Below are 55837 nucleotides of genomic sequence, written 5' to 3' on the forward strand. Positions count from 1 at the left end.
TCAAGCACCTGTTCGGGCGCGTGCGCCCCGAAGAGATCCTCGTCCTGTCGGACGTCGGCTCGTATCCCTCGGGACACGTCGCGAACGCGGCGACGATCGCGGCCGTGGCCGTCGTGCTCTTCCCGCGTCTGTGGGTCGTCGTCGTGGGGGCGGGGTGGGTCGTGATGATGGCCTTCAGCCGCACCTACCTCCACGCGCACTGGGTCAGCGACACCATCGGCGGGGCGCTCGTCGGCGCGGGTGCGGCGCTCGTCGTCGCGGCCGCATTCTGGTCGCAGATCTCGCGAGAGCGAGCGGATGCCGCCCAGCGCCGCATCCCGGTCGAGTAGTCCGTTCGCCTGCCATCCGCGAGGATGACCGGCTCGCGCCCCCGTCGCTAGGCTGTGCCCATGTCCGCGCCTGCCTCGCCCGATCCCGCCGTCGCCGCCGCCGAAGCCGAGTTCGCGAGGCTCCGCGCAGAGGCCGAAGCCGCCGAGGCGCAGCTCAAGGCCGCGCAGGCGAAGGCGGCGCTGGCCGCGGCCGAGGCGGAGGCCGCGAAGGCGCGCGCGGCAGGCGGTGCGGCCGAGCCGGCAGCACCGGACGAAGAGGCGCCGGCGCAGGAGGAGACCCCCGCTGAGCAGCCCGCGGAAGAGAAGGCGCCCGCGGCGGAGGCATCCGCTGATTCGGCCCCTCCCGCCGAGACCGCCCCTCCCGCCGAGACACCGCCCGAGGGCGCGCCGCTCACCGCTGCCGAGGTCGCGAAGATCATCGCCGGCTACGCGTTCGAGGCCGAGACGCTCGACGTCGGGGCGCTCGTCAACGGCAACCCGGTGCCCCAAGCGCAGGTGCGCATCCCGCTCGGCATGATGAACCGGCATGGCCTCGTCGCCGGTGCGACCGGAACGGGCAAGACCCGTACGCTTCAGGGGCTCGCGGAGCAGCTCGCGGCCAAGGGCGTTCCCGTGTTCGCGGCCGACATCAAGGGCGACCTCTCGGGCGTCGCGACACCGGGGGAGTCGAACGAGAAGCTCCTCGACCGCACGCGCGGGATCGGGCAAGACTGGAAGCCCGAGGCATCCGTCACCGAGTTCTTCGCGCTCGGCGGCATCGGCAAGGGCATTCCGGTGCGCGCGACCGTGTCGGGCTTCGGCCCGCTGCTGCTGAGCAAGGTGCTCGGGCTCAACGAGACGCAGGAGTCGAGCCTCGGGCTCGTGTTCCACTACGCCGACGCGAACGGGCTCGCGCTCGTCGACCTCTCCGACCTGCGCGCGGTGCTCACCTACCTCACGAGCGACGAGGGCAAGGCGGAGCTCAAGAACCTCGGTGGGCTGTCGGCGGCGACGGCGGGAGTGATCCTGCGCGAGCTCATCACGTTCGCGGACGAGGGCGCCGATGTGTTCTTCGGCGAGCCGGAGTTCGACGTGAAGGACTTCCTGCGCACGGCGCCCGACGGGCGGGGCATCATCTCGCTGCTCGAGGTGCCCGGGGTCGCGGACAAGCCCGCGCTGTTCTCCACCTTCCTCATGTACCTGCTCGCCGAGCTGTTCGAGATCCTCCCCGAAGTGGGCGACCTCGACAAGCCGAAGCTCGTGTTCTTCTTCGACGAGGCGCACCTGCTGTTCAAGGACGCGTCGAAGAACTTCCTCGCGGCGATCACGCAGACCGTGCGGCTCATCCGCTCCAAGGGCGTCGGCGTCTTCTTCGTGACGCAGACGCCGAAGGACGTGCCCTCGGACGTGCTCGCGCAGCTCGGATCGCGCATCCAGCACGCTCTGCGCGCGTTCACGCCCGACGACGCGAAGGCGCTGCGCGCGACCGTCGGCACGTACCCGAAGTCGGGCTACGACCTCGAGCGCGTGCTGCAGGAGCTCGCGACGGGCGAGGCGATCGTCACCGTCATGAGCGAGAAGGGCGCGCCGACCCCCGTCGCGTGGACGCGCCTGCGCGCTCCGCAGGGGCTCATGTCGCCGACGCCGGACCCCGCGATCGAGAAGGCGATCCACGCGTCGCCGCTGCTCGCGAAGTACGGCACCGCGATCGACCGCGAGTCGGCGCGCGAGATCCTCACCGCACGCATGAACGCGGCGGCCGAGGCCGAAGCCGCCGAGGAGGCGGCGCTCGCGAAGGCGAAGGCGGACGCCGAGTACGCGAAGCAGAAAGCCGCGATCGACAAGGCGCAGGCCGCCGCCGAGAAGAAGGCCCAGCAGGAGTACGAGCGACTGCTCAAGAAGACCGCGGGGAAGAGCCGCACGTCTCGTTCGTCGAGCTCGTCGCGTGCGGAGAAGTCGCCGCTCGAGGAGATCCTGGGTTCGAAGGCGACCCAGACGATCCTGGGGGGAGTGATCCGCGGCATCTTCGGCACGGGCCGGCGCTGACGCCGACCCGAGCGAGCGCCGTCGGGGGACCGCGCTGAGCGGAGACGACGCGCCGCGTTCAGGAGAAGGACACCGGATGCCCCTGCGCCAGCGTCCGCAGCGAACGGGCCGCATCGCGGAGGGCGCCGAGGTGACGGGCGGCGAGCGAGAACCGGGAGACGGGGGTCGAGAGCGTGAGGGCGCCGATCGCGTGGCCGTCGTCGTCGGTGATCGACACGGCGAGGCATCCGCGACCGGCTGACAGGCCGCCCACCTGTTCCGCGTACCCGCGCGCGGCGTAAGCCGCATGGATCGCCGACACGACCTCCGAGGGCGGTGTCACACGCCACCGCTCCACGGCGACACCCGCCGGCTCGGGGAGGCTCGGCTGTTCGACGAGCCACACGTGGCCGGGCGCCGAGCGGGTCGGGTCGCTGAGGAACATCGCCCGGTCGGAGAGCGGCTGGGCCGGGTCCTCGTCGACGATCGCGAGGCCCGAACGGTGGAAGGCGACCAGATGGACCGCCTCACCCGTCGCGCTGCGGACCTCGTCGAGCACGTCGCGATGCGCGGGGCGACGATGGGCGTCGACGATCGCGGCGAGCTCGAGCACACGTGCGCCGAGGAGGAATCCGGAGAAGTCCGGTCGGCGCACCAGGTAGCCGTCCCGCACGAGGGCGTTGACGGTGCGGTACACCGTCGCGCGCGGTGCGCCGACCGCGCGGGCGATCTCGGCGGCCGTGATGCCGTCGTGGTGGCCCGCGACCTGTTCGAGCACTTCGAGGGCGAGCCCGAGGCCCTTCTCCCCGAAGCGGGACGAGGACGTGCCGGACCCGTCGGCGCTCATCGCGAACCCTCGCCGTCGCCGCCGATCGTGTCCGAAGCGACGGCCCAGTCGTGTACCCCCACCCTCTCGATCACGCCGGCACCGCGCCGCAGGCGCACCATCCCGGCGGCCGATACGACGCCGAGGATGCCGAGGACGGCGACGAGCCCCACCGGATTCGTGTCGGACGTCGACACGACGGCGGTGCTGAGCACCGCGAGGAGGGCCGCGCCCGCGACGCCCGAGAGGACGGCCGCGCCGATTGTGAGCTCGCCGATGCGCGCGAGGAAGACGGGAGCCGCGACGCACACGAGGGCATAGGCGACGAGGAATCCGATCATCCCGGCGGGGGAGGTGACCGCGCGGAGGGTATCGCGCGATCCCCCGAGCAGAAGGACGGTCGCCGGCACCGCGAAGACCGCGAACGCGATGAGGATCGCACCCGCGGCCGGCACGCCGCGCAGCGATACGCGTCCGAACACGCCGGGGATGACACCCTCGCGACTCAGCGCGAACGCCAGTCGTGTCGCGGCGTTCGTCATCGCAAGCGAGCACGCGAGGAACGACGTCGCCACGATGAGGTCGACGACCCACCCGACGCCCGACGTCGACGCCCACGGCCCGCCGGGATCGCCGGCTGCGACGAGCGCGAGCTGCGCCGCGGTGCCCACGAGCACGACCGCGCCCGTCGCGAACACACTCACGAGGACGCCCCGCGGAACCGATGCGAAGGGGCGGCGGGATTCGGGGCCGAGCGCGGCGCCGCTCTCGAAGCCCACGAATCCGATGATCGCGAAGGCGATTCCCAGCATCACGATGTCGGGCGAGAACTCCGCCGGCTGCGGGGCGAGAGGGGCGAGATCCCACCCGGTGGACGCCAGGGCGACGAGCGAGATCGCGAGGACCGCAGCGACCGCGATCGTCTCGAGGACGAGCAGGATCCGCGTCGACATCCGCAGCCCCCGCGCGATGACGCCGGCGGTGATCACGGTCGTTCCCGCCATCACCGCGACCGTGACACCCGAGATCGACCTCGGCTCGCTGGACACGAGGCTCGCGATCCGCGTCGCACCCGAGGAGAGCGTGCTCATCGCGATCGCGAGATATCCCACGGCGAGTGCGGAGCCGCCCACGATGCCGGCCCAGGGCCCGAGCCCGCGGGTCGTGAAGGTGTAGAGCGACCCTGTGCTCGAGATCCGGCGCGAGAGCATCCCGATCACGAGCGCCACCGCCACGACGAGCCCGGCGGTGAGGACGAGCTCGGTGAAGGCGAGCGAGCCGCTCCGGCCGAACAGCGCGCCGGGATGCACGAGCATGACGCCGGCCGGGGCCGTGGCCGCGACCGACTGCGCGACGACGTCCACGACGCTCGCGTGGCGGCGATGCAGCCCCGCGAACGGAGACTCGCGCGTGAGATCGAGACGAGGCCGTCCCCGTCGGATCGCGTCGGCGAGGGCGCTCATTCGGGCTCCTTCCGCGGCCGACCCTACTGACCGGTCGTTGCACGTGTGCTCACGGACTGTTTCGAGTTCGTGAAACGGGGTGAGACGCGGATGGCCCCGCACCCCGGCCGCGCGTCTCAGGCCGTGTTCGAAAGCCGTTCGTCCGGCAATACGCCTGCGAAACAGCGCTCTCGAAGAATCGCCGCGAGGGCGCTGACCGCGCTCCGCCCCCCGCACCGAAAGGAACGTCTGTGACAGAGTCTCAGATCTCTCCGGCGGCCGATCCGCCCCCGCCGCGGCGTCGCAGGTGGCTCACACCGCGCACGCTGGGCATCGCATCCGCCGTGTCGGCAGGAGCCGCCGCGGTGGCCCTCGTCTTCGCGACGCAGGTCGCCGTGCAGGCGACGTCGACTCCGCCGGATGCGACGTCGTCCACGCCGATCGCCGCCGACAGCACCGACGACGACGCCCCCGAGAAGGCGGAGAGCCCGATCGAGCCCCCCGCCCAGGTCGCCGCCGTCAACGACAAGCTCACCGCGTCCGAGGTCGAGTACGTCCGCTACCTCGGCGCACAGCACCCCGACTTCGCGGCCGGACGCGATGTGTTCGGCGGGGAGGGGATGCAGTTCCTCTCCACCGACGTCGCCGAGCCCTCCGCATACAGCGACGGGCACCGCCGGCTCATCTCGCTCTACTATGACTACGCGACGGACGAGACCGTGAGCATGGTCGTCAACGTGACGACGCAGACCGTCGAGTCGGTTCACCGAGCCCAGGGGGCGCAACCCGCACCGACCGACGCCGAGACCGCCCACGCGTGGCAGCTGCTGCTCGAGTCCGACCTCGCGGAGCCGATCGCGGCGGAGTTCGCCGGGCTCACCGGCGGATCCGCGCTCACGACGCAATCCGCCGAGATCGAGCTCACCGCGCACTCGTTCAGCGCCGACGCCGGCACCTTCGGTGCGGACCAGTGCGGCATCCAACGGTGCGTCCAGGTGCTCGCGCAGGTCGACGGCGGCGCCTTCCTCACGACGAGCACCATCGTCGTCAACCTCTCCACCCAGACCGTCCTGCCCATCTCATGACAACGGAGAACAGCCGAATGCTGAAGAGAATCATCGGGGGAGCGACGACCGCCGCCCTCCTCGCGGGGGGCCTGCTGCTGGCAGCGCCCACAGCCGCGTCGGCCCAGACCATCACCGAGGCGTACTGCTCGGGCGACTCGCTCGTCTCGAAGACCCTGAAGTCGGGGTCGACGTGGCAGACGTGCTGGCGCATCGACAGCTACCGCGGCCTCGTCCTCGACAAGGTCGCCTACCAGCCGCGCGACGACGAGGCACCCATCCTCGTGCTGGACTCGATCGCGCTCGCGCAGCTCAACGTGCCGTACGACACGGGGGCGACCGAGTACAACGACGTGACGACCTATCAGGTGGGCGGTCGCCGGCTGCAGGCGCTCACCGACGTGGACTGCCCCGGGGGCGAGATCCGCACCGCGTGGGTGGACGCCCAGCGCGGCGAGATCCCCGCGCTGTGCGTGGGTGAGGAGGACTCGGGCATCGCCTATCGGTCGAACATCGCCAACGACGCCCTGTACGCGGCGCAGGGGACCGACCTCGTGCTCCACACGATGTCGCGCATCGGCTGGTACGAGTATCAGGTCGAGTACCGCCTGCACGACGACGGCGAGATCACGGTGCGTCTCGGCGCGACCGGCGACCTGTCGCCGAACGACTACGCCAACGTCATCAACAAGGGCTGGCCGATCGGCGAAGGCGACACGGATTTCGCCGTGAACCACTACCACTCGGCGTTCTGGCGCGTGGACTTCGGCATCGACAGCGGCGCGACGCAGCAGGTGCAGAAGTTCACGACGACCCACACGGGCGAGTACGGCACGACGGGCGATACCGGCCACACCGCGATCCTCGACACGCAGATCACCCAGCTGGCCACCGAGACGAAGACGATGGGCGCGAACCGCGAGGCGTACCGGGTCGTGAACCCCGACAGCCTCAACGCCGACGGGCACGCGCGCTCTTACGAGATCATCGTGCCGCGGGACCAGGCGTACAACCTGAACCCCGAGACGGACTACGACATCGCGTTCACCGCCGCGAAGTCGGACGAGATCCACGCCAGCTACAACCTGATCCCGAGCAAGGCGGGGCAGATGGTGACGGACTACATCGCCGACGGCGAGGCGCTCACCGACCCGGTCGCGTGGGTCAACGTCGGCTTCCACCACATCAACCGGGACGAGGACCAGAGCCCGATGCCGATCCACTGGCAGGGCTTCACCCTCTATCCGCGCGACTTCGCGGCCCAGGCCCCGAACATCCCGGAGGGACGCAAGTGGGTGAACGGCGACATGCGCGGCGTGCCGAACCCGAACATCCCGCAGCCGACGCCGACGCCCTCGCCGACGACGAGCACACCGACGCCCGACCCCACGGGCGAGCCGACGGGTGAGCCGACACCGGACCCGACCGGCACGGACGCTCCGCCGGCCGGCGGCGATGGCGACGGAGGCTCGGACGACGGCTCGGCCGACGGCTCGACCACGGCACTGCCCGTCACGTTCGGAAGCGGCGACGTCGCGCCGGGAGCCACGCAGACGTTCACGGCGTCGGGATTCACGCCCGGTGAGTCGGTGAGCGCCGTCATGCACTCGGATCCGGTGAACGTCGGGACGTTCGTCGCCGACGCGTCGGGCACGGTCGATGCGCAGTTCATCGTTCCGCTCGACGCCGCGCCCGGTCAGCACCGCCTCGTGCTGACCGGCCAGACATCCGGCGTCGTCGCGGAGGGCACGTTCGCGGTCGCGCAGGCCGCACCGGCGGCTGTGTTCGGCGCCCTCGCCACGACGGGAACGGATGCCAACCGCTGGGCTCTCACGGGCCTGCTCCTGCTCGCCGGCGGTGCCGCGATGGGCGCACTGTCGTGGCACATGCGGAGGCAGGCGGTGAAGGCTCAGGCCTGAGCCGAGAGGTGGGGCATCGCGCCGCGGCGCGGTGCCCCACCGTCCTTCCTGTGCAGCATCCGCATCATCGTGAAAGGAAAGCCGATGCGCACCAGCAGAGCCGTCGCGGCCGCGGGAGCGGTCGCGGCCGTCGGAGTCGCGGCGGTGCTGGCGTCGGCTGCGACCCTGGGCTACATGCTCCCGTCGTCGGCGCCGGCAGCGGCACCGGCCCCGGCGGCCGCTCCCGCGACACAGTCCGCGTACCCGATCGAGGCGGACTACTGCTACGTCGAAGGGATGATCCCGCACCACGAGCAGGCTCTCGTGCTGAGCGAGATCGTGCTCGCGGCATCCGGAGTCTCGGATCGCACGCGTGCGCTCGCCGAGTACATCGTCGCCGACCAGACCGCCGAGATCGCGCAGATGCGCGCATGGGCCGACGCGTGGGCGCGTGCGATTCCGGATGCCGCGGACGGCGCATCCGGTCACGGCGGGCGCGGCGGAGCCGTCGTGAACACCGGGGTCATCGCCCAAGGGTGCGGGCACGGCGGCCACACCGAGATGAAGGGCATGGCGACCCCGGAGCAGCTCGCCCAACTCCGCTCCCTCTCCGGCACGGCGGCGGAGCGCCGGTTCCTCGAGCTGATGATCGTGCACCACGAGGGCGCCCTGGAGATGGCGAAGACGGCCGTCACCCAGGGCTCGAACGCGTTCGTCCGCTCATCCGCCAAGCACGTGCTCGTCGAGCAGGAGCGCGAGGTCGGCGCGATGACGACGATCCTCGAAACGGTGCCGTCGCCGTGAGGCTGGGGCGGTCGCGACGGATGCGTGCGGGGCTCGCCCTCGCCGCGGCACTGCTCCCGTTCACGCTCGGCGCCGTCGTCGTGCTCTCGATCGGCGTCGCGCGCGTCGAGAACGACTCGATGAGCCCCACCCTCACAACCGGCGACGTGCTCGTGTTCGACCGTGTCGCCGATCCCGCCCGCGGCGACATCGTGATCTTCGCCGACACCGCAGGGTGGTCGGAGCAGCCCGGCGCCGTGCTCGTCAAGCGCGTGGTCGGCGTCGCGGGGGACCGCGTCGCGTGCTGCGAAGTGGGCACCGGCCGTCTCCTCGTCGACGGTGTGCCGCTGGACGAGCCCTATGAGTCCGGTGATCGCCCGGGCGGTGTGATCCCGTTCGAGGTGATCGTGCCGGAGGGAGCCGTGTGGGTCATGGGCGACAACCGGGGAGCATCGCGCGACTCGCGCGCGGGGCTGCAATCGGCCGGCCGCGGGGCCGTTCCGGTCGAGGACGTGCTCGGCGTCGTGCGGTTCACATGGCCCGCGCGGGCGGGGTGATCCGGGCGGATCGGGCGCCGCATCCGTTTCCCGCTGATCGAAAGGCTCCGGCCCTCGCCCATCCGTGCGGACCTAGCATGGGGGCAGGTGTATCGGGCTGCGTGGACGCGGCCCCGAGCAAGCGAGGAAGCTCATGGCGAAGCAGGCCCCTACGGCTGACATCGACGAATCGAAAGTCCACGTCACCGGGCGGAAGAAGGTCGCGGTCGGCGTTCCCGCCGTGCTGCACGCGCTGCAGATCTCGTACGACCAGATGGGCGTCAAGCGCAGTGTCGAGACGCTCCTGCGCGTGAACCAGAAGGACGGGTTCGACTGCCCGGGCTGCGCGTGGCCCGAAGAGGACAAGCGGCACATCGCGGAGTTCTGCGAGAACGGCGCGAAAGCGGTCGCCGAAGAGGCGACGCTGCGGCGCATCGGCCCCGAGTTCTTCGCCGAGCACTCGCTCGCGGAGCTCGCCGAGCACGACGATTGGTGGCTCGGCCAGCAGGGGCGGCTGACGCATCCGATGATCCTCGACGAGGGCGCGACGCACTACCGCCCGATCTCGTGGGACGACGCCCTCCGCGAGATCGCCGACGCGCTGCGCGGCCTCGACGACCCCGACCAGGCGATCTTCTACACGTCCGGCCGCACGTCGAACGAGGCGGCGTTCATGTACCAGCTGCTCGTGCGCGGCCTCGGCACCAACAACCTCCCGGACTGCTCGAACATGTGCCACGAGTCGTCGGGCTCAGCCCTCACCGAGACGCTCGGAATCGGCAAGGGCACGGTCACGATCGAAGACATCCACGAGGCCGACCTGCTCATCATCGCGGGGCAGAACCCCGGCACGAACCACCCGCGCATGCTCAGCGCCCTCGAGAAGGCGAAGAAGCGCGGCGCGACGATCATCGCCGTGAACCCGCTGCCCGAGGCGGGCCTCGTGCGCTTCGAGAACCCCCAGACCGTCAAGGGCGTGATCCTGGGCGGCACGAAGATCGCCGACCAGTTCGTGCAGATCCGCCTCGGCGGCGACCAGGCGCTCTTCCAGGCGATCGGCAAGCATCTGCTCGAGATGGAGGACGCGGTCGGAGGCGTGCTCGACCACGACTTCATCCGCGACCACACGAGCGGGTTCGAGGAGTACAAGCAGGCGATGGCGGGTGCCTCGTGGCGCGATCTCGTCGCTGCGACCGGCGTGCCCGAGAAGACGCTGCGGCGGGTCGCCGAGACCGTGCGCACCTCGCCCTCGACGATCGTGTGCTGGGCGATGGGCCTCACGCAGCACAAGCACTCCGTGCCGACGCTGCGCGACATCGTCAACGTGCTGCTGCTCCAGGGCAACATCGGCCGTCCGGGCGCGGGCGTGTGCCCCGTGCGCGGCCACTCGAACGTGCAGGGCGACCGCACGATGGGCATCTACGAGAAGCCGTCCGAGGCGTTCCTGTCGGCGCTCGATGCCGAGTTCGGGTTCCGCGCCCCGCGCGAGCACGGTTACGACACCGTCGAGGCGATCCGCGCGATGCGCGACGGCAAGGCGCGTGTGTTCATGGCGATGGGCGGCAACTTCGTGTCGGCGACGCCCGACACCGCCGTGACCGAGGCGGCGCTGCGCAACCTCGACCTGACGGTGCAGGTCTCCACGAAGCTCAACCGCTCGCATGTCGTTACCGGCAAGCGCGCGATCATCCTGCCGACACTCGGCCGCACCGACCGCGACCTGCGCGGCGGCCGTGAGCAGAAGGTCACCGTCGAGGACTCGATGGGCGCTGTGCACGCGTCGCGCGGGCGGCTCGTGCCGCCCTCGGAGGACCTGTTGAGCGAGGTCGCGATCGTGGCGCGCCTGTGCGCACTGCTGTTCGGCGACGGAACCGCGCCCGCGGACGGCGTGCCGCAGGCGGACTGGGCGGCTCTCGAGAACGACTACTCGCTCATCCGCACGCACATCGCGAACGTCGTGCCGGGCTTCGCCGACTACGAGGCGAAGATCGACAAGGGTCGCACCCTCATGCTCCCGAACGGCCCGCGCGACGCACGGAAGTTCGCGACGGCCGACGGCAAGGCCCACTTCACGGACAACGCGCTCGAGTACCCGTTCATCCCGCACGGGCGCCTCATCCTGCAGACCCTGCGCTCGCACGATCAGTACAACACCACGATCTACGGCAAGGACGACCGCTACCGCGGCATCCACGGCGGTCGCCGGGTCGTGATGGTGAACCCGAAGGACATCCGCAAGCTCGGGTTCGAAGAGAACGAGATCGTCGACCTCGTGTCGGAGTGGACGGGTCCGGACGGGCGCGTCGAGGAGCGCCGCGCCGAGGAGTTCCGCATCGTGGCGTACTCGACGCCGCGCGGCAACGCCGCGGCGTACTACCCCGAGACGAACGTGCTCGTGCCGCTCGACTCGGTGGCCGAGGTGAGCGGCACGCCGACCTCGAAGTCGGTCGTCATCCGCCTCGAGCACCGCGGCTGAGCGCGCTCCGGCGCGTAGGGTGAGGGAGATGATTCCCGCAGCCGTCGTCACGGTGTCCACCCGAGCATCCTCGGGCGTGCGCGCCGACACCGCCGGACCCGCGATCGTGGCCGAGCTCATTCGCGGAGGGTTCTCGTGCGACGAGCCCGTGGTGATCGCCGACGGCGCCGAGAACGTCGAGCGCGCGCTGTGGGCGGAGCTCGCCGGCGGCGCGCGGCTCATCGTCACGACCGGCGGCACGGGCGTGAGCCCGACCGACGAGACCCCCGAGGGCACCGCGCGTGTCATCACGCGGGAGCTGCCGGGCATCGCCGAGGAGCTGCGCCGCGTCGGGGTCACCGAGACGCCCGGCGCGATGCTGTCGCGGGGCCTTGCGGGCGTGGTCGACCCGATCGCGGGCATCACGACCGGCGCCCTGATCGTCAACCTTCCCGGGTCGCCCAAGGCCGTGGCATCCGGCATGCGGGTCATCCTCTCGGTCGCGCAGCATGTCATCGACCAGCTCGTGGGCGAGGACCACCCATGACCCGCGCAGACGCCGTGCGGGTCGCCGCGATCAGCCCCGACACCCTCGACCTCGACGCGCACCTCGCCGCGATCGACGACCCGACGGCGGGCGCGGTCACGACGTTCGTCGGCCGCGTGCGCGACCACGATCCGGATGCCTCGACCGCCGTCGTCGCGCTCGAGTACTCCGCTCACCCCGACGCCGAGCCGACGCTCCGCCGCATCGCCGAAGACGCGATCGGCGAGACCGACGCGATCGTCGCCGTGAGCCACCGCGTCGGACGACTCGAGGTGGGCGACGCCGCCGTCGTCATCGCGGTCGCTTCGCCGCACCGCGCCGAGGCGTTCGAGGTGTGCCGCGAGATCATCGAGACGATCAAGACCGACTTGCCGGTGTGGAAGCGCCAGGTCGAGGCCGACGGCACGTCGACGTGGCTCGGCCTGGGAGGGTAGCGCCCGGCCGGCCCACGCCCCCGTACCCTGGGGGCGTGACGGATGCCGCGTCGATCGGCCCGGCGACACCGCCGGACCTGCACGTCATGACGTTCAACATCCGCCGTCGCGTGTCGCGAATGCTGCACCCCCGCCGAGACCGGTGGGTCGCGCGGCGACCCCTCGTTCGGGCGATCCTGGAGAACGAGCAGCCCACGATCCTCGGTGTGCAGGAGGCGCTCGCCGACCAGGCGTCGTTCGTGGCATCCGTGCTCGGGCCGGACTACGACCGCATCGGTCGCGGCCGCAATCGCCGCGGTGACGGCGAGCAGTGCACGATCTTCTACGACACGCGTCGGCTGCGCCTCGACGACTGGTCGCAGCGTGCACTGTCCGACACTCCGCTCGAACCGGGGTCGCACACGTGGGGCAACATGATCCCGCGCATCGCGGTGTCGGCGGACTTCACGGATGCCGCGACAGACGCGCGATTCACCGTGATCAACACGCACCTCGATCACCTGTCGCGCGCGTCGCGCATCCGGTCCGCCGAGATGCTCAACGAGCTCGCCGCCGACGCGGGGCGCCCGGTCATCGTCATGGGAGACCTGAACGCCCGGCCCCGCTCGTCGCCGATCCGGATCCTCACGAGTGGGCCGCTCAAGGATGCGTGGAAGCTCGCCGAGCGGCGCCTCACGCCGATGTGGGACACGTACTCCGCCTACCGCCCGCCGAGGGCCGCCGGCAGGCGCCTCGACTGGATCCTCGTGACGGCCGGCATCGAGGTGCGGGCGATCGGCGTGCACGCCGTCCGCTTCGACGGCGCAGCCGCGTCCGACCACGAGCCTGTGCAGGCGCTCGTGCGAGTGCAACCCCCGTCGGGGTCGAGTCCGCCCCGCCTATCCTGAAGCGATGATCCGCACGTTCCTGCGCCCGCCGAGCGACCTGGCGGACTGGGTGGCGGACGCCATGCGCGCACTGGGCGTCGTGAGCGTCCTCGTCGCGCTCATCTGGTGGACGCCCGTCGACGCGGCGACCTTCGCGGTCGTGCTGCTCGGGCTCGTTCTGCCGCGCTTCCTCGGCGCGCGCCCCGCGCTCGACGTCGCGTTCGGCGTGACGCTCCTGGTCGCAGGGTGGAGCGCCGTGCTCGACGTCTACATCGAGGTGCGGTGGTGGGACCTGCCGGTGCACTTCGCCCTCACGGGGCTCGTCGCGCTGATCGTGTACCTGCTGCTCATCCGCGTGGGCGGGCTCGCCGATCCGGCGACGGGGCACGTGCCGGTGTGGGTGGCGACGATCCTCACGGTGTCGTTCGGCTCGCTCGGGGCCGTGCTGTGGGAAGTGGCGGAGTGGTTCGGCCACACCTTCATCGACGAGACGATCTACGTCGGATACTCCGACTCGATCGGCGACCTCGCGATCGGGCTCGCCGGCGCGGTCGTGGCCGGGCTCACCGCGCGGTACTGGGTCGGCGCGAGCCGGTATCTCGGCGCGCAGACGCGCGCGGACGCGACGGTGTGAGGCGTGCTCAGCCGCCCGCGAAGGGCGGCAGCACGTCGACGAGGACGTCGTCGCCGAGCACGGTGTCGTCGTCGACGCGCGCGCCGTCGACGAGCACGGCGCAGCGGGGGAGGATCCCGCCGAGACCCGGGTACTCGGTCGCGACGGCGGCGCGCAGGTCTGCGAGCGTCGCCTCGGTGCGGTGCTCGCTTTCGAGGCCCACGGCCTCCTGCGCTGCGGCGAAGTAGCGGACGACAGCCATTACGCGTGGCTCTCCGATACCTGCCATTCTTCGGCGAGGTCGACGACGGCCTCGATCGTCTCGCGCACGGATGCCGGGTCGCCGCCGGCTCGTCCGGCGACGAGCCCGGCGACGAACGCGCTCAGCGGCGCGGCGGGGCGCGCGACTTCGTTGGCGACGTCGCGGGCGAGGTCGAGCACGAGGGCGGTCGGCACGTCCTCCGGCGCGAGCCCGAATCGGTCGCGCAGTGCGCCGGCCCACGCGTCGAGGGCCTCCGGGGGCAGGGTGCGGGGGTTCTCGCTCATCGCGCCTCCTCAGTGCGGTGCGTGTCGTAGGCGTCCTGGCCCGCGGCGGCGCGGGCCCTGTTCAGATCCTCCCATGTGTCCACGTCGTCGGTCTCGTCCGCGGGTGCGCGGACGACCGCGATCGCGAGATCCGCCACGAGAGCGCGAACGGGTGCGTCCCGGCCGCGGTCGTCGAGCGCGGCCGCCCCGCGGGTGAGTGCCTCGGTGCGATAGACGCCCGCGAGCCATTGCGGACGGCCCGACGCATCCGCGAGGCACACGCCGTCGCTGTCTCCCGGCAGCAGAAGCACGTCCTGCGCGAGGCGCGCGACCGCGGCGCCGATCCCGGGCACGTCGCACGCGAGGAGGAACGTCCACTCCGGCACGACATCGCCGGTCCGCCACGCGTCGAGCGCTGCGACGCCACCCGCGACCGGGCCGCCGAACGGCGGATCCTCGCGCACGAAGTCGACCCCGTCGAGGTCGACGCCGACGTCGGATGCCGCTGCCTCCGGCCCCGCGACCGTGATCGGCCGTGCGTCCACCGCGCGCACCGCCTCGACGGCGGCGCCCAGCAGGGTGCGCCCGCCCACGTCGAACAGCGGCTTCGTGGCTCCGTCGACGCGCGACGCGCGACCGCCCGCGAGGAGGATCGCGCCGTGGCGTTTCGTCTCGCTGCGCTCGCTCACCGTCCGGGGGTGTCCTTCCGCTCGGTCACGTCCGGGGGTGTCCTTCGGCTCGGTCACGGTCCGGAGACGGGCGCCTCACCGGGGCGCAGCCAGTCGCCGCTCTTGCCGCCGGACTTCGCGACGATGCGCACGTTCTCGATCGACGTCGCCTTGTCGAGCCCCTTCACCATGTCGAGGATCGCGAGCGCGGCGACCGAGACCGCCGTGAGCGCCTCCATCTCGACGCCGGTGCGGTCAGCGGTGCGGACGATCGCCTCGACCTCGACGCCCTCGTCGACGATCGCGAGGTCGACGGCGGCGCCGTGCACGCCGATGACGTGCGCGAGCGGGAGCAGCTCGGGGGTGCGCTTCGCGGCCTGGATGCCCGCGATGCGGGCGACGGCGAGCACGTCGCCCTTCGGGACCGTGCCGTCGCGCAGCGCCGCGACGACCTCGGGGGCGCAGCGCACGAACCCGCGCGCCGTCGCCGAGCGCACGGTGGGCTGCTTGAGGGTCACGTCGACCATGCGCGCGTGGCCGGACTCGTCGAGGTGCGTGAAGCTCATGACACCAGCATGACATCGACCGTGTCGCCGGCTTGGACGACGTCGACGTCGGCCGGAACGATCGCGTACGCCTCGGCGCGCGCGAGCCCGCCGGTGAGGTGCGACCCGGATCCGCCGGCCGTCGCGGGGCGCACGGTCCAGCGCGCCGGGTCGGAGCGGTCGATCGCCGCCGGAAGGTATTGGCGACGCTCGGGGGGTGTGCGCCACCCGGTCGCGGCCGGCAGGCGCAGCGTCGGCCGGTGCAGCTCGGTGCGCCGCTGCATCGCGAGCAGCGCGGGCCGCACGAACACTTCGAACGAGACGGCTGCGCTCACCGGATTGCCCGGCAGCCCGAACAGCAGGACGCCGTCTTCGGTGGCGCCGAACCCCTGCGGCTTGCCCGGCTGCATCGCGATCTTCGCGAACTCCATCGCCCCCGCGAGTGTGTTCTTGACGACTTCGTAGGCGCCCGCGCTGACACCGCCCGAGAACACGACGGCGTCGGCACCGAGCGCGGATGCCTCGACCACCGCGCGCGCGGGACCGTCGCCCTCGTCGTCGACCGAGAGGCGCAGCACGACCTCTGCGCCCGCGCCCTCCGCGAGGCCCGCGAGGAGCTGGCTGTTCGACTCGGGGATCTGCCCGCGCTCGAGCGGACGACCCGGCGTCACGAGCTCGGATCCGGTCGAGACGACCGCGACGCGCGGCCGCCGGGCGACGACGACGTCGTCGACGCCGGCGGCCGCGGCAGCCGCGAGCTGCAGCGCCCCGAGCTCGACGCCCGCGGGGAGCAGCTCTCCTCCGACGGTGATGTCCTCTCCGCGTCGGCGGATGTGTGCGCCCGGCCCGCGCGGCGCCGCGAGCACCGTGATCTCGCCGAGTGAGTCGGCGAGGCCGCCGGCCGTGGACTCGAACGGCACGATCGCGTCGGCGGCGCTCGGGACCGCGGAGCCCGTCATGATACGCACCGCCTCGCCGGGGCCGATCGACGGATCCAGCGGCGAACCCGCGGGAAGGTCGCCGACGACCGTGAGGCGGACGGGCGCGGCATCCGTCGCGTCTTTCACGTCTTCGAAGCGCACCGCGAATCCGTCCATCGCGGAGTTGTCGAAGACGGGGATGTCGACCGCCGCGCGCAGCGGCTCGACGAGGGTGCGCCCGAGCGCCGCGGCGACGGGGACACGCGTGCCGTCGAGGGGCTGCACGTGCTCGAGCACGATCGCGAGCTGTTCCTCGACCGTGCGGAGCCGGTCCGCGCTCACGCGGTGCTCCGCTCGAGCGAGGTCCACGCGTCCATGCCGCCGGCGAGGACGGATGCCTCGACTCCCGCCTCGCGCAGGGCCTGCGCCGCGCGTCGCGCGCGCACGCCCGCCTGGCACACGACGACGACGGGCGGCGATCCGCGCAGCGATCCGGGGTCTTCGAGGAGTCCGGCGAGGGGGATGAGCCGTGCGCCGGGGATCGTGCCGAGCGCGGTCTCGTGCGGCTCGCGCACGTCGACGACGAGGGCGCCGGCGGGGATCGCGTCGACGTGCGGGATCGGCGCCGCGAGTGCCGGCGTCGCGGCCGGGGCGGTGTTCGCGGTCGCGGTCGCGGCGCGGATCGCGACCTCGCTCTGCCGGCCGCGCAGTCCGTCGATCACGAGCATGCGGCCGAGGAGTGGCTCCCCGATGCCCGTGATGAGCTTGACCGCCTCGATCGCGAGGAGCGAGCCGACCTGCATGCACAGCGCGCCGAGCACGCCCACCATCGCGCACGTCGGGAGCTCGCCGACGCTTCCGGGCGGGTACACGTCCGACAGGCGCACCGGCGCCGCACCGGCGGGCGGCTGCGACCAGAACACGGTCACCTGCGCATCGAAGCTCTGCACGGTGCCCCACACGAGCGGCAGCCCGAGCGCTTCGGTCGCGGCGGCGACGGCCTCGCGCGTCTCGAACGTGTCGGTGCCGTCGATCACGAGGTCTGCGCCGCGCAGCAGCTCGACGCCGTTCTCGCGCGTGAGGTGCTCGCGCACGGGCACGACGACGGTCTCGGGCGAGAGGTCGGCGGCCGCGCGCACGGCGCTGTCGACCTTGGGCCTTCCGACGTCGGACATGCGGTGGACGATCTGCCGCTGGAGGTTCGTGAGCTCGACGTCGTCGTCGTCGATGACGGTGAGCGTGCCGACGCCGGCCGCCGCGAGGGCCAGCACGACGGGCGAGCCGAGACCGCCTGCGCCCATGATCGCGACGTGCGCCGCGCGCAGACGCCGCTGCCCGAGCTCGCCGAGCGGGATGAGGCTGCGGTGCCGCGCCGTGCGGATGCGCTCGGCGTCGCTGAGCGCGTCGACGGGCTCGACCAGCGGGGGCAGGCTCATGCGATCAAGGCTAGTCGGGCGAGGGCGATTGAGCCACAGGAGACGGATGCCGCTACTGCGGCGCATCCGTGATGTTTTCTCCGCACATGCGGTGATATCGTCGCGATGTGACGAGCTTCAAGATCTCCGAGGCCGCGCGCCTGCTGGGGGTCAGCGACGACACCGTGCGCCGCTGGATCGACCAGGGCGTGCTGCCCGTGACCGACGCGAGCCCCGCCGAGATCCCCGGTGGGGCGCTCGCGGAGCGCGCGATCGAGCTCGCGTCCGTGCCGCGCGACCCCACCGACGTGCTCTCGAGCGCGCGCAACCGCTTCGTCGGGATCGTCACCCGCGTGCAGGTGGACGGCGTCATGGCGCAGGTCGACATCCAGGCGGGGCCGCACCGCGTCGTGTCGCTCCTGTCGGCCGAGGCCGTGCGCGAGCTCGCCCTCGAGGTCGGCTCGCTCGCCGTGGCATCCGTCAAGGCGACGCACGTCGTCGTCGAGACCCCGAAGGACTGAGCGTGCGCGCGCGTCGCGGACTCGTGGTCGCGGGTGTGGCGGCATCCGTCATCGCCGTGCTCTCGGGGTGTGGGAACGCGTCCGCCGATGCAGGTGCGGCGGGGTCGACCGGGCCGCCCACGGGAGAGCTGACGGTGTTCGCGGCGGCATCGCTGCAGGGGGCGTTCGATGAGCTCGCCGAGGCATTCGAGTCCGTCCACCCTGAGGTCGACGTGCGACCGATCGTCTACGACGGCTCGAACACGCTCGTCGCCCAGCTCGCCGAAGGGGCGACCGCCGATGTCTTCGCGTCGGCCGACGAGAGCACGATGGCGAAGGCGGTCGACGAGGGGCTCGTGACGGATCCGCAGGTCTTCGCGGAGAACACGCTCGTCGTCGCCGTGCCGGCGGGAAACCCGGGAGGCGTCGGAGAGCTCGCCGACCTCGCCGACGAAGGGCTCACGGTCGTGTTGTGCGCGGTTCAAGCGCCGTGCGGCGCGGCGTCCCAGCAGCTGCTCGAGAACGCGGGAGTCGCCGTCACGCCCGCGAGCTTCGAGCAGAACGTCACGGCGGTGCTGACGAAGGTCGTCGCGGGCGAGGCGGATGCCGGACTCGTCTACGCGACCGAAGTCACGGGTGAGCCCGATATCGAGAGCTTCGTGCCCGAGGGCGCCGCCGACGTCGTGAACCGGTATCCGATCGCGGCGCTCGACCGGGCGATGAACGCCGCCGCAGCGGCCGCGTTCGTCGCTTTCGTACGCGGACCCGAAGCGCAGGCGGTGCTCGCGAAGCACGGATTCGGGGCGCCGTGACCACTGCGAACCGCTTGGCGCCGCGTCGGTCGTCGGATGCGGGCGGGTTCGTCCCGCCGATCCTCGCCGTGCCGGCGATCGTCGGCCTGGCACTGCTCGTCGTGCCCCTCGGAGCCCTCGTGGCGCGGGTCGACTGGACGACCCTGTGGGCCGACGTCACCTCGCCCGAGGCGGTCAGCGCGCTGACGCTCTCGCTCGTGACGGGGCTCGTCGCGACCGCCGTGTGCGTCGTGCTGGGCGTGCCGATGGCACTCGCGATCGCGCGCAGCGGTCCGCGGGCATCCGCCGTGCTGCGCGCGATCGTCACCGTCCCGCTCGTGCTGCCGCCCATGGTCGGCGGCGTCGCGCTCCTCTTCCTGTTCGGCCGCACGGGGCCGGTCGGCGCGGCGCTCGACGCGTGGTGGGGCATCCGGATCCCGTTCACGACCGCCGCGGTCGTGCTCGCACAGGTGTTCGTCGCGCTGCCGTTCCTCGTGCTCGCGCTCGAGGGCGCGATCCGCACCTCGGGACTCGAGTACGAGCGCACCGCAGCGACGCTCGGCGCCCGCCGCTGGACGATCCTGTGGCGCGTGACCCTGCCGCTCGCCGCGCCGGGGCTCGTGGCCGGAGTCATCCTGTGCTTCGCGCGCGCGATCGGGGAGTTCGGCGCGACCGCCCTCTTCGCGGGCAATGCGCCGGGCGTCACGCAGACGATGCCCCTCGCGATCTACACCGCCTTCAACGGGTCGGGCGTCGGGCGCGGACCCGCGGTCGCCCTCGCGCTCCTGCTGCTCGTGGCGGCGATCGCGGTGCTTCTGCTCGTGCGCGCGTGGCGCCCGGGAGCCCAGCGGTGATGCTCCCGGCGAGAGACGAGACGGATGCCGCGACCGGCGGCACCCTCGACGCGCACGTCGTCGTGCACCGCCGCGACGGGTTCCGCCTCGATGTCCCAGTCGGCGCGTCGGCGGGTGAGGTGGTCGCCGTCATGGGCCCGAGCGGCGCGGGCAAGTCGACGCTCGTGGCGGCGATCGCGGGACTCGTACGGCTCGACTCCGGGTTCGTGCGCATCGACGGGCGAGAGGTCGCATCGGCGAGCCGACACGCTCCGCCCGCGCAGCGCGGCGCCGTGCTGCTCGGGCAGGACGCGCGCCTCTTCCCGCACATGAGCGCGCGAGACAACGTCGCCTTCGGGCTGCGCGCTCGCGGTGTCGCGCGACCCGTCGCGGCCCGGGAGGCCGATGCGTGGCTCGAGCGCGTCGGTCTCGGCGGTTGGGGCGGGCGCCGACCGTCCGAGCTGTCGGGCGGTCAGCAGCAGCGCGTCGCCCTCGCGCGGGCACTCGCGACGCATCCGCGCCTTCTCCTGCTCGACGAGCCGCTCACGGCCCTCGACGCCGAGACGGCGGGAGACGTCCGCGGACTCCTGCACGAGCAGCTCACGGCGGTGCGCGCGACGGCGATCGTCGTGACGCACGACGCCGTCGACGCCGCCGCGCTCGCCCGCCGCCTGCTCGTCGTCGAGGGTGGAACCGTGGTGCAGGAGGGTCCGGTTCAGCGCGTGCTCGCCGCACCCGCGACGCGCTTCGCCGCGGCGGTGTCGGGGCTCAACCGCCTCGTGGGCGTCGCGCGCGACGGTGCGTGGAGGTCGGCGGACGGCGCCGTCGAGCTGCGAGCGTCCGACGAGCGCTCGCGGGGTGAGGCATCCGTCCACGGCGTCGCGCTCGCGGCGCTCGTGCGGCCGTCATCGGTGCGCCTCGACCTCGCTCGCGACGCCGCGGCGGTGCCGGGGGAATGGACCGCGCACGTCGTGCGACTCGAGCCGACGCCCGCCGGCGTGCGCGTGCACACGGGCGACCCGGCTGTCGCGGTCGACGTCGCCGCCGACACCGTCGCCGCGCTTGCGCTCGAGACCGGGGCCCGCGTGCGGCTTCGCGTCGACCCCGCCGACGTGCGGTTCGTGCGCGTGAACGTGTGACCGAGGCACGCCGGCGCGGGTGTCTCAGGCGGCGGCCGGAGGGCGGCCCGATGCCGACGGTGCGCCGAGGCCGCGCGAGATGGCCCGCGCGGTCGCGGACAGGGCCGGCAGCGCAGCGTGCGCATTGGCGGCACCCGGATGCACCGTCACGCCGATCGCCGCGATGATGCGGTCGCGCGGCCCGCGCACGGGAACCGCGACGGCGAGCGCGTCGGTCGTGATCGAGTCCTCGACGATCGCGACGCCCGTGCGACGCACGTCGGCCAGGACGCGCCGCAGCTCGTCGGGGTTCGTGATGGTGCGCGGCGTGTACGCCTGCAGCTTCGTCGCGAGCACCTCCTCGCGGAACTCGGGCGTCGCGTGCGCGAGCAGCACGAGCCCGGTCCCCGTCGCGTGCAGCGGCCACCGGCCGCCGAGGCGGCTGAGCACGGGCGCCCCACCGCGTGCCCGCAGCGACTCGACGTACACGACGTCGTGACCGTCGCGCACGGCGAGGTGCACGTTCGCGTTCGTGGCTGCCTGCAGGTCACCGAGGAACGGCAGCGCGATCTCGCGGAGGCGCAGACCCTGCGGCTCGAGCGAACCGAGTTCGAGGATGCGCATGCCGATCGCGTAGCGTCCGTCGCTGGAGCGCTCCAGTGCGCCCCATTCGCGGAGCTCGCCGACGAGGCGATGCGTGGTGCTCAGGCTGAGGCCCGCGCGTCGGCTGATCTCGCTCAGCGTCAGCACGAGATGCTCCTGATCGAACACCTCCAGGATCGCGAGCACACGTTGGGCAGCTGTCATGGTCTCGGCGCGAGCCGAGCGGATCTGGCTCATGGTCATCGTCGACCGACCTCCCGGGGGAAGAAGTGTGCTTCCACACAAGCCGACTTGCAGGCGACCGTACAAGGGTCTTCCGTCTGCCGGAAGACATTTCGCTGGACGGATGCCGCGGGCACCGGTTTCGCACGGAACCGTCTTCCGCAGGATGGGAGCCAGCCTTTCCGCGGGTGTCACGCCGACCTAACGTCGAGATCACACAGGCATTCGCGAGAGGGTGCATCCCATGCCGATCGACCAGGCTCAGCTCGACGACTTCCGCCGCTCGCTCGAGGCGGACGACTACCACCTCGACGTCGCCCTCGAGGGGGACGCCGCGACCGCGCGCATCGTGGCGGGTCCGGATGCGTGCGCCGAATGCCTCGTGCCGAAGGACCTCATGCGCAACATGCTCGCCCCGATGCTCGGCGTCGACGCCGAGCGCATCGAGCTGACGTACCCGGTCGAGGTGCACACCGCGGGGCAGTGACAGCACGGGCGCGCCTCGGTGAAACCGTCGGGCCGGATCGACGAGAACCCGTCGAGAACGGACCTCGACGGCCGATCGCGCCCGGCGCTTTCACCTGTGCGACAGGGATGAGGGCCGCGTCGGCGCGGGCAGCCGGTTCTCGGGCGCATAGACGGGCGACGCCGTGAGGAACGGGATCGCCGCGGCACGCACCTCGTCGATCGGCTCGTCGGGGAACGCGTCCTCGATCGTGCGGTGCCGGTCGACGACGCCCGCCTTGAACTCGGGGTGGGTGAGGATGAACAGGTCCCCGCGGCGGATGCCCTGCAGCACGCGCTCACCGGCCTCCTCGGCCGACATGTACGGCTGGGTCTTCGACCACTCGGCGAACCCGTCCGGCGGGGGCGTGTAGCCGGACTCGCCGTACTGCTGCGGGCGGTTCTTGACCGCGCTCGCGATGTTGCTGTGCACCGGGCCGGGGCAGTAGGCCGAGACGCCGATGCCCTCGGGCTTCAGCTCGATGTGCAGCGCCTCCGACAGCCCGATCACGGCGGCCTTCGTCATCGAGTACAGGCCCGCGACGATCGGCATGAGCCCCGCCATCGACGACGTGTTGACGATGTGCCCGCCCTCGCCGCGCGCGCGGATGCGCGGCAGGAACGCCTGGATGCCGTTGCCGACGCCCCGGATGTTCACGTCGATGACCCAGTCCCAGTCGCTCGGTGTGGCGCCGGCGACCGGGCCGGTGAGCCCGATGCCCGCGTTGTTGACGAGCACGTCGACGCGCCCGAAGCGGCGTTCGACGTCGGCCGCGGCATCCGTCATCGCCTGGAGGTCCGTGACGTCCACCTGGAGCGGTGTCGCCTCGAGGCCGCGCGCCGCGAACTCCGCCACCGTCTCGTCGAGATGGTCCCGACTCCGGCCGGTTACGACGACCGACATGCCGGCGCGCGCGAACGCGAGCGCGATGCCGCGGCCGATGCCGCTCGAGCCCCCCGTGACCACGGCGACCTTGCCTTCGACGTTCTCCATGTCAGCCTTCCTCGGCGTTCGCGCCGTTGCGCAGTCCGAAAAGTCGCGCCGCGTTCTCCTTCAGGATGAGCGGGCGCACCTCGGGCTTGATCTCGAGCCGGTCGAAGTCCGACATCCACCGCTCGGGCGTGATGACGGGGAAGTCCGAGCCGAACAGCACCTTCTCGCGCAGCAGCGTGTTCGCGTATTGCACGAGCTGCGGCGGGAAGTACTTGGGCGACCACCCCGAAAGATCGATGTGGACGCGCGGCTTGTGGGTCGCGACCGACAGCGCCTCGTCCTGCCACGGGAACGACGGGTGCGCCATCACGATGTCCATGTCGGGGAAGTCGGCGGCGACGTCGTCGAGGTGGAGCGGGTTCGCGTACTTGACGCGGATGCCGCCGCCCCCGCGCTGTCCCGCGCCCACGCCCGTCTGACCGGTGTGGAACAGGGCGACGAGTCCGTGCTCCTGGATGAGCTCGAACAGCGGATACGCGGAGCGGTCGTTCGGGTAGAACGCCTGCACGCTCGGGTGGAACTTGAATCCGCGTACGCCGTACTCCTCGATGAGGCGGCGTGCGAGCCGCACGCCCGCCGCGCCGCGCGCCGGGTCCACGCTCGCGAACGGGATGAGCACGTCGGAGTGCGCCGCCGCGAGCTCGGCGACCTCCTCGTTGGCCGGCTCGGGGTCTTCGCCGCTCTGCGAGACGCTGTCGACCGTGAAGACGACGGCCGCCATCGAGCGCTCGCGGTAGTAGTCGGCGAGCTCGGGCACGGTGTAGGTCGGCATCGTGCCGATCTTGAAGTACTCGCCCATCGCCTCGTTGCCGGAGTGCTCGACATGCGAGTCCGCCGTCGAGCGGTGCACGTGCGTGTGCACGTCGATCGCGACGAGCTTGTCGACGTCGATGGCGCCGGTCATCGCACGAGGGCCTCGACGTAGGCGGCCTCGGTGCGCTCGCGCACGTACTCGGGCGTGACGCCCGGCGCGAGCTCCTTGAGCACGAGCCGTCCGTCCTCGAAGTGGAAGGTCGCGAGGTCGGTGTAGACCCGCGTGACGATCCGGTGGCCGGTGAGGGGGAACGTGCACTCGCGCACGAGCTTCGGGCGCCCCGATCGGTCGACATGCTCCATGCACACCCACACGCGCGGCACTCCGGCGACGAGGTCCATCGCACCGCCGACCGCGGGGTTGCGACCCGGAACGTACCAGTTCGCGAGGTCGCCGTTCTCGGCCACCTGGAGCGCCCCGAGGATCGTGGCGTCGAGGTGCCCGCCGCGGATGATCGCGAACGACGTCGCGGAGTCGACGATCGCCGCGCCCGTGATGAGGCTCGCGGGCTGCTTGCCGGCATCCGTCAGATCAGGATCCTCTCTGCCCGCGCCCGGATGCGGGCCGAGGCCCAGCACGCCGTTCTCGGACTGCAGGAACACCGTCACCCCCTCGGGGATGAAGCGCGGGATCGCGAGCGGGATGCCGACGCCGAGGTTCACGGTGTAGCCGTCTTCGAGGTCTTCGGCCACGGCGCGCGCGATCTCGTCGCGCGTCCGCCCGATGACCTGGGTGCTGGTGTCGGTGTACGTCATGGGAACCCCCTGTCAGTGGGCCGGCACGGGAGCCGCGGTCATGCCGATGTGATCGACGAACACACCGGGCAGATGGACGTCGTCGGGGCCGATGTCGCCCGTCTCGACGAGCTGCTCGACCTCGGCGAACGTCACGCGCCCGCACATTCCCGCGAGCGGGTTGAAGTTGCGGGCCGAGAGGTGGAAGCGCAGGTTTCCGCTGCGGTCGCCGAGCTGCGCCTTCACGAGACCGAAGTCGGCGTTGATGCCGTACTCGAGCACGTAGTCGCGGCCGTTGAACTGGCGCGTCTCCTTCGCGGGCACGAACGACGCGGGCTGACCCTCGCCGTCGTACGTGAGGGGGAACGTGCCGTCCGAGAGCATCGTCCCCGCGCTCGACGGCGTGTAGAACGCGGCGACGCCCGCGCCGCCCGCGCGCATGCGCTCGGCGAGCGTGCCCTGCGGGATGAGCTCGAGCTCGATGCGTCCGGCGAAGTAGTCGTCGTAGAACTCCTGCAGGATCGGGAACGAGGCCGTGATGCGACGTACGCGCCCCTCGCGCACAAGCCGCCCGACGCCCGTGAAGTCGTCGCCGACGTTGTTCACGTAGAGGTGCAGATCCCGCTTGTCGAGGTCGCTCAGCGCGTTGAGCAGCGCGTCCGGCCGGCCGGAGCTGCCGAATCCGCCGACGGCGATCGTGGCGCCCGACCAGACGACGTCCAGAGCCTCGGCGAGGTCGTCGCGGAACTTGTCGATCACGTTCTGTCCTCCGTGCGGGTGTGGGGGTGCGCGGGCCCGGCGGTCCAGGCTGGACGCCAGTCAACCCGTCGGACCCGGGCCGGCGAACCCGCTTTTCCACGTCGCAGAAGCCCCGTGCACCCCTTCTCCCGCCCACCGGATGACGCGCCGTGCCCCGCCCCGAATTGTCTTCCGCGCCCCGGAAGCGACGTGGCCGGATCGCGCCGGGCGGCCCACGGTGGAAAGTGCCGATCCGCCCCCGAGCGGCGGCCCTGAGTCGACATCGAAGTCTGGAAGGGGCCACATGAGCCTGATCACACGCGCCGCCGTCTGTCGCGAGCCCGGACAGCCGTGGGAGATCACCGAGCTCGAGCTCGATGACCCGCGCGCCAACGAGGTGCGGGTCAAGATCCACGCCGCGGGCATGTGTCACTCCGACGACCACATCCAGAAGGGCGACGCCCCGATGCGGATGCCGGTGGTCGGCGGCCACGAGGGCTGCGGCATCGTCGACGCGGTCGGCGAGGGGGTGACGCGCGTCAAGGTCGGCGACCGCGTGGTGTTCTCCTTCATCCCCGCGTGCGGCAAGTGCCGCTACTGCTCCACGGGGCGTCAGAACCTGTGCGACGCGGGCAAGAACGCGGCCACCGGCGAGTTCCCCGACGGGACGTTCCGCTTCCACCAGGACGGCGTCGACTTCGGCGGTCTGTGCGTGCTCGGCACGTTCTCGCAGTACGCCGTCGTGTCGGAGTACTCGGTCGTGCCGGTGCCCGACGACCTCCCGTTCGAGGTCGGGGCGGTGATCGGATGCGGCGTCCCCACCGGCTGGGGATCGGCGGTGCACCTCGCGGGGGTCAAGGCCGGCGACACGGTCGTCGTGTACGGATCGGGCGGCGTCGGCAGCAACGCCGTGCAGGGCGCGGCGATGGCGGGCGCGGAGCGCGTGGTCGTGGTCGACCCGGTCGAGTTCAAGCGCGAGAAGGCCAAGGAGTTCGGCGCCACGCATACGTTCGCGACCGCCGAGGAGGCGCACGAGTTCGTCGTGAGCTCGACGTGGGGCGAGCTCGCCGACCACGCGATCATCACGGTCGGCATCCTTCACGACAAGGTCATCCACGACGCGATCAACGTCGTCGGCAAGACCGGCCAGGTCACCATCACCGCCGTCGGCAACGGGTGGATCGACGAGAACCCCGGAATGCTCATCGGCTTCCAGCGCCGCATCCAGGGCGGCATCTACGGCGGATGCAGTCCGCTCGTCGACATCCCGCGCCTGGTGAGCCTCTACAAGAGCGGGAAGCTCAAGGTCGAGGAGCTCATCACGCGGCGCTACCGACTCGAGGAAGTCAACCAGGGCTACCAGGACATGCTCGACGGCAAGAACATCCGCGGCGTCATCACGCTCGAACACTGACAAACACCAGAGGGACACGACATGACCATCACGACCGAGTCCGCGACGGGATCGACCAGCGACCTCATCGTCGACGGCGTCCAGCTCATCGGGGGCGAGTGGGTGGCATCCGTCACCGGCCGCACCATCGACGTCATCAACCCCGCGAACCGCGAGGTCATCGCGCGCGTGCCGCGCAGCGACGAGGCCGATGTCGACCTCGCGATCCGCGCGGCCGAGAGAGCCTTCCCCGCGTGGCGCGACCTCGACGCGTCCAGCCGCGCGCGCCTCATCTTCCGCTGGGCCGACCTCGTCGAGGAGCGCGCGGGCGAGCTGGACAGCCTCGAATCGCAGGAGGTGGGGCGTCCGAGCTGGGGACCTCCGCCCATGGCGAGCCAGCTGCGCTTCATCGCGGGGCAGGCCGACAAGGTGCAGGGCGTCTCGCTGCCCACGCGCTCGCCCGAATCGCTCGGCTTCACGCTGCGCGAGCAGTACGGTGTCGTCGGGGGAGTGATCCCGTGGAACGCCCCGGGCCCCATGTTCGCGACCGAGGTCGGCGCCGCGATCGCGGCGGGCAACACGATGGTGATGAAGCCCGCCGAGGACGCGCCGCTGACGCCCCTCGCGCTCGCGAAGCTCGCGCTCGAGGCGGGCATCCCGGCCGGTGTCATCAACGTCGTGACCGGCTACGGCCACGAGGCCGGAGCCGCGATCCCCGCCGATCCCCGCATCCGTCGCATGGGCTTCACCGGCTCACCGCAGACGGGCCGGCTCATCATGGAGGCCTGCGCACGCAACCTCACGCCGCTGCACCTCGAGCTCGGCGGCAAGTCGCCGCAGGTCGTCTTCCCCGACGCCGACCTCGACGCCGCCGCGCCTTCGATGGCGATGGGCATCACGCTCAACACCGGGCAGATCTGCGCCGCGGGCTCGCGCGTGATCGTGCATCGCAGCATCCACGACGAAGTCGTCGAGCGGCTCGCGAACCACATGCAGAAGGTGACGGTCGGCCCCTGGCACCAGCCCGTCGCGATGGGACCGCTGATCAACGAGAAGCAGCACCAGCGCGTGCTCGGCTACATCGAGCTCGGCAGACAGCAGGGCGCCGAGCTCGTCACGGGCGGGGGCGTCCCGAAGGGGTCGGAGTTCGAGTCCGGCTTCTTCGTCGAGCCGACGCTCTTCGACAAGGTCTCGCCCGACATGCGCATCGCGCAGGAGGAGATCTTCGGGCCGGTGCTGTCGGTGCTCACGTTCGACGACGAGGCCGAGGCGATCGAGATCGCGAACGGCGTCGACTACGGCCTCGTCGCCTCGGTGTGGACACGCGATGTCGGCACCGCCGTGCGCATGACGCGCGCGCTGCAGGCCGGCCAGGTCGGCGTGAACACCCCGCTCGGCGCGGGCACCGTCATCGGCGGGCCGTTCGGCGGCTACAAGAACAGCGGCTTCGGCCGGACCATGGGCGCGGATTCGGTCCTGGAGTGGACCCAGGTCAAGACCGTGTCCCTGCAGAGTGCTCCCCTCCCGCGGCGCTGAAAGGGCGACGGAGAAACACATGGCAACCATCACCACCCACGCGGCGGTCGCGCGCGGTCCGCACATCGGCTGGGAGCTCACCGATCTCGAGCTCGACGACCCCAAGGAGCACGAGGTCCGCATCAAGTTCGCGGCATCCGGGCTCTGCCACTCCGACGACCACATCACCGCGGGCGACGCGCCTGTGCGGTTCCCGATGGTTGGCGGACACGAGGGCGCGGGCGTCGTCGAGTCGGTCGGTCCGAACGTCACGCGCGTGAAGCCGGGGGACCGCGTCGTGTGCTCGTACATCCCCGCGTGCGGCGCGTGCCGCCCGTGCTCGACCGGCCATCAGAACATGTGCGTCAAGGGGCTGCATGCCGGAAGCGGCATGTTCCTGGACGGCACGTTCCGCTTCCACAAGGACGGCGAGGACTATGGCGGGTTCTGCTCGCTCGGGACCTTCTCGCAGTACGCCGTCGTGTCGGAGTGGGCGGTCGTGCCGCTTCCCGATGACATCCCGTTCGAGATCGCGTCACTCGTCGGATGCGGCGTGCCCACCGGCTGGGGATCCGCGGTCTACGCGGCCGGTGTCCGCGCGGGCGACACCGTCGTGGTGTTCGGCGCGGGCGGGGTCGGCAGCAACGCCGTGCAGGGCGCCCGCTACGCGGGTGCGAAGAACGTCGTCGTCGTCGATCCGGTCGACTTCAAGCGCGAGACGGCGGTCTCGACGTTCGGCGCGACGCACGCGTTCGCTTCGGCGCCCGAAGCACACGAGTTCGTCGCCGCGACCACGTGGGGACAGCTCGCCGACCACGTCATCATGACGCCCGACGCCGTGACCGAGCAGATGGTCAACGCGGCCGTCATGATGACCGGCAAGGGCGGCAAGGTGACGATCACCGCCGTCGGCCACCTCACCGAGAAGGCCGTGCACGTGCACGCCGGCATGCTCATCGGCTACCAGCGGCAGATCCGCGGTGCCCTGTTCGGCGACTGCAACCCGCTGTACGACATACCGCGCCTGCTCGGGCTCTACCGCTCGGGCGACCTCAAGCTCGACGAGCTCATCACGCGCACCTACAGCCTCGACGAGGTCAACGACGCCTACCGCGACCTCAACGACGGCAAGAACATCCGGGGAGTCATCGTCCACGAGTCCTGATCGGCTCGAGAGAAGGAGGAGCAGGGTGCCGAACGCCATCCTGGACCCGACCGGCCGCACGGCGGTCGAAGAGAGCGAGCCCGCCACCGTGCGGGCCCCGCGGCGCGGAGCGCTCACGGGCGCCCGCGTCGGGCTGCTCGACAACACGAAGCACAACGCGATGCTGTTCCTGCAGGAGGTGGGCCGCCTGCTCGTGGACGAGCACGGCGCCGCCGAGGTGAGCATCGTCGAGACGAAGCGCAGCTTCTCGGTGCCCGTCGACGACGAGATCGTCACGCGCTACCGCAAGAGCGCGGACGTCGTGGTGACCGGCGTCGGGGACTGCGGCTCGTGCAGCGCCGCCGCCGTCGCGGACGGCATCAACTTCGAGAAGGCGGGCGTGCCCGCCGCGGTCGTGCTCACCGATGCGTTCACGACCACCGGCCACATGATGGCGCAGGTGCAGGGCGCGCCCGGCTACGAGTGGATCACGACGGAGCATCCGGTCGCCGTCCTCGATGAGGAGCAGGTTCGCGAGCGTGCGCGTCGGCTGCTGCCGCAGATCGTGGAGACCCTCACGGCAGGAGGCGAGCAGTGAGCACGCCGACCGAGACGCTGGATCCGGATGCCGCGCAGGCCGCCATCGAGCACTGCTACGACCAGGGCTGGAGCGACGGCCTCCCCGTCGTGCCGGCGACGCAGCCGCTCGTCGACGACTTCGTCGCCGCCGCGGGACGGCCCGCCGACGAGGTCATCGGCCGCTCGCCGCAGGTCGACCGCACCGTGACCGTCGAGCTCGCGGCGATCAACGCCGTCATGGCGGGCTGTAGGCCGGAGTATTTCCCCGTCGTGCTCGCCGCATGGGAGGCGCTCATGCGCGAGCGCGCGACGAACGGCGGCGGCTGGCAGTCCACGAGCGGACCCGCGCCGCTCATCATCGTGAACGGCCCGATCCGCAACGTCATCGGCCTCAACAGCGCGGGCGGCGCGTTCGGGCCGGGCTTCCGCGCGAATGCGACGATCTCACGTGCGATCGGACTCATCGTGCGCAACGTCTACGGCATCCAGCCGCACGGGCTCGAGCAGGCGACGCAGGGGCTCCCGGGCCGTTGGCAGATCTGCTTCGGCGAGAACGAGGAGGAGAGCCCGTGGGCTCCGCTCGCCGAGGAGCTCGGCGTGCCGGGAGACGCGGTCACGACGACACTTCTGCGCACATGCGAGTACGTCGACAATCGGCACACGCCCGACCCCGAGCAGCTCCTGTACGACTTCGCCGACACGATCGGGCGCTCGGGCGCGTGGATCTTCAAGCACGCGATGGCGGGCGTCGTGTTCTGCCCCGAGCACGCGCAGCTGCTCGCGAGCGCCGGCTACAGCAGGGCGGACGTCGCGACCTTCCTCTCCGAGAACGCGGGGCGCACGACCGGCCAGCTCGCGCGGGCCGGCAAGGACTTCGCGAACGACTTCGGCGTGCGTTTCCCGGGTACCGCCGAGGACCCCGACGCCTTCCAGCGCACGATGCCGCCCGCCGACCCGAAGCGCATGATCATCGCCGTCGCGGGCGCCCGCAACGCCGGGATCTCGATGGTCGTGCGCTACTTCGCGGACTGGTCGGGCACGGCCGTCCCGATCCGGGCGGCGGCGGATGCGGCATCCGCAGCCCCCGCGTCGGCGGCCGCGACCGGCTGACCCCCCTCGACTCAACCCCGCAAGAACCAGACGACACGAAACGGAAGACGATGACCCAGATGGTGCGTGCCGCGGTCCAGACCGGACCGCGCAAGATCGAGATGCGCGAGTTCCCCCGGCCCCAGGTCGGCCCCGACGACGGCTTGCTGCGGGTCGAGGCCAATGGCATCTGCGGCAGCGACGTCGAGATCTACCGCGGCCACATGGGAATGAACCGCAACCCGTTCATCCCGGGGCACGAGCCGATGGGCATCATCGAGGAGTTGGGGGAGCGGGCCGCCGAGCGCTGGGGCGTGCAGGTCGGCGACCGCGTCGCACTCGAGGTGATCGTCCCGTGCCGCGCGTGCGGGGACTGCCTGAGCGGCAACTACCAGGCGTGCCGGTTCCGCAAGTACGGGCACGGCGTCACCGGCATCGAAGTCGCCCCGAGTCTGTGGGGAGGGTTCGCCGAGTACCTGTACATCTCGCCGACGTCGGTGCTCCACAAGATCGACAAGACGATCCCGGTCGAGATCGCCGCCATGTACAACCCGCTCGGCGCGGGCGTGCGGTGGGCGGTCGACCTCGGCGGCGTCGGCCTCGGCAGCACGCTGCTCGTGCTCGGCGCCGGCCAGCGCGGCATCTCGGCCGTCATCGCGGCGAAGGCCGCGGGCGCGTCGACCGTCATCGTGACGGGGCTCGCGTCCGACCGGCACAAGCTGTCGGTCGCGCGAGAGCTCGGCGCCGACCACACGATCGAGGTCGACGGCGACAACGCCCAGGACGTCGTCGAGACCGTCATGGACCTCACGGGCGGCCGCGGCGTCGACGTCTCGCTCGAGGTCACCCCGATGGCGACCCAGCCCGTGCTCGACGCGCTCAGGGCGACGCGTCACGGCGGCACCGTCGTGCTCGCGGGCCTCAAGGGCGGCAAGGAGTTCCCCGTGCCGACCGACCTCTTCATCAACCGCGCGCTCACCGTGAAGGGCGCGTTCGGCGTCGACTCGTCCGCGAACGAGAAGGCGATCGCCCTCATCGAGTCGGGCCGGTTCCCGCTCGAGAAGCTCCACACCCACACGTTCGGCCTCGACGAGGTCGGGCTCGCGATCGACACGCTCGCCGGAGACACCGACGACAAGTCGGCGATCCACGTGTCGGTGCATCCGTCCCTCGTCTGAACCTCCCGCCCGCGGCATCCGTCACCGCCCCAGACCCGACAGGAGACGTCGCCCTTGATCATCGACGCCCACGCCCACCTGCTCCCCAAGGACTACCCGCACGACGCGCCCGAGTGCTTCCCGCGCATGGAGCCGATCGACGGCAGCGCCGACCGGCTGCTCGTGTTCGACAAGATGCGCTTCCCCGCGAAGGAGGTGTTCTTCGAGGCGGAACGCCGCGTCGAGGCGATGGACGCGTCGGGCGTCGACGCCGAAGTCGTGAGCCCCATGCCGCCGCTGCTGCGCTACGACCTGCCGCCGGCCGACGGGCTCGCGCTCGCGCGCCACGTCAACGAGTTCGCCGCCGAGCTGGCCGGGCACGCGCCGGACCGGATCATCGCCCTCGGGATGGTTCCGATGCAGGATCCGGATGCCGCGACCGCCGAGCTCGCGGCGATCGAGGAGCTCGGTCTGGCGGGGGTCGAGATCGCGTCGAACATCCTCGGCAAGTCGATCGGCGACGCCGCCTTCCTCGACTTCTTCAAAGAGGCGGAGCGCCTCGACCTCCCGGTGTTCGTGCACGCGATGCCCTCGCCGACCGATCGGCTGCCGATGGCGGCGATGGGAACCTACGTCGTGGGCCTCGAGGGCATGTACTCGGCCGCGTCGCTCATCCTGGGCGGCACGGCGGAGGCCTGCCCGGACCTGCGCATCTCGTTCAGCCACGCCGCGGGCGGCTTCGCGATGATGCTGCCGCGCGCCCAGTACTTCTGGGGCGGCTCGTGGAACGAGGAGCCGCGCAATCTCGAACGGGCGGTCATGCCCGACGAGGGGCCGTCGCCGCTCGAGTACGCGCGCCGGTTCTACTACGACTCGATGGTGTTCGACCGTCGCACGATCCGCTACCTCGTGGACCTGCTCGGCGCGGACCGCCTCCTCGTCGGCTCGGACTTCCCCGCGATGCTGCGCGAGGACCCCGCGGCGAAGACGCTCAAGAGCATGGAGCTGCCCGACGATCAGTGGCAGGACATCAGCTGGCGCAACGCGCTCAGATGGCTCGGTCGGGAGGCCGTCGAGGCTTGAAATTCCGCGGATTCCGGGCGCCCTTTCGTCGGGCGGAAGTGCCGTGGATCGGCCCCTGAGTCTCAGCGAAACTGCCAAACAGACGGGCCCGCCCGGGCTCTTCACGCGATCCAGCGGCACCCGATCGCACCACTCCTCAGCCCAAGGGAGCAAGACATGAAATCATCCGTGAGAGGCGGACGCTCAGCAGTGCGGCTGTTCGGAACCCTCGCCGTCGCGCTGAGCCTCGTCGTGGCAGGCACGGCGTGCGCGGCCGGCGGCCAGCCGACCGACGACACCGGCGACGTCGAAGTCGGCGATCCCCAGCCCGGCGGCAGCCTGACCGTGCTGCTGGACGCCGGCTTCGCGGGAGGCTGGGCGACCGGCCTCGACCCCGCGACGAGCAACACGACCGGTGCGAACCTCCCGCAGAACGCGGCGATCTTCGGCGGCCTGTTCACGCTTGAGCCCGGTGAGAACGGCGAGGGCGGCCAGATCGTCCCGAACCAGGCCGAGAGCTACGAGTGGTCCGAGGACGGGCTCACGCTGACGGTGAAGCTGCGCGACGGCATCACCTTCAGCGACGGCACGCCCTTCAATGCCGAGGCCGTCCTGTGGAACTGGATCCGCCAGCTCAGCTCGGGAAGCACGGGCGCCCCGAACATCGCACTGAACACGTCGCTCGAGCCGCCTCAGCTCGACCAGGCCTTCCTCGACGACCTGTTCGCGGCGCTGCCCGAGGACGTCGACCGGGATGCCGTGATGGGCCGGCTCAACGCGATCCGCGTCGTCGACGACCTCACGATCGAGATGCACCTCAACGCCGTGAACGGATCGCTCATCAACGGATTCCCCGGCGCGAACCTCAACCTCATCGCGTCCCCGACCGCGTACAAGGAGATGGGCGCGCAGGCGTTCAGCGAGAAGCCGGTCGGCGCGGGCCCGTTCATCGTGACCTCGAACACGCAGAGCCAGCGTCTCGAGCTCGAGCGCAACCCCGACTACTTCAAGGACGGCCTGCCGTATCTCGACGAGCTCAACTTCCAGAGCGCGTCCGGCGACCAGGTTCTGTACCAGTCGCTGCTCGCCGGCGACGGACAGGTGGTCGAGGGCCTCTCCTCGGTGACGCTCATCCAGGAGGCGCGCAACAACCCCGACGTCCAGGTCGTGCTCGGCGCACCGACCTCGCCGTACGTGGTCCAGCTGAACACCCGCAAGCCGCCGTTCGACGACAAGCGGGCCCGTGAGGCGATCTACTACGCGACCGACTTCGAGGCGATCAACAAGGGCCTGTTCAACGACGAGGGTGAGATGAGCCAGTCGTTCACGGCCTCGGGCGGTCTGTTCTGGCACGACACCGTGCCCGGCTACCGCGAGTACGACCCCGAGAAGGCGGCGGCACTCGTCGAGGAGATGGGCGGTCTCAGCGTCCGGCTCGGCACGACCGACATCGTGACCGCCCGCTCGGTGACCACCGCACTCCAGACGCAGTGGGAGGAGGCCGGCATCGACGTGCAGATCGACGCCGAACCGCTCGGCGACGTCATCAACCGCTTCCTCGCGGGGGACTGGGATGCGCTCCTGCAGACCGCGGGCGCGTGGGATCCGTCCGTCGGAATCGGTGTCGGTGTGCGCTTCGGCTCGACGTCGCCCTTCAGCGGCACGCCGCTGCCCGAGGGTGCGGCGAACGCGGGCGACGCGATCGCGCAGGGTCTCACGACCGAGCTCGACGACCTCCTGGCGGCCGCCATCGCGACGACCGACGAGGACGAGCGCTTCGAGGCGTACAAGCAGGTCAGCAAGTACATCTCGGACGAGGCGTACGCGCCCTTCGGCATGGCGTTCTCGCCGGCGCAGGTCATGAAGAAGGGCGTGCACGGGCCCGGTCTCGACCAGCCGATCCCCGCGCTCGCGGTGAACCAGGGCGTGCTGTACGACCGCGTCTGGATCGAGGAATCCGCCCGGTGACCGGCAACGCCACCGCGGCGATCGCCGCCCGGCCCGAGGCGCGTTCCGGCGCCCTCGGCCGGGTGGCGGGCTCGCCGCTCGTGAGACTGATCACGCGGCGCGTCCTCGTGGCGATACCGCTGCTGTTCGCGATCAGCCTCCTCGTGTTCATCCTGCTGGAGCTGCTTCCCGGCGATCCCGCCCAGGTGCAGGCCGGCATGGACGCGACGCCCGAAGAGGTCGAGGCCGTGCGGCGGCGCCTCGGCCTCGACCGACCGGCTCCCGAGCGCTACCTCTCGTGGCTTCTCGGGGTGCTCACCGGCAACCTCGGGATCTCGAGCGTGCAGCAGAAGCCCGTGACCGAGATCCTCGCGAGCGCGCTGCCGCCAACGATCGAGATCGTCGCGCTGGCATTCGTCGTGTCGCTCGCGGTCGCGCTCCCGGTCGCGCTGCTGGCGGCCCGCAAGCCCGGCGGGTTCTTCGACCGCACGATCATGGTGATCTCGATGGCGCTGCTCGCGATCCCCAATTACGTGCTGGCGCTCCTGCTCGTGCTCATCTTCGCCGTCGCGTTCCGCGGGATGCTCCCGTCGCTGGGCTACGTGCCGATCAGCGCGGGACTGTGGCCGAACCTGCGGACCGTGATCCTCCCTGTGCTCGCCCTCTCGATCCCGCTCATGGCCTTCTACGCGCGCTTCCTGCGCGGCGATCTCGTCGAGCAGATCAACTCCGCCGACTACGTCGACACCGCCCGCGCGAAGGGCGTGGGGTCGTGGCGGATCCTGTGGCAGCACGCCTTCCGCAACTCGTCGTTCGGCCTGCTGACGATCGTCGGCCTCAACATCGGGGGCCTCATCGGCGGCACCGTCATCATCGAGCAGATCTTCTCGATCCGGGGCCTCGGCATGGAGATGCTCCAGGCGCTCGGCGCGCGCGACATCGCCGTCGTGCAGATCTGCGTCTTCATCTTCGCCGCGGTCGCGATCGCGGCGAACCTGATCGTGGACGTGCTGTACGCCGTCCTCGACCCGAGGATCCGCTATGGCCGTAACTGAGACCACCACGAAAGCCCTTCTGACGCCGGTCCAGCCCGGTCTGTTCGGCGAGCGCTGGGCGAAGTGGCGCCGCCGGCTGGTCGTGTGGGTGCCCGCCGGGTTCGTCATCCTGCTCGTCGCGCTGTGCTTCCTCGGTCCGGTCGTGCTCCCGATCCCGTCTCCGACGGGCGGAAGCATCCTCGATTCGCGCCTGCCACCGGGCTCGCCGGGGCACCTGCTCGGCACCGATGTCGACGGCAACGACGTGTTCTCGCGACTGCTGTACGGCGGCCGTTCGTCGCTCATCATCGCGGTGAGCGTCAACGTCATCGGCATCCTCTTCGGCGGCCTCGTCGGTGCGGTGTCCGGATACCTCGGCGGCAAGCCCGACACCGTCATCATGCGTGCGCTCGACGTGCTCATCGCGTTCCCGTCGCTGGTCATCACGATCGTGATCGCCCAGATGCTCGGGCCGAGCATGTGGAACACGATCCTGGCGTTGACGGCGTTCAGCATCCCGGCGGTCGCGCGCATCTCGCGCGCCGCGACGATGCGACTGATGCAGATGCCGTTCCTGCAGGCCGCCGAGCTCAGCGGGAGCCCGTGGTGGCGCGTGCTGCTTCGGCACATCGCGCCGAACATCACACCGCAGCTCATCAACTTCGCGATGCTCGGCATGGGCATCGTGATCGTGACGGAGGGTGCGCTGAGCTTCCTCGGACTCGGCGTGCCGCCGCCCGCACCCAGCTGGGGGAACATGATCTTCCAGGCGCAGCAGAACATGTCGGCGACGCCGCTGCTCGTGCTGTGGCCGAGTCTCGCCCTCCTGCTGACCGTGCTCGCCTTCAACCTGCTCGGAGAGAACGTGCGCGACGAATTGAGCGGCCGATGACCGACCTCGCGACCGAGACCCGACGACCGGAGACCATTGCCGTGAGCAGCGAGCCCGAGCGTCAGCCGGTGCTGACCGTGCGCGACCTCCACGTGACCTTCTCGCGCGCAGGCCGGCGGATCCACGCCGTGAACGGGCTGTCGTACACGCTGCGCGCCGGCCGCACCCTCGCGATCATCGGCGAGTCCGGCTCGGGCAAGTCCGTGAGCGTGCGGGCGCTCATGGGCCTGCTGCCGCCGAGTGCGACCGTCCGGGGCTCCGCACTGCTCGGCGACACGGAGCTCGTCGGCATGAGCGACCGAGCGATGCGCCGCATCCGGGGCAACGACATCTCGATGATCTTCCAGGACCCGGCCCGGTCGCTGAACCCGACCATGAGCATCGGGCTGCAGATCACCGAGGCGATCCGCACGCATTCCGACCTCGACAAGAAGGCCGCCGCCGACCGCGCCGTCGAGCTGCTCAAACTCGTGCGGCTCCCGGCACCCGAGCGCCGCTACCACGAGTATCCGCACCAGCTCTCGGGCGGCATGCGCCAGCGCGTCATGATCGCGATCGCGCTCGCGGCCAACCCCAAGGTGCTCATCGCCGACGAGGCCACGACCGCGCTCGATGTGACGACGCAGGCGCAGATCATGGAGCTGCTCGCCGATCTGCAGGACCGTCTCGGCACGGCGGTCATCATGATCAGCCACGACTTGGGGCTCGCCGCGAGCTACGCGCACGAGGTGCTCGTGATGTACGCGGGTCAGGCGGTTGAGCACGCCGAGACGAACACGCTGTTCCGCAATGTGCGGATGCCGTACACGAAGGCCCTCCTCGGCGCGATCCCGCAGCTCACGACCGTCCCGCACTCGCAGCTGACGGTCATCGGCGGTCATCCGCCCGACCTCGCCGCCCTTCCGAGCGGATGCCCCTTCGCGCCGCGCTGCAACCGCGCCACCGAGAAGTGCCGGCTCGACAAGCCGCCGCTCGACGAGCACGAGCCCGGGCACCTGTACGCGTGCTGGCATCCGTACCTTCCCGGCTCCGAGGACGAGCCCGTCCCCGTCGACGAGGAGACCGTGTCGTGACGACGATCGAGACCACCCGCCCGCAGCCCGTTCCCGCGGTGCCCGAGCCGATCCTGTCGGTGCAGAACCTCGTGCAGGAGTTCGTCACGCGCGGACCCGGCGGTGTCAAGGCGGGCGTCGTGCACGCGGTGTCGGACGTGTCGTTCGACCTCTTCCCCGGCGAGACCCTCGGCATCGTGGGGGAGACGGGCTCGGGCAAGTCGACGCTCGCGCGCGCCATCATCGGGGTCGACCGACCGAAGTCCGGCGTCGTCCGGTACCTCGGGCGCGACCTCATGGGGCTGTCCAAGCGCGACCTCAAGCGTGCGCGCAAGGACATCCAGATGGTCTATCAGGACCCGTTCGGGTCGCTGAACCCGCGTTGGCGCGTGGAGGACGTCGTCGCCGAGCCGCTTCTCGGTCACACGAGGATGGGGCGGCACGAGCGTCGCGAGCGCGTGCGCGAGCTGCTCGACCTCGTCGGCCTCAATCCCGACACGTACGCGCGGCGTCGGCCGATGGAGCTCTCGGGTGGGCAGGCGCAGCGCGTCGCGATCGCGCGCGCGATCGCCCTCAACCCCGCGCTCGTCATCTGCGACGAGGCGATCTCGTCACTCGACGTGCTCATCCAGGCGCAGGTGCTCAACCTCTTCGAGAAGCTGCGCAGTGAGCTGGGCCTGTCGTACGTCTTCATCGCGCACGACCTCGCGACCGTCAAGCAGATCAGCGACCGCGTCGCCGTCATGCACCTCGGACAGCTCGCCGAGATCGGTCCCGCCGAGGAGATCTACCGGGCACCGCGGCATCCGTACACCAAGGCCCTCCTCGACTCGATCCCCGGTCTCGATCCCGAGACGGGCATCGCGAAACGGCCCGTGCCGCTCGCGGGCGAGCCGCCGTCGCCGCTGAATCCGCCGAGCGGATGCCGCTTCCGCACCCGCTGCCCGCGCGCGCAGGACCTGTGCGCCGAGGTCGAGCCGCGGCTCGTCGAGCACGAGCCGGGTCACTTCGCGTCGTGCCACTTCCCGCTCGAGGATCCGGCGACCTTCTCGGTGGAGTCTCTGCGCGACTCGATCCGTTCGACGGGAACCGCCGCGACGGTGGTCGCACCCGACGAGGGTGCGCCGGGTCCGGCCGGTGCCGACATCGACGCCGACGAGCCGTCGCCCGAGGCTCCCGATGTTCCCGACGACCCTGACGCACCGCTTCTGCTCGGGCAGACCGGCGAGGCGCGGCGGGGCACAGACCTGCTCTGACCGCGGGCCGGGGCATCCGTCATCCCCGCGACAGATCACGGATGCCCCGCCCGCACCCTTCCCGCGCGGCCGGGCGCGTCACGCGGTCGCGACCGCCGTCGTGTCGCGGAGCTCGATGCGGCACTCGTCGGGCGTGACGAACGGGCGGTACGCGCTCATCTCGAGCGGTCCCGGCACCTGGTGCAGGATCTCGTCGGCGAGACGCTGGTGCACGGCGCACACGACGAACTTCTCGTCGTCGTCGTTCATGAGCGGATAGAACGGGCACGGGCGCAGTCGGACGGTGAGGGACTTCTCGTCGATCTCGGGCTCGAGTCCGGCGTCGTCGAGGTGCTCGTAGAGGGCATCGAGCTGATGGAGCGCGTCCGCCGGAAGCTCGCGCGCACACGGCACGAGTCGCCGCAGCAGGTCGCCGTGCTCGGTGGCCCGCTCGATGCGCGATCGCGCGACCGGGTTCGCGTTCGGGTCGCGCACGGGGTGGAAGCTCAGCGGCGGCCGACCGCGCGTGCCCTGCGGCGCGGGCCGGCTCACGATGAGGCCCTCGTCCTCGAGCACGCGCACGTGATCGCGCACGGTGTTCTCGTGCAGGCCCGTCCGTGCGGCGAGTTCGCTCAGCAGGATTCCCGGCTGCGACTGGATCGCGTCGAGGAGCCGGATGCGGCTCGCCTGGGCGAGCCCGCGGTAGTCGTCGACGCGACGGGGCATGATTCGATTATCCGCCGGGTCGGGCGGCCAAACGAATCGCCGGAACCGGCGCGAATTCTCATCGGATGAGAGTCACGCGGTGATCCGACCCGGCGCTTTCACGCCCCTATACTCGGGCGGGTGCCCCGCATCCGTCCCTTCCGTTCCGGCGACGAACCCGACCTCGCGCGCATCTGCCTCCTCACCGCCGACGCCGGCGGCGACGCGACCGGCGTGCTCGACGATGACGACCTGTGGGCCCGCCTCTTCGTGCTGCCGTACGTGGCGCGGCATCCGGAGTTCGCCTTCGTCGTCGAGACGGACGACGGGCGCGTCGCCGGATACATCGTCGGCGTGCCCGACACGCGTGCATTCGAGGAGTGGTTCCGCGACGAGTGGTGGCCACGATTCGCGGAGCAGTATCCGAAGCCGGATGCCGAGCGCTCGCGCCAGGACGGGATCCTGCTCTACGCATACGGTCGCGGCCCGGGCGCCGAGCCGTACGGCGACGAGTATCCCGCGCACCTGCACATCGACCTGCTGCCCGAACTGCAGGGGCAGGGGTGGGGTCGCCGCCTCATCGAAACGCTCATCGCGGCGCTGCGCGACGCCGGTGTGACCGGACTGCACCTCGTGGCGGCGATCGAGAACACCGGCGCGCTCGCGTTCTACCCGCGCGTGGGCTTCACCCCGCTGCCGTCGCACGAGAACGTGCAGGCGTTCGGAATGCGTCTCTAGCCCTGCCCCCGGTCGTTGAGCGAGCGAAGCGAGACGAAACGCGAGTGCGGCCGGACCTGGAGCCGCTTGACGCAGCGGCGCTCGAAGAGCGGCTCGGTGGAGACGCCTGCGACGAGGCGGTCGTCGTGCTTGGTGACACCGTCTTCGAGCCAGCCGTTGCGACGATAGAACTCGGCGGCGCGCTCGTTGCCGTCGAGGTACCAGAGGTGCGCGTGCGTGAAGCCCGCTTCGCGGAGGAACGCCTCGGATGCCTGGAGCAGCGCGAAGCCGACGCCCGTGCCCCAGAACTCGGGGAGTGAGTAGATCGCGTAGATCTGTCCGTCGTCGGGAAGGTCGTCATCGATCGACGGGCCGACCGCCGCCCACCCCGCGAGCTCGCGGTCGGCGTGCGCGATGAGCTCGGCGCCGCGCGGGTCGGCGTGGTACTCGTCCCACAGCTCCTCGCGGCGCGCGCCTTCGCGGTCGACGTCGAGGTGGTCGAGCACTTCCCGCGCGATGAGGCCGTCGTACGCCGCCCGCCACGTCTCGACGCGAACGCGAGCGATGGCGCGCGCATCGGAGCGGACGGCGGTGCGGACGGTGACGGTCATCCCGGAAGGATAGCGGCGCTCAGCCGACGACCCGGCCCGCCTCGATGCGCACCTCGCGATCGACGAGTCCGCGCGGCACCTCGACGTGCGAGATGAGCACGACCGCACGGTCTTCGCCGACGGCCCCCAACAGGTCGGTGAGCAGGGCGGCGCATGCCTCGGGGTCGACGCCCGCCGTCGGCTCGTCGAGCACGACGACCGGGAACCCGGCGAGCGTCGCCCGGGCGAGCGCGATGCGCTGCGCCTGACCGCCCGACACGAGGGCTCCGCGCTCGCCGACGCGGCTGTCGAGGCCGCCGCGCTCGCGCGCCCAGTCGCCGAGGCCCACGCGTTCGAGCGCGGCCCAGAGGTCGGCATCCGTCGCCGTGTCGTGGGCGAAGAGCAGGTTCTGGCGGATCGACTCGTCGAACAGGTAGGGGCTCTGCTCGCACAGCCCGACGACGCGGCGCACGGTGTCTCCGCCGAGGTCGCGCGCTTCGACGCCGTCGACGCGGTACGACCCGTCGTACTCGAGGAACCGCACGAGCACGTGCGCGAGCGTCGTCTTGCCTGCCCCGCTCGGGCCCGTCACGAGCACGCGCTCGCCTGGCGCGATCGAGAGGGTCGCGGCTTCGAGGCGGCCCGCGTCCTCGACGGAGAAGCCGGATGCCGCGCGCCGCGGCCACCGCGCCGAGACGTCGCGCAGCTCGAGACCGCGCTCCAGAGCGGGCCGGCGAGCGTCGGGCTCGGTCTCGCGCTCGTCGTCACGGGGGAGCTCGGGCGGAATCTCGTCGGGGATCGTCGCGGCGATGCGCTCGGCGGCCGCGCGCACCTGCCGCCACGACGCGAGCGCGAGGGGCACGGGACCGAACACCTCGAACACCGCCATCGGCAGGAGCACGACGACCGCGAGGCCGGGGCTGGTGAGCCCGTCGTCGAGCAAGGGAACCGCGGCCGTGAGGGCTCCGAGCGACGCGAGCCCCGCGAGGAGCGACACCGCCGCCATCGTGAGACCCTGCGCGAGCGCGCGGCGCACGACGGCGCGGCGGAGGGCTTCGTCGGCCGCACGGACGCGGAGCTCCGCGGCATCCGTCGCGTCGAACGCGGTGAGCACGTCGAGGTCGACGATCTGATCGAGAAGAGCGTCCGCGAGTTTCGAGCGCAGCGGTGCGAGCGAGCGCTCGGCGCGCGCGCCGGCGATCCAGCCGACCCACACCGCGAGCACGAGCGCGAGGGCGAGAGCGACGGCCAGCACGGCTGCGGCCGCGGGGGAGAGGAACGCGGTGAAGATCACGCTCGCGATCGACGCGAGTCCTGCGACGGCAAGCGGTTGTACGACCCGGAGCGGCAGGTGCTGGAGCTCGTCGACGTCGTCCACGAGGTTCGACAGCAGGGCGCCGCGCTTCGCGCCGCCGAGTCCGTCGGGCGCGAGGGGGATGATCCGGCGGACAAGACCCGCGCGCACGGTTGCGAGCTGCGCGAGCGCCGCATGGTGTCCCGTGAGGCGTTCGAGGTAGCGGAACACCCCGCGGCTCAGCGCGAACGCGCGCACGGCGACGATCGCGGCAGACAGGTACAGGAGTGCCGGCTGCTCGGCGGCGCGTGTGATGAGCCACGCGCTCGCAGCGAGCAGGGCGATGGCGCTTCCGGCCGTGCCGAGGCCGCTCAGCACGGCCGGCGAGAAGCGCGGTGCGGTCGGCTGCGCTTCTCGCAGGATCGCCTTCACCTCGGGCGCGATCACGCGATCACCACCCGCGACGGGAGCGGCACATCGATCACGCGGTCCGCGATCGCGCGCGCCGAGCGGCGGTGCGACACGAGCAGCACGCCGGCGCCGGCATCCGCCTCGGCACGCAGGTTCGCCCAGAGGGCCGCCTCGGTCGCCGAGTCGAGCGCGCTCGACGGCTCGTCGAGAGCAAGCACGCGCGCTCGCCCCGACCTCAGCCGGTACAGCGCACGAGCGACGGCGACGCGCTGGGCCTGTCCGCCCGAAAGCCCTGACCCGAGCGCTCCGAGCTCGGTCATGGGGTCGAGCTCGGCGATCTGCGCCGTCGCGAGGCACTCGCGCGCGAGCGCGGGGTCGGGGGAGGGGTCGCCCAGCGTCACGTTCTCGAGCACGGTGCCGGACATGAGCCCGGGCCGCTGCCCCGCCCAGGCGAGGGTGCGGCGGGCAGACGCATCCGGTTCGCCCTCTATGAGCAGGTCGCCGTCGAACTCGGCGAACCCGAGGAGCGCCGCGAGGATGCTCGACTTTCCGGCGCCGCTCGGCCCTTCGAGGAGGACGACCTCGCCGGCGCGCACGGCGAGGTCCACGGGCGCGAGGAGCTCGTCGCCGCGCCGCACGCGGAGGGCGCGGGCCTCGATGAGGGGAGCCCGGTGGTGCCCCTTCGTCTCGTCGCCGTGCTCCTCGCTCTGAGCGCGGACGGCGCGCGCCTCATCCAGCACAGCGAACAGGTCCTCCGTCGCGGCCACGCCCTCGGCGGCCGCGTGGAACTGCACCCCGACCTGTCGCAGCGGCAGGTACGCCTCCGGTGCCAGAAGCAGCACGAACAGGCCGATGTCGAGCGTGAGCTCGCCCGCGAGCAGACGGAGGCCGATCGTGACGGCGATGATCGCGACCGACAGGCTCGCGAGGAACTCGAGCGCGAACCCCGACACGAACGACACCCGCAGCACGGTCATCGTCTCGCGCTTGTAGTCGCGCGTGACCTTCTCGATCGAGGCGGCGGCCCGGTGCTGGCGACCGAAGATCTTGAGCGTGCCGAGGCCTCCGACGGTGTCGGCGAAGCGCGACGCGAGCCGCTGGAGCGTCGCGTACTGCCGCCGCTGCACCGCGCGTGTCGCGAGCCCGATGAGCACCATGAAGATCGGGATGAGCGGCATCGTCAGCACGACGACGAGCGCCGACACGGGGTCCGCGACGAGGATCGCGGCGATGAGCACGGGTGTTGCGATCGCCGTCGCGACGAGCTGCGGCAGGTATCGGCCGAAGTACGCGTCGAGGGCTTCGAGGCCGTGCCCGGCGGTCACGGCGAGTGCAGCGGCGTTTCGGTCGCCGAGCCATCCCGGGCCGAGCCTCGTGATCGCGGAGATCAGGGCGGCGCGGAGCTGCTGGGACGCGCGAGCCGAGGCACGAGCGGAGACCCACTCGGATGCCGCCACCAGCCCGGCCCGCACCCCGACGAGCGCCGCGCCCCAGCCGAGCAGCGGCAGCAGCTCGACGATGGGCCGTCCGCCGATCGCGCCCGTGAGCGCCGCTGTGAGCACCCACGAGAAGCCGATCACGACCGCCGTCTGCGCCAGGACGATGACCCCCTGCGCCGCGAAGTACACGCGGGATGCCGCTGCGTACCGCAGCAGCCGTGGATCGACCGGCTTCGACCTCACCGTGCTAGTGCGCGGCGGCGGCCGCGGCCCGCTCGATGCGGCTCCGCGAGATGCGCTTGCGGAACACCCAGTACGTCCAGGCCTGGTACGCGAGGACGAGCGGCAGGAAGATGAGAGCCGCCCACGACATGATCGTCAGCGTGTAGTCGGTGCTCGACGCGTTCTCGATGGTGAGGCTGTAGGCGGGGTCGATCGTCGACGGCATGACGTTCGGGAACAGGGCGAACCACAGCGTCAGCACCGCCGCGACGATCGTCGCCGCGCCGAAGCCGAACGCCCACCCCTCGACGCCGCGCGCGTTCGCGAGCCACGAGGCGATGAGGCACACCGCCGCGACGGCGGCGAGCGCGATGACGAGGCCCACGAGCGGCGCCCCTGCCGACAGCGCGTTGAACACCGTCCACACGAGGAACACCGCGGCGACGACGATCGTCGCGAGGCCCGCACGTGCGGCGAGGCGACGGGCGTCCTCGCGCACTTGTCCGTCGGTCTTGAGCGCGACGAAGTACACACCGTGCGTGAAGAAGAGCAGCAGCGTCGTGAGACCGCCGAGCAGGCCGTACGGGTTGAGCAGCGTCAAGAGCGACCCGCTGAACTCGTGGTTCACGTCGATCGGCACGCCCTGCACGATGTTCGCGACGGCGACGCCCCACAGCAGTGCGGGCACGGCTGAGCCGACGACGATCATCGTGTCGAAGCCGCGCTTCCAGCGGAGGCTGTCGCGCTGGTGGCGGTACTCGAACGAGACGCCGCGCGCGATGAGTGCGAGCAGGATCAGCAGCAGCGCGAGGTAGAACCCGCTGAACAGAGTCGCGTACCACTCGGGGAACGCCGCGAACAGGCACGCACCCGCCACGATGACCCACGTCTCGTTGAGGTCCCACACGGGCCCGATCGTGTTGATGATCTGACGGCGGCCGATGTCGTCCTTGCCGAGGAACGGCAGCGACATGCCGACGCCGAAGTCGAAGCCGTCGAGCACGAAGTATCCGACGAACAGGAATCCGACGATGAAGAACCAGAGGTAGGCGAGGTCCATGGCGATCTCCCGGCTTCCGTCAGTACACCGTGGTCGGCGTGTCTTCGAGCGCGCCCTCGGCGGGCGGCGGGGCGTCGGGGTCGGGGAGCGGATCCGGCCCCCGCTTCGACGTGCGGATGATGAGGCCGATCTCGACGACCGCGAGGATCGCGTAGATCAGCGTAAAGGCGACGAGCGACAGCAGCACGTTCCACCCGGGCACATTCGGTGAGACGCCGTCCTGCGTCAGCATGAGGCTGAACACGATCCACGGCTGGCGGCCCATCTCGGTGAACACCCATCCGATGAGGATCGCGAACAGCGACGCCGGCCACGCCCAGATCGCGAGCTTCCACGCCCACGCGGGCACCGGGCGCTTCGCGTTCCTGCGCGTGAGCCACAGCCCCACGACCGCGGTGAGAGCGGCGATCGCGCCGAGGCCGATCATCCAGCGGAACGCCCAGTACGTGACCCACAGGATCGGGGCGAAGTTGCCGTCGACCTGATCGGCGAACTGCGGGAACAGCTCGGTCGTGTACTGCATGTTGAGGTCGTTGATGCCCTCGACGCATCCGTCGAACGAGTGCGTCGAAAGCAGCGCCAGCAGGTACGGCACCCGCAGCGCCCAGATCTCGCCGGTGCCGTCCGGCGTTCCGATCGAGAAGAGCGAGAACGAGGCATCCGCACCGCACGCCGAATCGAACAGCGCCTCGGCGGCCGCCATCTTCATCGGCTGCGTCGAGACCATGACGAGGCTCAGCTGGTCGCCCGAGATCGCGACGCCCGCGAACGTCACGATCATGCCCCACAGGCCGTACTTGAGCGCGGGGCGCATCATCTCGAGGTGCTGACCGCGCAGCAGGTGCCACGACGCGACCGAGATGATGACGCCCGAGGTCAGCATGAACGCGGCGAAGAGCGTGTGCGGCAAGGCCGCGAGTGCCACCGGGTTCGTGAGCACCGCGAGGAAGTCGTCCATCTCGGCGCGGCCGCCGTCCTGCGCCATGCGGTAGCCGACCGGGTTCTGCATGAAGGCGTTCGCCGCGAGGATGAAGTACGCCGAGAACCACGCACCCGCCGTCGCGATCCAGATCGTCGCGAGGTGCACGCCCTTGGGCAGCTTGTCCCACCCGAAGATCCACAGGCCGATGAACGTCGCCTCGAAGAAGAAGGCCATGAGGCCCTCGAACGCGAGCGGGGCGCCGAACACGTCGCCGACGAAGCGGCTGTACGACGACCAGTTCATGCCGAACTGGAACTCCTGCACGATGCCGGTGACCACGCCCATCGCGAAGTTGATGAGGAAGAGCTTCCCGAAGAATCTCGTGAGGTGAAGCCACTTCAGGTTGCCGGTGCGGAACCACGCGGTCTGGAAGATCGCCACCGTCAGCGCCATGCCGAGCGTGAGCGGCACGAAGAGGAAGTGGTAGAGAGTCGTCAGTCCGAATTGCCAGCGGGCAAGAAGCAGCGGGTCGAGCAGGTCCATGCGTCCCTCCGGTCTCGCGAGGTCCCTGACCGCCACCTTAGTCCGCGGCGCGAGCGGCCACGACGCGTGCGACCGTGAATATTCCACGCGCGCCGATCGGCCGCCCTGCCCGATGCGTGGGCCGTCCGGCCCCGCGCGCGAGCCGCGAGGGTAGCCTGAATCGCATGGCTCGCACCCGATCGCACGGAGGACCGGCATGACGGCCGTTCCGGTGCTGATCGGCATGCGTCCGCCGGTCGTCGAGACAGAGGCGGATGCCGCGACCGGCGCCCCCCTCGTCGACACGCACGGCCGCGTGCACCGCGACCTGCGCATCTCGCTCACCGACCGCTGCTCGCTGCGCTGCACGTACTGCATGCCGGAGCAGGGGAACGAATGGCTCGCGAAGACGAGCATCCTGACGCTCGACGAGATCGAGCGCGTCGCCCGCGTCGCCGCCGCCGACGGCATCACGACCTTCCGGCTGACGGGCGGTGAGCCGCTTCTGCGGCAGGACATCGTCGAGGTCGTGCGGCGCCTCGCGCGGATCACCGGGCCCGACGGCACCCCGGTCGAGCTCGCGATGACGACGAACGGCATCCGGCTGCCGGAACTCCTCCCCGGGCTCGTGGAGGCGGGCCTGGGCCGGCTCAACATCTCGCTCGACACGCTCCGGCGCGACCGGTTCCGCGAGCTCACGCGGCGCGACCGGCTGGATGACGTGCTCGACGGGATCGCGGCGGCCGCGGCATCCGGTCTCCGTCCCCTCAAGCTCAACGCGGTCGCGATGCGCGACGTCAACGACGACGAGCTCGTCGACCTCGTCGAGTTCGCGATCGCCCACGACGCGCAGATGCGGTTCATCGAGCAGATGCCGCTCGACGCGGGTCACACGTGGGATCGTTCGCGCATGGTCACGCGCGACGAGATCCTCGACACGCTGGCGCGGCGCTGGACGCTGACGCCGGTGCCCGGACGCGGCGGGGCGCCTGCGGAGCGCTGGATGCTCGACGGCGGCCCGCATACGGTCGGCGTCATCGCATCGGTGACCGCTCCGTTCTGCGGCGACTGCGACCGCCTGCGCCTCACGGCCGACGGGCAGTTGCGCAATTGCCTGTTCTCGACGACCGAGTACGATCTGCTGCCGATCCTGCGCGCCTCCCCGGTCGCCGGCCCCGCCCCGGTCGCTGAGCCTGTCGAAGCGTCGCCCTCCCGGCTCGACGAGGGAATCGACCGGATGCTGCGCTCCTGCGTGCGCGGAAAACTCCCCGGCCACGCGATCAACGACCCTTCGTTCCTGCAGCCCGCGCGCGGCATGAACGCGATCGGCGGCTGACCCTCCGCAACCCCGGTCGTGCGCGAGCACCACCCGGTCGCTGAGCGAGCGAAGCGAGACGAACCGCTGCTCCCGGCGTAGGAAAGCATCCCGGCGTAGGACGCCGGCCGAAGCATCCGTCCTTCCTCCGCGCCATCTCCGGCGCTCAGCGCAGACCCATCCACTGGGCGGCAGTCCCGGCCCTTGCCCGTGCACCGCGGCGTAGGCTGACACGCATGGGCCGGATCACTCAGCGCCGCCCCGTCACGAAGATCGTGATCGGCGAGGACGACGTCGTCGAGCGTCGTCGCGCCGACGTGCTCGCGGTCGAGGAGCCCCTCGAGATCCGCGTCGCGGGCGAGTCGCTCGCGGTGACGATGCGCACGCCCGGCAACGACGTCGAGCTCGCGGCGGGTTTCCTCGTGTCGGAGGGCGTGATCCATCACGGTGCGCAGTTCCGGTCGGCAATCCACTGCGGCGGGCCCGGCACGGGCGGCACCGACGGCAACACGTACAACATCCTCGACGTCGCGCTCGCGCCGGGCGTCGCGCCGCCCGACCCCGACATCGCGCGCAACTTCTACACGACGAGCTCGTGCGGGCTGTGCGGCAAGGCGTCGATCGAGGCGGTCGAGACTACGTCCACGTATGATGTGTCGGCCGACGACGCATCCGTCGACGCGCGCGTGCTGCTCTCCCTCCCCGACAGGCTTCGCGAACAGCAGGCGGTGTTCGACAAGACGGGCGGCCTGCACGCGGCGGGGCTGTTCGACGCCGAGACCGGCGAGCTGCTCGTGCTGCGCGAGGACGTCGGGCGGCACAACGCCGTCGACAAGGTCGTCGGCTGGGCCGTGCTCGAAGACCGGCTCCCGCTGCGCAACACGATCCTGCAGGTGTCGGGCCGCGCGAGCTTCGAGCTCGTGCAGAAGGCGGTCATGGCCGGCATCCCGATCCTCAGCGCCGTCTCGGCACCGTCGTCTCTCGCGGTCGAACTGGCCGAGGCATCCGGTCTCACGCTCGCCGGATTCGTCCGCGGACGATCGATGAACGTGTACGCCCACGCCGAGCGCGTGCGTATGCCCGAACCGGCCACGGCAGCCGCCGGCCGGGCGTAGGCGGATGCGTCAGAACACGTAGATCTGGCCGAGGATCACCACGACGACGATCAGCACGGCGATGATGCCGCCGACGATCAGGAGCGTTCGCCCCGAGAGCTTCGCGACCCCGAAGCCCACGAGGAACGGCAGCGCCCCGAGCAGGATCGCGACGAACCACCAGAACGCCGAGTAACCGCCCGCTGTGGTCTCTTCGAGGCGCCCGCCGAAGAGCTGCTGCGTGCGCGGATGCGTCGCGAACGCGATCGCCGCCGAGAACGGGACCGCGACGAACGCGGCGACGATGAGTCCCACGAGCGCGCCCCACAGACCCGCCTTGCGATCGTCGAGAGATTCCGTGGAGTCGTTGTGCGAGGTGCGGGTGCTGGCCATGCTGATGACATCAGTGCGGCAGAGGCGGAAGGACGCGGATGACATCAGCCCAGGTCTTGACGGTCGTGGGATCGATCAATCTCGACCTCGTGGCCCGCGTCGAACGGGCTCCGGGCCCGGGCGAGACGGTCGCCGACGGCGTGCTCACCCGCGAGCCGGGCGGCAAGGGAGCCAACCAAGCCATCGCCGCCGCGCGACTCGGAGCGACCGTGCGCATGATCGGCGCGGTCGGCGGTGACGCGGAGGGCCGCGCGATGATCGCGTCGCTCGCCGAGGCGGGTGTCGATGTGACCGACATCCAGATCACGGATGCCGCGAGCGGCACTGCCCTCATCGTCGTCGACCGTACGGGCGAGAATTCGATCGTCGTGTGTCCGGGGGCCAACGCCCGTATCGACCCCTCCGCGATCGAACTGCCCCCGCACGGGGCGCTGCTCGCGCAGCTCGAGGTCTCGGTGGACATCGTCGAACGCGCGGCGTCGCTCACCGACGGCTTCTTCGCGCTCAACGCGTCCCCCGCGCGCGACCTGCCGGAGGAGCTGTTCGAGCGCGTCGACCTCTTCATCGTGAACGAGAGCGAGTACGAACGGATGCCGCGCCTCGCCGCCGCGCGTCTCGTCGCGCTCACACTGGGCGCCGACGGCGCGGTGCTTCTTCGTGAGGGCGTCGAGACCGCGCGGGCACCGGGCCTTCCGACTCAGGTGCACAACACCGTCGGCGCGGGCGACGCGTTCGCGGCCGCCCTCACGCTCGGGTTCGTGGCGGGAGAGGATCCGGCGACCGCGCTGCGCCGCGCGTGCGCCGTGGGCGCCGCCGCCGTCGCCGACGAACGATCCCAGCCGCTGCTGCGGCCGCTCGCGGAGTACCTCGCATGAGCCCGGAGCGGATCCCGATCTTCGTGGACTGCGACACGGGCATCGACGACGCGCTCGCGCTCGCGTACCTCCTCGCCGAGCCGACCGTCGAGGTCGTCGGCGTCGGCACGGTGTTCGGCAACACGTCGGTCGAGCTCGCGACCCGCAACACGCTCGGCCTGCTCGAGCTCGCAGGATGCGACGACATCCCGGTCGCGAAGGGCGCGGCGGCGCCCCTCGGCGAGGACTTCGAAGGTGGTGAGCGCGCCGTGCACGGGTCGGACGGCGTGGGCGGCGTCGGTCTCGCACCGCGCACGCTGCGGGCGGCTGAGATCGAGGCATCCGGTCTGCTCTCCGATCTCGCCGAGGAGCACTCCGGCCGGCTGCGCGTGCTCGCGCTGGGCCCCCTCACGAACCTCGCGCGGTTCGTCGCGGCGCACCCCGACCGGGTGGCCGACATCGCCCAGGTCACGGTCATGGGAGGGGCGTTCGATCGGAACGGAAACGTGTCACGGGTCGCCGAGGCGAACATCCACAACGACCCCCGCGCGGCCGCGATCGTCTTCGACGCCGCGTGGCCGGTATCGGTCGTGCCGCTCGACATCACGATGCGTCACGTGCTCACCGAGCGGCAGCGCGCGGAGCTCGCTGCGATCCCGGGTGCCCTTCCGACGGTGTTGGGGCGGATGCTGCACACCTACCTCGACTACTACGAGGACTCCGTGTTCGAGGGGGAGCGGCAGTGCGCGCTGCACGATCCGCTCGCGGCGGTGGTCGTGGCATCCGGTGCGCGCGTCATCCGCGCCGACGAGCCGGCGGGCATCGACGTCGCGACCGACGGGGACGACTGGGGGAGGACGAGTCGGCGCCCAGGCACCGCGGCTGAGGGGACGGCGACCCGGCGGATCGTGCTCGACGTCGACCGAGACGCCGCCGAGACGCTGCTCGAAGTGCTCCGCGCGCGGGAGTGGCCGAGCTGAGGCGCGAGTGTCGGCGCCTGGGGCTATGGTCGCCGCATGGCCGACATCGCCGATGTGACCGAATGGCTGCTCGACTCCGACCCGGCGCTGAGATGGCAGGTCGAACGCGACCTCCTCGGTGAGCCCGAGAGCGTGTGGCAGGCGACGCGGGCGCGCGTGGCGACCGAAGGCATGGGCGCCCGGCTCCTCGCGCTTCAGGACGAGGATGGGCAGTGGGCCGGTGGCGCGTTCTTCCCGGCCGACTTCGACTTCGAGGGGCCGGAGGCCGCGCCGGGAGCCGGACAGCCGTGGACGGCGACGACGTGGACGCTCAACTCGCTGCGCGAATGGGGGCTCGACGCATCGGCCCTCGCCGGCACCGCCGAGAAGCTCGCCGAGAACAGCCGCTGGGAGTACGACGACCTTCCCTACTGGGGTGGCGAAGTCGACTGCTGCATCAACGCCTTCACACTCGCGAACGGCACGTGGCTGGGAGCGGACGTGTCGTCGCTTCCGCAGTGGTTCGTCGACCACCAGATGGACGAGGGCGGATGGAACTGCGAATGGGTCGAGGGGTCGACCCGGGCATCCGTCTACTCGACACTGAGCTCGATCGACGGAATCCTCTGGTACGAGAAGGCGACCGGCGGCACACCCGAGCTCACCGCCGCCCGCAGGAAGGCGCAGGAGTACCTGCTCGAGCGTCGCATCCTCTACAAGGTCACGACGGGCGAGCCGGTTCGTCCCGGCGTCGAGCTGCTCGCGTATCCGCAGCGCTCGAAGTACAACGTGCTGCACGCGGTGAACTACTTCCGCGATGCGTCGCTGTACGACGGAGTGCCCCCCGATCCGCGGCTCGCCGACGCGGTGGACGTCATCCGCCGCCAGCGGCAGGCCGACGGCACGTGGCTTCAGGGGTACCGGTACCCCGGGCGGGTGTGGTTCGAGCAGGACGTGCCCGTCGGCGAGCCGTCGAAATGGGTCACGTTCCTCGCGCTGCGCGCCCTCGACTGGTGGGATTCCGCCGCTCCCGGAGTCGAGTCGTAGCGCGACCCCCCAGCCCCACGGCGCGTGTCAGCGCGTGGGCTCCCACCCGAGAGCGGGCGCGACGTGCTTCGCGAACGTCTCGACGACGCGAAGGTTGAACTCGACGCCGAGCTGGCTCGGGATCGTCAGCATGAGGGTGTCGGCCGACGCGATCGCGGCGTCGTTCTGCAGCTGCTCGACGAGCACGTCGGGCTCGGCGGCATATGTCTTGCCGAAGGTCGAGCGCAGGCCGTCGATGATGCCGATGCCGTCGCCCTCCTGGCGTCCGCCGAAGTAGAGATGATCTTCGGCTGTCACGAGCGGGAAGATCGAGCGGCTCACCGACACACGAGGCTCGCCCGGATGCCCCGCTTCCCGCCACGCGTTGCGGAAGATGTCGATCTGCTCGGCCTGCAGGATGTCGAACGGCCGCCCATCCGCTTCGGTCACGAGGGTCGACGACATGAGGTTGACGCCCTTGCGCCCTGCCCATGCCGCCGAGTCGCGGTTGCCGGCACCCCACCACACGCGCGAACGCAACCCGGGGGAGTGCGGCTCGACGCGCTGCAGACCCCCGGTCCCTGAGCCGGTCGAAGGGCCGCCGCCGAACGGGCTGTCGGGGTCGCGCTCCGCGAGCCCCTCACCCTCGATCGCACGCAGGAAGAGGTCGAAGTGCTCGCGCGCGATGTCTGCGCCGCGCGGATCCTTCGAGCCGGTGTAGCCGAACACCTCGTACCCGCGGATAACCGTCTCGGGCGACCCGCGGCTCACACCGAGCGCGAGCCGTCCGCCGCTGATGAGGTCGACCGCGGCCGCCTCCTCCGCGAGGTACAGCGGGTTCTCGTAGCGCATGTCGATGACGCCCGTGCCCATCTCGATGCGCTCGGTGCGCGCCGCGATCGCGGCGAGGATAGGCATCGGCGCCGACTGCTGCCGGGCGAAGTGGTGCACGCGGAAGTAGATGCCGTTGACCCCGAGCTCATCCATCCCCTGCGCGAGGTCGATGGCCTGCAGCATCGAGTCGGCGGCGCTGAGGCTGTGTCCGCCGCCGAGCGGGCCGTAGTGGCCGAACGAGAGTGTTCCGAAGCGCTTCACGTCGTGCCCAACCGTACGCGAAGAGGACCTATTCCAGGGCCGGATGCCGCAGCGGACGCATCCGGCCCGAATCCAGGCTCCCGAATCTGTACGCTCGTGCCGTGCCGTCCCGCGGAGTCGTCGTCCCCGACCTCGACGGTGCGCGCGCACTCGTCACGGGTGCGACGAGCGGAGTCGGTCTCGAGATCGCCCGCGTACTGGCAGCGCACGGCGCACATATCGTGCTGCCGGCGCGCAGTCGCGCCAAGGGCGAGAGCGCGATCGCGGCGATCCGTGAGACGGCCCCCGCCGCGCGGATCGAGCTGCGCGACCTGGATCTCGTGAGTCTCGCATCGGTGCGCGAGTTCGCGAACGGCCTCGTCGCCGAGGGACTGCCACTCGACCTCCTCGTCCTGAACGCGGGAATCGCCCGCGTCGGCGACCGCACGCGCGAGGTCACGGAGGACGGCTTCGAGCTGCACTTCCAGACCAATTTCCTCGGCCATGCGCTGCTCGTCCTGTCACTTCTGCCGCTGCTGCGCTCCTCGCACGCGCGGATCGCGGTGCAAGGCAGCATCGTGAGCGCACTGTATGGGGTGTCGTGGGACGATCCGCAGTTCACACGGCGGTATTCGGCGCTGCGCGCCTACGCTTCGTCGAAGTCCGCGCTCGCGCTGTTCGCTCTGGAACTGGCGCGCCGAGCACCGGAGGTGCGCGTCGATCTGTGCCACCCCGGGGTTGTTCCGGCGACCGCCATCGCGCCCGAGATCCGCGCGCGCGTCGCACCCGCCATCCACGACTTCGCGGTGGGTCGGCTGTGGAACCCGCCGGCGCAGGCTGCTGAACCCGCACTTCTCGCCCTGACGACGGATGTCCCGGGCCCCGCGTTCTGCGCACCGGGCGGTCTCCTCCAAGTCTCGGGTCCCGCGCGCGTGCGGCCGGCCTTTCGTCGCCTCAGCGATCTGGACGGCTCTCGCCGGATCTGGGACCTCGCCCAGAAGCTCGCAACCACCGCCTGAGTGTCAAGGCCCGCGCTCGGTGACGCCGAACGGCCTAGGGTCGAACGGGACGAAGGGAGTCGCATGTCGCGCATTCTGCTCATCGGAGGTCACGGCAAGGTCGCTCTGCTGCTCGAACCCCTTCTCGTCGAGCGCGGACACCACGTGACGGCGGTGATCCGCAATCCCGACCACGAACGCGAGGTCGCGGCCACGGGGGCCGTGCCGCTCGTCGCCGACATCGAGACGTTCGACACCGACCAGCTCGAGAACCTCATCGCGGGCAACGACGTCGTCGTGTGGTCGGCGGGCGCGGGCGGCGGCAACCCCGCGCGCACGTACGCGGTCGACCGCGACGCCGCGATCCGCTCGATCGATGCGGCGATCGGCGCGGGAGTGCGCCGTTACGTCATGGTGTCGTA

General features: G+C 71.1%; 57 protein-coding genes (2 of these 57 cut by a window edge). 36 read left to right on the forward strand and 21 right to left on the reverse strand.

Features of this window, described 5'->3' with window-relative positions:
- Window positions 1-329 carry the 3' portion of a phosphatase PAP2 family protein gene (locus VNR19_RS10135; RefSeq protein WP_325726365.1) on the forward strand. 346 nt of this gene lie to the left of the window's left edge, so the window shows 329 of its 675 coding nt (coding positions 347-675); its start codon lies off the left edge, out of view; its stop codon occupies window positions 327-329.
- A 60-nt stretch (window positions 330-389) separates the two neighbouring features.
- Entirely contained in the window at window positions 390-2354 is a 1965-nt protein-coding gene (locus tag VNR19_RS10140; RefSeq protein ID WP_325726367.1) for a helicase HerA-like domain-containing protein, read from the forward strand.
- 58 nt (window positions 2355-2412) lie between these two features.
- On the opposite strand, the gene VNR19_RS10145 is transcribed toward VNR19_RS10140, so the two are convergent.
- Together VNR19_RS10145 and VNR19_RS10150 are read right to left on the reverse strand one after the other, a co-directional pair.
- Window positions 2413-3180 (reverse strand): IclR family transcriptional regulator, encoded by a 768-nt coding sequence (locus VNR19_RS10145; protein ID WP_325726369.1) that lies wholly within the window; start codon window positions 3178-3180, stop codon window positions 2413-2415.
- Window positions 3177-4622, reverse strand: coding sequence for an APC family permease (locus VNR19_RS10150; protein WP_325726370.1), 1446 nt, complete (start codon window positions 4620-4622; stop codon window positions 3177-3179). The genes VNR19_RS10145 and VNR19_RS10150 overlap by 4 nt, the downstream gene beginning before the upstream one ends.
- 230 nt (window positions 4623-4852) lie before the next feature.
- Here VNR19_RS10150 and VNR19_RS10155 point away from each other — a divergent pair, with 230 nt between their 5' ends.
- From VNR19_RS10155 to VNR19_RS10195, 9 genes are all read left to right on the forward strand, one after another.
- Window positions 4853-5686 carry a hypothetical protein gene (locus VNR19_RS10155; RefSeq protein WP_325726371.1) on the forward strand — a complete coding sequence of 278 codons (834 nt, stop codon included), beginning with the start codon at window positions 4853-4855 and terminating at the stop codon, window positions 5684-5686.
- 17 nt (window positions 5687-5703) lie between these two features.
- On the forward strand, window positions 5704-7584 hold the full coding sequence (locus VNR19_RS10160) for a copper amine oxidase (protein ID WP_325726373.1): 1881 nt from the start codon (window positions 5704-5706) through the stop codon (window positions 7582-7584).
- 84 nt (window positions 7585-7668) lie between these two features.
- Entirely contained in the window at window positions 7669-8367 is a 699-nt protein-coding gene (locus VNR19_RS10165) for a DUF305 domain-containing protein (RefSeq protein ID WP_325726375.1), read from the forward strand.
- Window positions 8364-8903, forward strand: coding sequence for a signal peptidase I (gene lepB / locus VNR19_RS10170; RefSeq protein ID WP_325726377.1), 540 nt, complete (start codon window positions 8364-8366; stop codon window positions 8901-8903). Before VNR19_RS10165 ends, lepB begins: the two co-directional genes overlap by 4 nt.
- A 133-nt stretch (window positions 8904-9036) precedes the next feature.
- Complete coding sequence (locus tag VNR19_RS10175) at window positions 9037-11358, forward strand: FdhF/YdeP family oxidoreductase (RefSeq protein WP_325726379.1); 2322 nt, start codon at window positions 9037-9039, stop codon at window positions 11356-11358.
- A 28-nt stretch (window positions 11359-11386) separates the two neighbouring features.
- Window positions 11387-11884, forward strand: coding sequence for a MogA/MoaB family molybdenum cofactor biosynthesis protein (locus tag VNR19_RS10180; protein ID WP_325726381.1), 498 nt, complete (start codon window positions 11387-11389; stop codon window positions 11882-11884).
- Window positions 11881-12318, forward strand: a complete 438-nt coding sequence (locus tag VNR19_RS10185; protein ID WP_325726383.1) for a molybdenum cofactor biosynthesis protein MoaE — start codon at window positions 11881-11883, stop codon at window positions 12316-12318. The genes VNR19_RS10180 and VNR19_RS10185 overlap by 4 nt, the downstream gene beginning before the upstream one ends.
- A 35-nt stretch (window positions 12319-12353) precedes the next feature.
- Complete coding sequence (locus tag VNR19_RS10190; protein WP_325726385.1) at window positions 12354-13205, forward strand: endonuclease/exonuclease/phosphatase family protein; 852 nt, start codon at window positions 12354-12356, stop codon at window positions 13203-13205.
- Window positions 13206-13209: 4 nt separating this feature from the next.
- A complete protein-coding gene (locus VNR19_RS10195) occupies window positions 13210-13818 on the forward strand; it encodes a DUF2238 domain-containing protein (protein ID WP_325726387.1) in 609 nt (202 codons plus the stop codon).
- Between the two features lie 7 nt (window positions 13819-13825).
- Here VNR19_RS10195 and VNR19_RS10200 read toward each other — a convergent pair whose 3' ends face one another.
- The 6 genes from VNR19_RS10200 to VNR19_RS10225 are packed head-to-tail and all read right to left on the reverse strand — an operon-like array spanning window position 13826 to window position 17891.
- Window positions 13826-14059 carry a MoaD/ThiS family protein gene (locus VNR19_RS10200; protein WP_325726388.1) on the reverse strand — a complete coding sequence of 78 codons (234 nt, stop codon included), beginning with the start codon at window positions 14057-14059 and terminating at the stop codon, window positions 13826-13828.
- A complete protein-coding gene (locus VNR19_RS10205) occupies window positions 14059-14343 on the reverse strand; it encodes a DUF6457 domain-containing protein (RefSeq protein WP_325726390.1) in 285 nt (94 codons plus the stop codon). Before VNR19_RS10205 ends, VNR19_RS10200 begins: the two co-directional genes overlap by 1 nt.
- The gene (mobA, locus tag VNR19_RS10210; RefSeq protein ID WP_325726392.1) at window positions 14340-15011 is read right to left on the reverse strand and encodes a molybdenum cofactor guanylyltransferase; all 672 of its coding nucleotides are present in this window, start codon (window positions 15009-15011) and stop codon (window positions 14340-14342) included. Before mobA ends, VNR19_RS10205 begins: the two co-directional genes overlap by 4 nt.
- Before the next feature lie 53 nt (window positions 15012-15064).
- Window positions 15065-15556 carry a cyclic pyranopterin monophosphate synthase MoaC gene (gene moaC / locus VNR19_RS10215; protein WP_325726395.1) on the reverse strand — a complete coding sequence of 164 codons (492 nt, stop codon included), beginning with the start codon at window positions 15554-15556 and terminating at the stop codon, window positions 15065-15067.
- Window positions 15553-16797, reverse strand: a complete 1245-nt coding sequence (locus VNR19_RS10220) for a molybdopterin molybdotransferase MoeA (protein ID WP_325726396.1) — start codon at window positions 16795-16797, stop codon at window positions 15553-15555. The genes moaC and VNR19_RS10220 overlap by 4 nt, the downstream gene beginning before the upstream one ends.
- The gene (locus VNR19_RS10225) at window positions 16794-17891 is read right to left on the reverse strand and encodes a ThiF family adenylyltransferase (protein WP_325726398.1); all 1098 of its coding nucleotides are present in this window, start codon (window positions 17889-17891) and stop codon (window positions 16794-16796) included. Before VNR19_RS10225 ends, VNR19_RS10220 begins: the two co-directional genes overlap by 4 nt.
- Before the next feature lie 107 nt (window positions 17892-17998).
- Here VNR19_RS10225 and VNR19_RS10230 point away from each other — a divergent pair, with 107 nt between their 5' ends.
- The 4 genes from VNR19_RS10230 to VNR19_RS10245 are packed head-to-tail and all read left to right on the forward strand — an operon-like array spanning window position 17999 to window position 21133.
- On the forward strand, window positions 17999-18391 hold the full coding sequence (locus VNR19_RS10230) for a TOBE domain-containing protein (protein ID WP_325726400.1): 393 nt from the start codon (window positions 17999-18001) through the stop codon (window positions 18389-18391).
- A gap of 2 nt (window positions 18392-18393) precedes the next feature.
- Window positions 18394-19182, forward strand: coding sequence for a molybdate ABC transporter substrate-binding protein (gene modA, locus VNR19_RS10235; protein ID WP_325726402.1), 789 nt, complete (start codon window positions 18394-18396; stop codon window positions 19180-19182).
- Window positions 19179-20015 carry an ABC transporter permease gene (locus VNR19_RS10240; RefSeq protein ID WP_325726404.1) on the forward strand — a complete coding sequence of 279 codons (837 nt, stop codon included), beginning with the start codon at window positions 19179-19181 and terminating at the stop codon, window positions 20013-20015. Before modA ends, VNR19_RS10240 begins: the two co-directional genes overlap by 4 nt.
- On the forward strand, window positions 20015-21133 hold the full coding sequence (locus VNR19_RS10245; RefSeq protein ID WP_325726406.1) for a sulfate/molybdate ABC transporter ATP-binding protein: 1119 nt from the start codon (window positions 20015-20017) through the stop codon (window positions 21131-21133). The genes VNR19_RS10240 and VNR19_RS10245 overlap by 1 nt, the downstream gene beginning before the upstream one ends.
- Before the next feature lie 24 nt (window positions 21134-21157).
- Here VNR19_RS10245 and VNR19_RS10250 read toward each other — a convergent pair whose 3' ends face one another.
- Window positions 21158-21958 carry an IclR family transcriptional regulator gene (locus VNR19_RS10250; RefSeq protein WP_325726408.1) on the reverse strand — a complete coding sequence of 267 codons (801 nt, stop codon included), beginning with the start codon at window positions 21956-21958 and terminating at the stop codon, window positions 21158-21160.
- A 223-nt stretch (window positions 21959-22181) separates the two neighbouring features.
- On the opposite strand from VNR19_RS10250, the gene VNR19_RS10255 reads away from it, so the two are divergent.
- Window positions 22182-22424 carry a hypothetical protein gene (locus VNR19_RS10255; protein ID WP_325726410.1) on the forward strand — a complete coding sequence of 81 codons (243 nt, stop codon included), beginning with the start codon at window positions 22182-22184 and terminating at the stop codon, window positions 22422-22424.
- Window positions 22425-22514: 90 nt separating this feature from the next.
- On the opposite strand, the gene VNR19_RS10260 is transcribed toward VNR19_RS10255, so the two are convergent.
- From VNR19_RS10260 to VNR19_RS10275, 4 genes are read right to left on the reverse strand one after another with little or no spacing between them, the layout of a single operon-like run.
- A complete protein-coding gene (locus VNR19_RS10260; protein WP_325726412.1) occupies window positions 22515-23435 on the reverse strand; it encodes an SDR family oxidoreductase in 921 nt (306 codons plus the stop codon).
- Window position 23436: 1 nt separating this feature from the next.
- Entirely contained in the window at window positions 23437-24339 is a 903-nt protein-coding gene (locus VNR19_RS10265; RefSeq protein WP_325726414.1) for an amidohydrolase family protein, read from the reverse strand.
- Window positions 24336-25004, reverse strand: coding sequence for a 3-oxoacid CoA-transferase subunit B (locus VNR19_RS10270; protein WP_325726416.1), 669 nt, complete (start codon window positions 25002-25004; stop codon window positions 24336-24338). The genes VNR19_RS10265 and VNR19_RS10270 overlap by 4 nt, the downstream gene beginning before the upstream one ends.
- A 12-nt stretch (window positions 25005-25016) precedes the next feature.
- Window positions 25017-25742, reverse strand: a complete 726-nt coding sequence (locus VNR19_RS10275; RefSeq protein WP_325726418.1) for a CoA transferase subunit A — start codon at window positions 25740-25742, stop codon at window positions 25017-25019.
- 283 nt (window positions 25743-26025) lie between these two features.
- Between VNR19_RS10275 and VNR19_RS10280 the strand changes: the two genes are divergently transcribed.
- From VNR19_RS10280 to VNR19_RS10335, 12 genes are all read left to right on the forward strand, one after another.
- Window positions 26026-27135 (forward strand): NDMA-dependent alcohol dehydrogenase, encoded by a 1110-nt coding sequence (locus VNR19_RS10280; protein WP_325726420.1) that lies wholly within the window; start codon window positions 26026-26028, stop codon window positions 27133-27135.
- Between the two features lie 21 nt (window positions 27136-27156).
- Window positions 27157-28650, forward strand: coding sequence for an aldehyde dehydrogenase family protein (locus VNR19_RS10285; protein ID WP_325726422.1), 1494 nt, complete (start codon window positions 27157-27159; stop codon window positions 28648-28650).
- 19 nt (window positions 28651-28669) lie between these two features.
- Complete coding sequence (locus tag VNR19_RS10290) at window positions 28670-29794, forward strand: NDMA-dependent alcohol dehydrogenase (RefSeq protein WP_325726424.1); 1125 nt, start codon at window positions 28670-28672, stop codon at window positions 29792-29794.
- Between the two features lie 25 nt (window positions 29795-29819).
- Window positions 29820-30371 carry a UGSC family (seleno)protein gene (locus tag VNR19_RS10295; RefSeq protein WP_325726426.1) on the forward strand — a complete coding sequence of 184 codons (552 nt, stop codon included), beginning with the start codon at window positions 29820-29822 and terminating at the stop codon, window positions 30369-30371.
- Window positions 30368-31462 (forward strand): hypothetical protein, encoded by a 1095-nt coding sequence (locus VNR19_RS10300; protein WP_325726428.1) that lies wholly within the window; start codon window positions 30368-30370, stop codon window positions 31460-31462. The genes VNR19_RS10295 and VNR19_RS10300 overlap by 4 nt, the downstream gene beginning before the upstream one ends.
- A 50-nt stretch (window positions 31463-31512) precedes the next feature.
- Window positions 31513-32619 carry a zinc-dependent alcohol dehydrogenase gene (locus tag VNR19_RS10305; protein ID WP_325726430.1) on the forward strand — a complete coding sequence of 369 codons (1107 nt, stop codon included), beginning with the start codon at window positions 31513-31515 and terminating at the stop codon, window positions 32617-32619.
- A gap of 54 nt (window positions 32620-32673) precedes the next feature.
- Window positions 32674-33681, forward strand: a complete 1008-nt coding sequence (locus VNR19_RS10310) for an amidohydrolase family protein (RefSeq protein WP_325726432.1) — start codon at window positions 32674-32676, stop codon at window positions 33679-33681.
- 156 nt (window positions 33682-33837) lie between these two features.
- Window positions 33838-35628 carry an ABC transporter substrate-binding protein gene (locus tag VNR19_RS10315; protein ID WP_325726434.1) on the forward strand — a complete coding sequence of 597 codons (1791 nt, stop codon included), beginning with the start codon at window positions 33838-33840 and terminating at the stop codon, window positions 35626-35628.
- Window positions 35625-36662 carry an ABC transporter permease gene (locus VNR19_RS10320; RefSeq protein ID WP_325726436.1) on the forward strand — a complete coding sequence of 346 codons (1038 nt, stop codon included), beginning with the start codon at window positions 35625-35627 and terminating at the stop codon, window positions 36660-36662. Before VNR19_RS10315 ends, VNR19_RS10320 begins: the two co-directional genes overlap by 4 nt.
- Window positions 36649-37533: an ABC transporter permease gene (locus VNR19_RS10325; protein WP_325726438.1), complete on the forward strand. Its 885-nt coding sequence runs from the start codon at window positions 36649-36651 to the stop codon at window positions 37531-37533. The genes VNR19_RS10320 and VNR19_RS10325 overlap by 14 nt, the downstream gene beginning before the upstream one ends.
- Window positions 37530-38606 (forward strand): ABC transporter ATP-binding protein, encoded by a 1077-nt coding sequence (locus VNR19_RS10330; protein WP_325726440.1) that lies wholly within the window; start codon window positions 37530-37532, stop codon window positions 38604-38606. The genes VNR19_RS10325 and VNR19_RS10330 overlap by 4 nt, the downstream gene beginning before the upstream one ends.
- Window positions 38603-39841: an ABC transporter ATP-binding protein gene (locus VNR19_RS10335; protein ID WP_325726442.1), complete on the forward strand. Its 1239-nt coding sequence runs from the start codon at window positions 38603-38605 to the stop codon at window positions 39839-39841. Before VNR19_RS10330 ends, VNR19_RS10335 begins: the two co-directional genes overlap by 4 nt.
- A 78-nt stretch (window positions 39842-39919) precedes the next feature.
- Here VNR19_RS10335 and VNR19_RS10340 read toward each other — a convergent pair whose 3' ends face one another.
- A complete protein-coding gene (locus tag VNR19_RS10340) occupies window positions 39920-40546 on the reverse strand; it encodes a winged helix-turn-helix transcriptional regulator (protein WP_325726444.1) in 627 nt (208 codons plus the stop codon).
- A 120-nt stretch (window positions 40547-40666) separates the two neighbouring features.
- Here VNR19_RS10340 and VNR19_RS10345 point away from each other — a divergent pair, with 120 nt between their 5' ends.
- Window positions 40667-41263, forward strand: coding sequence for a GNAT family N-acetyltransferase (locus VNR19_RS10345; RefSeq protein ID WP_325726446.1), 597 nt, complete (start codon window positions 40667-40669; stop codon window positions 41261-41263).
- Here VNR19_RS10345 and VNR19_RS10350 read toward each other — a convergent pair.
- The 5 genes from VNR19_RS10350 to VNR19_RS10370 are packed head-to-tail and all read right to left on the reverse strand — an operon-like array spanning window position 41260 to window position 47723.
- Entirely contained in the window at window positions 41260-41853 is a 594-nt protein-coding gene (locus VNR19_RS10350; protein WP_325726448.1) for a GNAT family N-acetyltransferase, read from the reverse strand. The genes VNR19_RS10345 and VNR19_RS10350 overlap by 4 nt on opposite strands.
- A 19-nt stretch (window positions 41854-41872) precedes the next feature.
- A complete protein-coding gene (cydC, locus tag VNR19_RS10355; RefSeq protein ID WP_414684145.1) occupies window positions 41873-43573 on the reverse strand; it encodes a thiol reductant ABC exporter subunit CydC in 1701 nt (566 codons plus the stop codon).
- Window positions 43570-45219, reverse strand: coding sequence for a thiol reductant ABC exporter subunit CydD (gene cydD / locus VNR19_RS10360; RefSeq protein WP_325726450.1), 1650 nt, complete (start codon window positions 45217-45219; stop codon window positions 43570-43572). The genes cydC and cydD overlap by 4 nt, the downstream gene beginning before the upstream one ends.
- 4 nt (window positions 45220-45223) lie before the next feature.
- A complete protein-coding gene (gene cydB / locus VNR19_RS10365; RefSeq protein WP_325726452.1) occupies window positions 45224-46258 on the reverse strand; it encodes a cytochrome d ubiquinol oxidase subunit II in 1035 nt (344 codons plus the stop codon).
- A gap of 19 nt (window positions 46259-46277) precedes the next feature.
- Complete coding sequence (locus VNR19_RS10370) at window positions 46278-47723, reverse strand: cytochrome ubiquinol oxidase subunit I (RefSeq protein WP_325726454.1); 1446 nt, start codon at window positions 47721-47723, stop codon at window positions 46278-46280.
- Between the two features lie 196 nt (window positions 47724-47919).
- On the opposite strand from VNR19_RS10370, the gene moaA reads away from it, so the two are divergent.
- Together moaA and fdhD are read left to right on the forward strand one after the other, a co-directional pair.
- On the forward strand, window positions 47920-49038 hold the full coding sequence (moaA, locus tag VNR19_RS10375) for a GTP 3',8-cyclase MoaA (protein ID WP_325726456.1): 1119 nt from the start codon (window positions 47920-47922) through the stop codon (window positions 49036-49038).
- 215 nt (window positions 49039-49253) lie between these two features.
- A complete protein-coding gene (gene fdhD / locus VNR19_RS10380) occupies window positions 49254-50132 on the forward strand; it encodes a formate dehydrogenase accessory sulfurtransferase FdhD (protein ID WP_325726458.1) in 879 nt (292 codons plus the stop codon).
- A gap of 9 nt (window positions 50133-50141) precedes the next feature.
- Here fdhD and VNR19_RS10385 read toward each other — a convergent pair whose 3' ends face one another.
- Window positions 50142-50504: a hypothetical protein gene (locus VNR19_RS10385; protein WP_325726460.1), complete on the reverse strand. Its 363-nt coding sequence runs from the start codon at window positions 50502-50504 to the stop codon at window positions 50142-50144.
- Between the two features lie 38 nt (window positions 50505-50542).
- Here VNR19_RS10385 and VNR19_RS10390 point away from each other — a divergent pair, with 38 nt between their 5' ends.
- Genes VNR19_RS10390 through VNR19_RS10400 form a run of 3 tightly spaced genes read left to right on the forward strand, consistent with a single transcriptional unit; the run spans window position 50543 to window position 53364 of the window.
- A complete protein-coding gene (locus VNR19_RS10390) occupies window positions 50543-51379 on the forward strand; it encodes a ribokinase (RefSeq protein ID WP_325726462.1) in 837 nt (278 codons plus the stop codon).
- Window positions 51376-52338 carry a nucleoside hydrolase gene (locus VNR19_RS10395; RefSeq protein WP_325726464.1) on the forward strand — a complete coding sequence of 321 codons (963 nt, stop codon included), beginning with the start codon at window positions 51376-51378 and terminating at the stop codon, window positions 52336-52338. Before VNR19_RS10390 ends, VNR19_RS10395 begins: the two co-directional genes overlap by 4 nt.
- 36 nt (window positions 52339-52374) lie before the next feature.
- Window positions 52375-53364 carry a prenyltransferase/squalene oxidase repeat-containing protein gene (locus tag VNR19_RS10400; protein ID WP_325726466.1) on the forward strand — a complete coding sequence of 330 codons (990 nt, stop codon included), beginning with the start codon at window positions 52375-52377 and terminating at the stop codon, window positions 53362-53364.
- Window positions 53365-53391: 27 nt separating this feature from the next.
- On the opposite strand, the gene VNR19_RS10405 is transcribed toward VNR19_RS10400, so the two are convergent.
- Window positions 53392-54438, reverse strand: a complete 1047-nt coding sequence (locus tag VNR19_RS10405) for an LLM class flavin-dependent oxidoreductase (RefSeq protein WP_325726468.1) — start codon at window positions 54436-54438, stop codon at window positions 53392-53394.
- Window positions 54439-54539: 101 nt separating this feature from the next.
- On the opposite strand from VNR19_RS10405, the gene VNR19_RS10410 reads away from it, so the two are divergent.
- Together VNR19_RS10410 and VNR19_RS10415 are read left to right on the forward strand one after the other, a co-directional pair.
- Window positions 54540-55436 carry an SDR family NAD(P)-dependent oxidoreductase gene (locus tag VNR19_RS10410; protein ID WP_325726469.1) on the forward strand — a complete coding sequence of 299 codons (897 nt, stop codon included), beginning with the start codon at window positions 54540-54542 and terminating at the stop codon, window positions 55434-55436.
- A 63-nt stretch (window positions 55437-55499) separates the two neighbouring features.
- Window positions 55500-55837: the 5' portion of an SDR family oxidoreductase gene (locus VNR19_RS10415; protein WP_325726470.1), read on the forward strand. Its footprint extends 307 nt past the window's final position; only the first 338 of its 645 coding nucleotides appear in the window; its start codon is at window positions 55500-55502; its stop codon lies off the right edge, out of view.

Origin of the sequence: Microbacterium sp. (assembly GCF_035556355.1) — a bacterium.
GTDB lineage: Bacteria > Actinomycetota > Actinomycetes > Actinomycetales > Microbacteriaceae > Microbacterium.

Excerpts from the sequence above, each read along its gene's own strand:
- VNR19_RS10140 (WP_325726367.1), top strand. The coding sequence starts at position 390 with ATGTCCGCGCCTGCCTCGCCCGATCCCGCCGTCGCCGCCGCCGAAGCC.
- VNR19_RS10145 (WP_325726369.1), bottom strand. The coding sequence starts at position 3,180 with ATGAGCGCCGACGGGTCCGGCACGTCCTCGTCCCGCTTCGGGGAGAAG.
- VNR19_RS10150 (WP_325726370.1), bottom strand. The coding sequence starts at position 4,622 with ATGAGCGCCCTCGCCGACGCGATCCGACGGGGACGGCCTCGTCTCGAT.
- VNR19_RS10160 (WP_325726373.1), top strand. The coding sequence starts at position 5,704 with ATGCTGAAGAGAATCATCGGGGGAGCGACGACCGCCGCCCTCCTCGCG.
- VNR19_RS10165 (WP_325726375.1), top strand. The coding sequence starts at position 7,669 with ATGCGCACCAGCAGAGCCGTCGCGGCCGCGGGAGCGGTCGCGGCCGTC.
- VNR19_RS10175 (WP_325726379.1), top strand. The coding sequence starts at position 9,037 with ATGGCGAAGCAGGCCCCTACGGCTGACATCGACGAATCGAAAGTCCAC.
- VNR19_RS10180 (WP_325726381.1), top strand. The coding sequence starts at position 11,387 with ATGATTCCCGCAGCCGTCGTCACGGTGTCCACCCGAGCATCCTCGGGC.
- VNR19_RS10185 (WP_325726383.1), top strand. The coding sequence starts at position 11,881 with ATGACCCGCGCAGACGCCGTGCGGGTCGCCGCGATCAGCCCCGACACC.
- VNR19_RS10195 (WP_325726387.1), top strand. The coding sequence starts at position 13,210 with ATGATCCGCACGTTCCTGCGCCCGCCGAGCGACCTGGCGGACTGGGTG.
- VNR19_RS10200 (WP_325726388.1), bottom strand. The coding sequence starts at position 14,059 with ATGGCTGTCGTCCGCTACTTCGCCGCAGCGCAGGAGGCCGTGGGCCTC.
- VNR19_RS10205 (WP_325726390.1), bottom strand. The coding sequence starts at position 14,343 with ATGAGCGAGAACCCCCGCACCCTGCCCCCGGAGGCCCTCGACGCGTGG.
- moaC (WP_325726395.1), bottom strand. The coding sequence starts at position 15,556 with ATGAGCTTCACGCACCTCGACGAGTCCGGCCACGCGCGCATGGTCGAC.
- VNR19_RS10225 (WP_325726398.1), bottom strand. The coding sequence starts at position 17,891 with ATGAGCCTGCCCCCGCTGGTCGAGCCCGTCGACGCGCTCAGCGACGCC.
- VNR19_RS10245 (WP_325726406.1), top strand. The coding sequence starts at position 20,015 with ATGCTCCCGGCGAGAGACGAGACGGATGCCGCGACCGGCGGCACCCTC.
- VNR19_RS10250 (WP_325726408.1), bottom strand. The coding sequence starts at position 21,958 with ATGACCATGAGCCAGATCCGCTCGGCTCGCGCCGAGACCATGACAGCT.
- VNR19_RS10255 (WP_325726410.1), top strand. The coding sequence starts at position 22,182 with ATGCCGATCGACCAGGCTCAGCTCGACGACTTCCGCCGCTCGCTCGAG.
- VNR19_RS10260 (WP_325726412.1), bottom strand. The coding sequence starts at position 23,435 with ATGGAGAACGTCGAAGGCAAGGTCGCCGTGGTCACGGGGGGCTCGAGC.
- VNR19_RS10265 (WP_325726414.1), bottom strand. The coding sequence starts at position 24,339 with ATGACCGGCGCCATCGACGTCGACAAGCTCGTCGCGATCGACGTGCAC.
- VNR19_RS10270 (WP_325726416.1), bottom strand. The coding sequence starts at position 25,004 with ATGACGTACACCGACACCAGCACCCAGGTCATCGGGCGGACGCGCGAC.
- VNR19_RS10280 (WP_325726420.1), top strand. The coding sequence starts at position 26,026 with ATGAGCCTGATCACACGCGCCGCCGTCTGTCGCGAGCCCGGACAGCCG.
- VNR19_RS10285 (WP_325726422.1), top strand. The coding sequence starts at position 27,157 with ATGACCATCACGACCGAGTCCGCGACGGGATCGACCAGCGACCTCATC.
- VNR19_RS10290 (WP_325726424.1), top strand. The coding sequence starts at position 28,670 with ATGGCAACCATCACCACCCACGCGGCGGTCGCGCGCGGTCCGCACATC.
- VNR19_RS10305 (WP_325726430.1), top strand. The coding sequence starts at position 31,513 with ATGACCCAGATGGTGCGTGCCGCGGTCCAGACCGGACCGCGCAAGATC.
- VNR19_RS10315 (WP_325726434.1), top strand. The coding sequence starts at position 33,838 with ATGAAATCATCCGTGAGAGGCGGACGCTCAGCAGTGCGGCTGTTCGGA.
- VNR19_RS10325 (WP_325726438.1), top strand. The coding sequence starts at position 36,649 with ATGGCCGTAACTGAGACCACCACGAAAGCCCTTCTGACGCCGGTCCAG.
- VNR19_RS10330 (WP_325726440.1), top strand. The coding sequence starts at position 37,530 with ATGACCGACCTCGCGACCGAGACCCGACGACCGGAGACCATTGCCGTG.
- VNR19_RS10340 (WP_325726444.1), bottom strand. The coding sequence starts at position 40,546 with ATGCCCCGTCGCGTCGACGACTACCGCGGGCTCGCCCAGGCGAGCCGC.
- VNR19_RS10350 (WP_325726448.1), bottom strand. The coding sequence starts at position 41,853 with ATGACCGTCACCGTCCGCACCGCCGTCCGCTCCGATGCGCGCGCCATC.
- cydB (WP_325726452.1), bottom strand. The coding sequence starts at position 46,258 with ATGGACCTCGCCTACCTCTGGTTCTTCATCGTCGGATTCCTGTTCGTC.
- VNR19_RS10370 (WP_325726454.1), bottom strand. The coding sequence starts at position 47,723 with ATGGACCTGCTCGACCCGCTGCTTCTTGCCCGCTGGCAATTCGGACTG.
- moaA (WP_325726456.1), top strand. The coding sequence starts at position 47,920 with ATGACGGCCGTTCCGGTGCTGATCGGCATGCGTCCGCCGGTCGTCGAG.
- fdhD (WP_325726458.1), top strand. The coding sequence starts at position 49,254 with ATGGGCCGGATCACTCAGCGCCGCCCCGTCACGAAGATCGTGATCGGC.
- VNR19_RS10385 (WP_325726460.1), bottom strand. The coding sequence starts at position 50,504 with ATGGCCAGCACCCGCACCTCGCACAACGACTCCACGGAATCTCTCGAC.
- VNR19_RS10390 (WP_325726462.1), top strand. The coding sequence starts at position 50,543 with ATGACATCAGCCCAGGTCTTGACGGTCGTGGGATCGATCAATCTCGAC.
- VNR19_RS10395 (WP_325726464.1), top strand. The coding sequence starts at position 51,376 with ATGAGCCCGGAGCGGATCCCGATCTTCGTGGACTGCGACACGGGCATC.
- VNR19_RS10400 (WP_325726466.1), top strand. The coding sequence starts at position 52,375 with ATGGCCGACATCGCCGATGTGACCGAATGGCTGCTCGACTCCGACCCG.